A 55,939-nucleotide genomic window follows, 5' to 3' on the forward strand; every position below is an offset into this window, starting at 1 on the left:
AAAATATCAGGAAGAGGAAGAACGTAAAGAGGAAAGGGATGGAAAAGATTTTACGCAGATGAACCTTGGAATATAGCCCTTTGGGCTGCTTCTTTAAGCCACCTGCTTTGCAGGTGGTATTTGACTTCTTTCAAAATACCTGTCCATAAACCTGTCAACTTTTTTTGATCGCTGTTTATCATATTTGGTGCGAATGGAAAAATATGTTCCTGATTCGCTTACCTCGTAATTAAGATTATGACCGCCTGGCCCGGAACAGGAAAGCATAAAATAAAGAAGCAGCAGGTTGCAAACAACCAACCCTGAAATTTTTTCATACAGGTTTTTATTTGAATGAATAAAATAAATGCTGGTTAAGTTTCGCCGGGATGTTTAGCTTAAAGACTGGAAAAGCAAAATACGCTTCTTTTAAGCGTTCCGGATAAAATAAGTGATGAATGGTTACAGAAAAATTGTTATCAGGAGTTCTCATTTTGCGGAAAAACACGAACAACCTTTACAAAGCGGCTTCTATAATAATCATTCAAAGGTGTAATGGTTACGCCATCAGCCTTACCTGATGTGGAATGTATAAACAACAGCAGACCGTTTTCGTGCTGAACTACAATACCCATGTGGCCAACTGTATGAGAGCTGCTGTCTGTGCCTGTAAATAAAATCAGGTCAGCGGGTTTTGCTTCACTTATAGAAACTTCATGCGGCACATTGGTAAAATCAGCAGATGAACGTGGCACCTGTATATTAAAATGATTAAAGACGTACGTTATAAATCCCGAACAATCAAATCCTGCAGCAGGATTGCTTGATGCATACAGGTAAGGTATGCCAATCAAAGTTTCTGCGTAGCTTACCAGTTCTGCCGGTTGTGTTTTACCTGTATTGATATATAATTCATTAACAGAATCTATATGAGGATTGTAAACCGAAGTGTCCTGATCTGTTCCTGACCTGATAACGATTGTGTCAGCTTTTGATTTAAATATAACCTGCGATTGTTTGATCTTCAGCAACAATAACGACGAAACGAATATTATTACAAGGCATGATATTGCTATTACATATCGCATAGTTTGCAGAAGTTTCAAAAATCATTCCGTACAGGATAACATACCTCTTCCGCAGAAATAAAGCCAGATTTAACATTAACAAATGGATAATTTCATAACACACCAATTTTAAATTATTTTGCAGATATGAAACGCCCGTATTAAATTTTTATCGTAAAGATTAATGTGTATTCAGGCGTTCCCTGCCGGACAGGCAGGCATCCGACCATTGAAAAAAATAAAAATATACGGATGAAACGCCCATGTAAAATGTATTCAACACACAGGGGAATGTACATCAGGGCGTTCCATGAGACCATTAAAAAAACAAACTTGTACGAATGAAATCTTTTCTTTCAGCGGCAATGATTTTTATTAGTTTGTATGCAGCGGCCCAGCCGTCGTTTATGAATTACCAGGCTAGTTTTCCCCGTGTTAGCGAGGCATTAAACCGTAAGGCAGATACTTTAAAAAAACAACTGGCAGCTGCCGGTTTGCAATGGCCGGTGAAACAAATGTATATCCGTTCTTTTAAATACGACAGCCAACTGGAGGTGTGGGTGCGCAACAGCCAGGGTGAGCCATTTAAATTGTTTAAAACTTATTCTGTGTGTGCATTGGCCGGTACTTTAGGCCCCAAGCGTATGCAGGGAGATTACCAGGTGCCCGAAGGTTTTTATTACATCAACGAGTTTAAGCCTAACAGCAATTATCACATGTCGCTGGGGTTAAATTATCCCAATGCTTCAGACAAGATCGTATGCACTACAAATAGGCTTAACCCGGGCGGCGATATTTATATTCATGGAAGCTGCATAACGGTTGGCTGCATTCCCATTCAGGACCCGCAGATAGAAGAATTATATATCCTGGCTATGAGCGCCAAGAGTAACGGGCAGGACTTTATTCCCGTGCACATTTATCCCATACGTTTCAGTAATCCCAAAAGCATCGCCTATCTTGAAAAGGTAACCAAGGAGCAGCCCGGCCTCCAGGCCTTTGCAGATAAATTGAAAGAAGTGTATGATTATTTTGAGAAGGAAAAAAGGCTGCCTGTGATCTCAATTGACGATAAAGGCAGCTATGTAGTATTGGATTAGGTCAGCATATTTGCATCGCAAATCCATCAGTTGGCGAAGCTGATGTGACGGATAACCGGAAGAACGTGTTCATGCGCCTTTTTTCTTCGGCCAGGCTACTGCCGCGGCCGACCGCAGTACATCCTACACCAGGTTTACTTCAGCGTTCAGCGCTTTATATAAAGCTACTATTTCATGCACTTGTTTAGTGAGCGAATAATTGCATTCAATAAAATTTCTTGCCTGTAAGCTTTCCGTTTTAAATTTTTCAGGATCATTTGCGTAGGCTGCAATCACCTTTGCAATGGCTGTTGCATTAAAGTCGTCAAACTTATAACCAAAGCCATCAAAAGGCAGTTGCTTAATACCGCCCACATTGCCTGCTACAGGCACACAACCGGCGCTCATAGCTTCTATAATCGCCAGTGGCAATCCTTCAAAATCACTGGTGAGTAAAAAAATATTAATCCGTTTAAAAGCGCTTGTTGTATCGCTCAGCATGCCGGGCAATTCAATTTTTCCTTCCATGTTTAAGCATTTTATTCTTGCGCGAAGCATCTCATCATCCGGCCCGTTGCCCACCATTAAAAATTTTATGTTTGGGTTCATCTTATGCACTTCTGCAGCTACTTCGGCCCAGCGGTCAACGCGTTTTTGCGGGCGGAACCTTGCCAGCAGCCCAACCGTGAAATTATGGTTCACATCGTTGTAACAACGATGCACATTCGTGAATTTATCCGTATTAATACCGTTAGGAATAGTAACCGCTTTTTTTGTTTTGAAAAACCAGCCCTTCTGCACCCTGCGCACCACTTCGCCCACTTCATGCGAAACATAAATAAGGCAATCAAAGAAGCCATAGGCCAGGCCGCTGAGGTAATAATTATATTTTGCATAAAAGCTTACAAGATTATGCTCGCTGTAAACAAATTTTGTTTTGCGGTTAAAGAGTTTTGCAGGAATGGTCATCCAGCCTGCTGCGGGCAGGTGTATATGCACCACATCATATTTCCCTGCGATTATATGCTTTAAAAATTTTGCGTATGCAATAAAAAATTTCCAGTTCGATATTTTATAGTAACGAATGGAATTAACGTGGGGCTTTGCTTCTTCCACAAGCCCCAGCTTTTTATGGTCGAGAATATATAGGTCAGATGCAACGTTTTCCTTAAAATATGGATGGGCAAAGCATTCGCGCAGCAACACTTCTGCGCCGCCATAGCTGAATACGCGGATTACGTGGGCTGTTTTTATTTTCTTCATTCACTAAAGTTCAAATGTTCACGGGTTCATAAGTTCACAAGTTGTTTGCTTCACAGGTTAACAATTAAACTTGTAAACCCGTGAACCTGGGAACTAATAATAATTCCCTGTTATTGCAAGTATCTGCTGCCTCGTTTCCTCCGGCACTGCGCTTTTTTCAGAAGCGGGTTGCCTTTCATTGCGGTTATCAACGATCATGTTTTCAAGATAGGCATTTATATGCTTTGATGGCGGCAGCTGCATAAAATCCATCATTTTATGTATAAAGGCTTGGGGGGCCTTTACAAAATCTTCATACCTGCATTCATACACCTTCAAACCCAGCTTATCAATTTCCTGCTGTGCGGTTTCCATCAGCTTTTTGTATTGCAATGCCGTTAGCAATGCGGGTTTGTTTTTAATGGTTTCTGCAAAGGCAATTTCTTCGGGCGTATAAGCGCCGCGCCACCATAATTTATCAATGCCCATGCGTTGCCAGAAGCCCACTTCAAGCCAGGAGCGAACGGTGGCCACGGGCTCACGCACCACATTTACAACTATAGCATCGGGAAAAACGCTCGTTAAATATTCCAGGCGGGCAGGGCCTGTAAACTTCATGATCAGCCTTTTTTTACCCTGGTATTTAACCTGTTTATTTAAGAAGGAGCGAATGCGTTTCACTTCAGCGGGCGTGGCTTTTTCATTCATTAAAAAACTGCGGGAAAAATCTATGCGTTTGCCGGTTATATACTCCCAGAACCTGTACCGCTCAATGGGGTTGAATAATACCAGGTCAATTTTAGACCGGTGCTTCTGCCTTGTATTCTTGTTTACGCCAATATACTTATGAAACTTTCTAAAACGCCAGAGCCTGTTGTTCATAAGCGGCCTTAATAAATTGATCAATGGCGTAAAAATGATTAATTCCTGCCAGTTGGAATGCCAGGCCAGGTCTTCATGCTGAAAAATAATTTCAGACATGATGGTGGTGCCGGAGCGCCCGCTGCCTATGATGATAATGGGCCTGTCAAGATATTTTTCGCCTTCAGCCATTTATTGCAGGTTTAATATAGAAAACCGTCAGGCATTTACAATTTCCATTATTTGCCGTTTGGTTTCAGGTGTTATTTCCGATTTTTCTGAGGCCGCTTTTCTTTCATTACGGTTAGCAATGGATAATGTATGCATGAATTTGTCAACCAGTTCTGATGGCTGCAAATGCAGAAAATCCATCAGCTTTTTTATACATCCTTCCGGATCCTTTACAAATTCCTCATACGAAGTTGAATAAATATCCGGTTGCATTTTTTCAATCTCCTGTTGTGTGGTTTCCATCAGCTTTTTGTATTGAAAAGCGGCAAATAAGAATTTGTTGGAGGATAAAGATTCAGCTTTTTTCAACTCGGCTTCCGTATAAGCGCCCTGCCACCAAAGCTGGTGGATAATTTGTTCTTTCCAGTAAATTTCCATCCAGGAGCGGATCGTTGCTACAGGGTCGCGCCGGATATGCACAAACTGCGCATCAGGAAAAACGCTCATTAAATATTCCATGCGGGACGGGCCGGTAATTTTTATGGCCAGTCTTTTGCGTTTCTGATATTTAACTATCCGCGCAAAAAAACTGCGTATATGTTCGCGTTCTTCCGGCGTAGCTTTTTCATTCAGCAAAAAGCTGCGGGAGAAATCTATGCGCCTGCCTGTAACCGCCTCCCAGAAATCGTACCGTTCAATCGGCCTGAATAAAATATAATTCCGGAATGATTTATTGTTTTGCGTATTCATGCCAATAACCCGCCAATACGTATTGTCAAATAAACGGCGCAGGTAATTGATGGGCGCAAATTTTGGAAACAGCTCCTGCCAGTTGGAATGCCAGGCCAGGTCTTCATGCTGAAAAATGATTTCGGAAATTATGGTTGTGCCGGAACGGCCTGTGCCAAAAATGATAACAGGTTTTTTAAGGAGGTGTTCATATTTCTTTAAAAAATCATTCATGGCTTTGCAGTTTGCTTAAAAGCGCAGTATCGTTTTTCTCAAAATCTTTCCTTAAATCTGAAGCCAGCCTTGCAGAAAAAATAGGAGCGCCTTTATCGTTTAAATGCACATTATCGTAAAAATAATCTTTCTTAAAAAATTCCGGGTTGAAGGAATAATCCAGGTACTCAACATTGTATTTCTTAATGATGGGCATTAGCGCGTCCAATGAAGGCGAAGTGGTAAATTTTTGCACGTAATACGGCGATTGTATTACGATCAGCTTTACATGCTTTGCCTGCAGCATGGTAACGAAGTGCTCAAAATAGTTTTTTGCCGTGGTATCGTAGCTTTCGCCTTTGTCCTGAAAGGCGGGCATATCGCCCTCAACTTTAGAGCCATGAACGGGAAGGTAGCCGTTTTCTTCAAAACGGTTTTTTCTGGCGCCTGTTAAAAGCGGCAGCACCTGCGAATTATACCGCTGCAATACAGATAGCCGGGCTGCAAAAACCTCTTTTGGAAAAAGCGCTTTGCCTATGCGTAAAAAAGAAGTGTCTGTATTAATATGTGGTATCATCAGGCTGGCAAGTATCAGCTTGCTTGCTTCCATGTTGTGGGCTACGGTTTCTTTGGCGGTTATATCAAGAATAACCAGTTTGGGAGCATGTTTGCGCAGCATCTCGCTCATTACAATATCGGCATATAAAATATTGGTTTGCTCCCGGCCTGCATTAAAACAGGTTAATCCAAGTGTATCGGCAAAAACATTGCTTACATAACCATGCACCGCCTTTGAGCTTCCGAAAATATAAACGTCTTCCAATGGCGTATTCATTACATGATTGAAAGCCTGTATATCGGGCGGCGGTTTTCTTTCATATAAATATTGAAAGAATAGCCCGAGGCCCCTGTCGAGCACAAAAAGCAGGGCCGCCAGGATGAATAATTTTTTAAAAAACCGTATAACATGATGTATTTCTTCCCTTGTCATTAACCTGTTGTGTTTTTCTTAGAACTGAAAGTAAATGAACTGGCCCCCGTTAAACACTCCGATCATTAATATAGCGAGTATGGCCAGAAGATAACCGGCATATCTTATTATAACCGAATTATTATTTACAAGCTTTACATGCGGGTAATATTCCTGGAAAAATTCAACTGTCAGCAGCATGCAAACGGCCATCAGGCAATAATAAAAGTTAACAGGAGGCGTGCCTTTAAAAAAATGGCCGCTTTTAAAACTAATGATGGCACCTAATATGTGAAATGCGTCGGTAATGGTAGCAGCCCTGAAAAAAACCAGCATGATGCACCCGATTATTATTGGTATAGTGGTGCCAAGAATAGTCATCCATCTTTTGTTTATAAATTTATGCGGGCGCACTTTATCCTGGAAAATGCGTTCTATTACAATGCTTAAGCCGGCAGACATGCCCCATAAAATATAGGTCCAGTTGGCGCCATGCCACAAACCGCTCAGCGTAAAGATCAATACCACATAACTGAGCAATTTAAGCCGGTTTCGCCTTGCTTTTTTTGCCAGCGGCGTGTAAACATAATCCCTGAACCAGGTATAAAGCGAAATATGCCACCGGTACCATTTGTCGGCAAAACTTCTGCCAAACAATGGCCTTCTGAAATTTTCCATCAGGTTATAACCCATTACGCGGGCGCTGCCGATAGCTATGTCGGAATAGCCGGAAAAATCGCAGTATATCTGCACGTAAAAAAACATGCCGGCTGTAAATAATGTTAAGCCGCTATGATGATAAGGATTGCTGAAAACTGTATTTACATAAATGCCCAGCCGGTCTGCCACCACCAGTTTTTTAAAAAATCCCCATAATATAATTTTTAATCCGGCAACCACACGTTCATATTCAAATTTTTTGGGTTCATAAAACTGGTGAATCATGTTTTGCGGGCGCTCAATGGGGCCTGCCACCAGTTGCGGATAAAACATTACATACAAAGCATATATGCCGAAATTCCGCTCGGATCGCTGATTGCCCCGGTAAACTTCTATCGTATAGCTCATGGCCTGGAAGGTGTGAAACGACAAACCTATGGGCAGCATAAAACTGATGTCCTGAAAGGGGCTCGTAAAATTAAAAAGCTTTAAAAGCAGGGATATGTTATCATTAATAAAATTGAAGTATTTGAAAAATCCAAGTATGCCTATATTAGAAGCTATGCTTAACCATAAAAATAATTTCCTTTTTCTGCCTTCGCTTTTTTCAATGAGGATGCCTGCGAAATAATCAATAATGATCGTAAAGCCCAATACCAAAATATATATGGGCAGAAACGACATATAAAAGTAACAACTGCTTATAAGCAGCAACAGCCACCTGTATTTATGAGGCAGCAGGAAAAAAAGTGATGTTACAATGATAAAAAACCCGACAAATGCCAAAGAATTAAATAACATGTAAAGGCAGCTGTTTTTCGCAATGATACCAATTTATCCCCGTAAACAGTAAATTCTGGTATCATGCATGCAGCCGGGTAAAAAAATTATTTGATGATATTATACGTTAACCAATAGAAATATGTTCTTCCCGGGTTATTTATGGTTCCTGGAATTTATTTTTCGCAAAACAAATATCTTTGTTTAGTATCCTGTTTAAACCAGGCAATTAACTATGAAACCACGCTTAACCACCAACGTTGCAGAAGATGCTAATGTTATTCCTGTATATGTCAACGCCGGACAGGGAGAGGAGGCTTTTGAAACCATTCAACAGTCCATTCATGAAAAATCATTCCAGCTTTTTCTTAAACGGGTGTTCGATATTATTGCAGCATTGACGCTCATTATACTTTTTGCCCCGGTATTGATAACGGTAGCGCTTCTTATAAAATGCACGTCCAGGGGCCCGGTGTTGTATAGTAAAGACAGGGTGGGTTATGGCGGTGTACATTTTAAATGCCATAAATTCCGCTCAATGATTGCAGACCATAGTGGAAAACGCCATGAGCAGAAATGCCACCTGGAAAAAGCTGAAAAAGGTGTGCTGCATAAAGATAAAAATGATTTGCGGGTAACGTGGATCGGGAAAATTATAAGAAGAACAAGTATAGATGAGCTGCCCCAGCTTTTTAATGTACTGCTGGGCGATATGAGCATTGTAGGCCCCAGGCCGCTGGTGCCTTTTATGCTGGTGCCTTATCCTGAATTTAAAGAAGTGCGTTGCCTTGTGCGCCCTGGCATAACGGGTTTATGGCAGATAAGGGACCGTGCGAATAATACGAGTGCAGCATACATGATATCGCACGATACACAATATATTGCAGATTATACCTTTCTTCTTGATATGAAGATACTCATGCAAACGCCTATCGTCGTGTTGTCGGGCAAGGGGGCGTATTAACCGGCTCCTGCCTCAAACTTTCCGGTACTTGTATAATTTTCCGGCCGCCCCCGGTAGCGGCTCTACAGGTGAACTTGAAATATACCGTGTGGGAGAATGCATTGTACTAAAATTTATATTTGTTAATGGTGGAAAAAGACTTCGTGATTGTGGGCGCCGGGCTAACGGGCAGCACCATTGCACGCTTTCTGGCCGATCATAACCAGGACGTAATTATTCTTGACAGAAAAGATCACCCTGCCGGTAATGTGTACGATTACCGGCATGAATGCGGCGCCATGGTACATAAATACGGCCCCCACTATTTCAGGTGCGGTTCTGAAAAAATATGGAATTTCCTAAACCGCTTTACCGCTTTTTATAACTGGCCTGCTACCATACGGTCAAAAGTTGATGGGGCCTGTCTCAACTGGCCGGTAACCCGGGATTATATTGAGAAGATCGCCGGTAAAAACTGGGAAAAAGGCCTGTTTAAGGGCGATCCATCCAACTTTGAGGAAGCCTGTCTCGCAAAAATGCCCCGGCAGTTATATGAATTGTTTGTAAAGGGATATACAGAAAAGCAGTGGGGCGTAAAAGCAGCCAGCCTTGATAAAGAGCTTGCTGTAAGAATTACCATTAATAAACCCAATATTCAAACGCTTACGCCCGGTTATAAATGGAATGCGCTTCCGCGCAATGGTTATACGGAAATGGTGCGCAATATGATTGACGGCATTCCTTTGCAGCTTAAAACAGATTACCTGCAGAACAGAAATACAGTGGTGGCTAAAAAGATGCTGGTATTTACAGGCCCCATTGATGAGTTTTTTGATTATAAATACGGCAAACTGAAATATCGTGGGCAAAACCGGCATATAGAATATCTGGAAAACACAGAACAATACCAGCCCTGCATACAGGTAAATTACCCCAATATTGAAGACCCGCGCATAAGAACCATTGAATGGAAGCATTTAATGCATCCTGATGAAAAGGATGATGTGAAAGGAACATTGCTTACCCATGAAACGCCTTTTACACCGGAAGACCCGGTGAACTTTGAATATCCTTTTCCTGACAGGGAAAACAAACAATTATATGAACAGTATAAGGCCGAAAGCCAAAAGCTGCACAATGTGCTTATTTGCGGAAGGCTTGGCGAATACAGGTATTATGATATGGACCAGGCAGTGGGCCGGGCCATGAAACTGGCTTATGAAATACTTGAAAGATTTTGAGATACCTTCCGGGGAGCAAGCCTGATTCAGTCAAACAAAGTTTGTATGCCATGTGAAATCTTAAACTCATGATGCAGCAGCCACTTTTTGCGCCATACACCGCCTGCATATCCCACCAGGCTTTTGTCGCTGCCAATAACGCGATGACAGGGAATGATAATGCCGATCTTATTTTTCCCGTTGGTAGCCGCTACGGCGCGTATAGCTTTTTCATCGCCAACAAGACGGCTCAGCTCAAGATAAGAAATGGTTTTGCCATAAGGTATCTGTAATAATTCGCCCCAAACCTTCTGCTGGAAAAAAGTGCCGGTCTGGTGAACAGGAATATCAAACTCTTTGCGCTTGCCGCTGAAAAATTCTATTAATTGTTCCGTGCACTGATGCATCACTTCACTTATGCCCGGCTCGCCATGTTTCATTTGTTCCGGCTTATCAATAAACGATAGCTCGGCAATGTAATGGTCTGTGCCCGCAATTTTTATCATGCCAATCGGGCTTTGATAATATGTGTAGTAGAGCTCTTCCATCTATCTTAATAGTTCATAATTTACGGCTCACAGCTTGCAGCTCGTAGCTCACAGCTTCTCTATCCCACCTGCATCCCGTTTTTTATTTTCCGTTCCGGCTGCAGCAGCACCACATTATTGTTTTCATCATACACGCCAAGCACCAGGCATTCACTGAAAAAATTCGCTACTTGTTTTACGGGAAAATTTACAATGGCCGCAACCTGTTTGTTTTTTAAATCTTCTTTTGCATAATGATGTGTTATTTGGGCCGATGATTTCTTTATGCCCAGCTCGCCAAAATCAATCGTTAGCTGGTAGGCCGGCTTTCTTGCATTTGGAAAATCAAGCGCTTCTGTAATGGTGCCGCAGCGTATATCTATCTTTTCAAAATCTTCCCAGCTTATCATATTTTGTTATTAGTGAATTTTGTTTATAATTTGTACCTATAAACCGGTTTGTAAATTAATAACAAAAAAATAATCTTTATGAAAAGACATGCAACGGCCGTTTGGAACGGTTCAGGAAAAGAAGGAAATGGCACAGTAACCACGCAAAGCGGCACATTAAGCAATACGCAGTATTCTTATAAATCAAGGTTTGAAGAAGGTACAGGCACAAACCCGGAAGAATTGATTGCGGCTGCACATGCCGGTTGCTTTACCATGAAATTAAGTTTTGTATTGGGGGAGGCCGGTTTTACGCCGGAAAGCCTTGAAACCACTTCCAGTATTAATTTTGAGAATGGGGCGCTTACAGCCTCGCATCTCGTTGTAAAAGGCAAAGTGCCGGGCATAAGCAAGGAGAAGTTTGCTGAATGCGTAAAGAATGCGGAAGAAAATTGCCCCATCAGCAAGGTGCTGAACCTGAAAATTTCATCTGAAGCAACGCTGGAAGCTTAACCATTGTTTGTAACCTGTTTTATTAATTCAATCAATCTCATTGCATGAGGATTATAGGGTGTGTTATTGCTGCTGTTATAACAATTGCGCTCATTTATTTTTTAGACAGCCAGCAAACTTTGCACGGCAGCAAAACGCCCCGTTTTGGCTTATTCCTTTCGCCGCAAAAGGGCTTCTGGCAAAATGCCGAACCTGCAAATGAAACGTTTAATGAGGAGATCAGTTTCCCGCAATTGCAGGGCAAAACAGTGGTTTATTTTGATGAGAGGCTGGTGCCGCATGTGTATGCTGACAATGAAAATGACGCCTGGTTTGCGCAGGGCTACCTGCATGCAAAATTCAGGCTGTGGCAAATGGAATTTCAAATGTATGCTGCCGGCGGAAGGCTGAGCGAGATAATGGGCGATTCTGCCAGCGGCACCAGCTTTTTAAAGGTTGATAAATTCTTCAGGCGGCTGGGAATGGTGTATGCGGCAGAAAAAGCCCTGCATGCCATAGAAAGCAATCCGCAAATGAAAGCGGCCTGCGATGCATATACAGCCGGTGTAAACGCTTACATAGGCACGCTGCGGGAAAAAGATTATCCTTTAGAGTATAAACTGCTTAATTATAAACCTGAACCCTGGACGAACCTTAAATCGGCATTGCTTTCAAAATATATGGCTTATGATCTTGCGGGTTATGAAGAAGATTTTGAAAGAACGAATGTAAAATCAATCCTTACCAAAGCGCAATATGAGGCATTGTTCCCGTACATACAGGATTCGATGCAGCCGGTTATAACAACACCGCTGCCTAAATTAAATGCATTGAAATTTTCAGCGCCGCCTGCCACGGCCGATTCTTTATACTTTAATTTTAAAACGGCAGCAGCGCCTGAAAGCCCCGCTATAAAGCCCGATAAAGATAATGGCAGCAATAACTGGGCTGTCGCCGGCAGCAAAACAAAAAGCGGCAGGCCTATTTTATGCAATGATCCGCATTTGGGCTTAAACCTCCCCTCGCTTTGGTACGAAATGCAGATATCAACGCCGGCATTTAATGCTTACGGCGTTTCGCTGGCTGGCGCACCAAATATGCTGATAGGCTTTAATGAAAATGCAGCCTGGGGCTTAACCAATGCGGAACGGGATGTAAAAGATTATTATGAAGTGAAATTTCGCGACAGCACCATGCAGGAATATTGGTTTAACGGCAACTGGCGCAAAGCAGAAATACGCAATGAGGTAATTAAGATAAGAAACAAGCCGGATGATACGGAACGTATTGCCATTACTGTTTGGGGGCCGGTAATGTACGACCCGCACTATCCTGATAAACTGCACACCGGTAAATATTACGTCCTGCACTGGCAGGCGCATGAGGAAAGCGATGATCTTGCCTGCATTCTGAAACTGGTAAGGGCTAAAAATTATAATGATTATCTTGATGCTGTTTCTACATTTAGTTGCCCGGGGCAAAATTTTGTTTTTGCAGATAAAAGCGGGGATATTGCCATTCGCCAGGCGGGAAAATTTCCTGCATTATGGTACAGGCAGGGCGATTTTATTATGCCGGGCGCCGACAGCAGCTATGCCTGGCAGCGCTACATTCCCGACAGCCTGGAAATGGCCGTGCATAACCCCGAAAGGGGGTTTGTAAGCAGCGCCAACCAATCTGCCTACGATGTGCGAACATATCCTTTTTATATGCCCGGCTTCTATTCCTTATACAGAAGCTGGCTTATTAACCGTTATTTATCATCTATGCAAAACATTACAACAGATGATATGGAAAAGCTGCAGAACAATGAGTATAATCTGCTGGCGGAAAAAGCCCTTCCGCTATTGCTGAAACAGGTTGATTATGCCAGGCTGAATGATAAGGAAAAACGATACCTGTCAATAGTGGCATCATGGAATTTAATGAGTGATGCAGTATCAGAAGGCGCTACTGTTTTTGGCCTGTGGATGGATAGCTGTATAGGCAAAATATATGATGATGAGCTTCACCAGGTTTCTTTGCCTGTGCCGCCTGTAGAACCGCCCACCTTAGTAAAAAGTATGTTGAAGGATTCTGTGGCCCTGTTTGCAGATAATATCAATACGCCACAGAAAGAAACATTAAAAGACGATGTTACGGAAGCGTTTAAAAGCATTATACCGGCATTGGAAAAAGCAAAGCGTGATAATGCACTGGCCTGGGGCAAGTTTAAAGACGGCGGTATAAACCATTTGCTTAAGATAGCAGCCTTCAGCAGGCTGCATATAAATGCAGGCGGTGGCGAAAACATCATTAATGCGCTCAAAAAAAATCATGGGCCAAGCTGGAGAATGGTGGTTGAATTAACGGATGATATCAATGCGTATGGCGTTTATCCCGGCGGGCAAAGCGGCAACCCCGGAAGCAGATATTACGACAACTTTATTGATACATGGGTGGCCGGAAAATATTATCACATAAAACTGTACAGCAAAAATGATATTGCCGGGAAAAAAGATAACCTGGGCAGGATGGTTTTTGAAAAATAAAGGATAATTTAACCGGGACGATTTTGATTATAGACATTTAATTTTTTAATGAATATGAAGTTTGTAGTTGTGGTTGCACTTACGGCATTGCTGGGTTATGCAGCGCCATTGTATTTTACCTGGTGGAGCTTTGCGGTTACTTCATTTGTGATAGCATTGCTTATTCATCAAAAAGCGCTTGCTGCCTTCCTGGCCACATTCCTCGGTTTATTTTTGTTATGGGCAGTGATGGCGCTTATCATTGACGGCGCGAATGACCATTTGCTCTCTCAGAAAATTGCAACGCTATTGCCCCTGGGCGGCTCATCGTTCCTGCTGATTTTTGTAACGGCATTTACAGGCGGCCTTGTTTCAGGCTTCGCCGGATTAACGGGCAGTTTTGTGCGCAGGCCTGCTGACTAACCGGAGCGCCAGGCGGGTCACCTCGCCTTTATTACTTTCTTTGCAAAGCGTTAATTCCGCCGGCAAGCTGTTCTTTTATCCCGTTATTTGCGGCGAATATTATTCCTGTGGCAAAAATTCTCGATATTGTTTCTTACAAAATACTGCCCGCGCAAATGGGCGGGCAAAAAGGCATTGCCATCTTCTGCAAATATCTTGGCGGCCCAAACGATCTCACTGTTGTTTCTGTAGAAGATAACGATGTAAGCCTTGCTGACACTTATACCATGGTACCGCTTTTCAGCAAAGAGCAAAGGAGGTATATAAACCCGTTTTATGTTTTGCGCATTAAAAAAATAATAAAACAAAAGGGCATAAAAAATGTTATTACCGAACATCCGTATATGGCCTGGATGGGATGGATTTTAAAGAAAAGCCTCGGTGTAAGATGGTTTGTTCATACCCATAATATAGAATATGAGCGCTTCAGAACGATCGGCAAATGGTGGCATGGCTTTTTAAAGATTTATGAAACCGCAGTTTACAGAAAGGCCGATAAAGTGTTCTTCAAAACCAGGGAAGACATTCAGTTTGCCATAGCCGGCAACATGGTGAAAAAAGAAAACGCCGTGCTTGTGCCTTTTGGGATTGATATTGATAAAATGCCGGCTGGCAAGCAGGCCGTAAAGGAAACCATATATCAAAAGCATAACATACCGGCTGATGCGACCCTGCTTTTTTTCAATGGCACGCTGGATTACAAACCTAACCTTGACGCCCTTTTATTTATATTGAATGAATTAAATCCCTTATTGCTTAAAGTGCCGTCTTTTAATTACCGTTTTCTTATATGCGGAAGAGGCTTGCCGGCTTCGTACAATGCCCTTGGGAGTTACGCTGATAAGAATATTGTATATGCGGGCTTTGTAGATGATGTATATGCTTATTTTAAAGCGGCTGATATTTTCATAAACCCTGTTATAACCGGCGGTGGCGTTAAAACAAAAATTGTGGAAGCCATGGGTTATGGCGTAACTGTAGTATCCTGCGCATCCGGCGCTGCGGGCATAGAGCTTTCCGTTTGCGGGGAGAAAATTAAGATTGTGAATGACAAGGATGCTGTAGCTTTCGTTCATGAAATAACCCATAATAAAAGCATGCATGCTGATACGCCGCAGGAATATTATGATTATTATGCCTGGCGCAACATTGTAAAGAAGCTTCAGCCTTTATTTAAGGATTAGCTGTATGAATAAATTTCAGAAAAACAAAAAAAATATTTGCGAATGGATTGATATTTGTAAAACATTTTTACCTTACAATCCATTTATATAAAAGAAAAATTCACATCATGGCAAAAGCAAATAAAAAGGCTATAAAGAAGGCAGCGCCAAAGAAAGCTGCCAAGAAGGCCGCTCCTAAAAAAGCTGTAAAGAAAGCAGCGCCAAAAAAGGCAATAAAAAAAGCGACATTAAAGAAGGCTGCCAAGAAAGCCACTCCTAAAAAAGTGGCGAAGAAGGCTGCTCCAAAGAAGACTGTAAAGAAAGCAGCGCCAAAGAAAACTGCTAAGAAAGCCGCTCCTAAAAAAATAGCCAAGAAAGCAACGCCAAAGAAGGCTGCCAAGAAAGCCACTCCCAAAAAGGCCGTAAAGAAAGCAGCGCCAAAGAAAGCTGCAGCAGCACCTCCGCAACCTGAATTGCCTCCGGTAACTACCGATGTGCAGCCGGCACCTGAAGCACCAGCACCCACACCCGAAGATGCTGGTACAGAAAGTGTATCTTAAAGCATTACAAGAGGCTGTCTCAAAAGTCGAGTCAACCTCTTTTTTATTCGGATACCTTGATGGAGAAAGTTTTCGTTTAAGCGATTCTCAAAGCCTTCAGTTTACTTTTGAGACTTCCTCTTTTTTATTTTAAAGGTATTTTTTTATCCCTGTGTGTTAAGCTATAAAAAAGCCTAACGCGCTGCCAGCGAATTTCTCTTTTAATCTTTAAGGGTACAACCTGCAGGCCCTTTATTACATTTGTAAAAATGAAATATAAATTACTTGGCAGAAGCGGTTTGAAAGTATCCGAATTATGCCTTGGCACAATGGGTTTTGGAACAGAAAATGGCTGGGGCGCAGATAAAGAAACCAGCTTTGCCATAATGGAAAAATATGCCGGGGCCGGCGGTAATTTTTTAGATACCGCAAACATATATAAGCTTGGCGCCAGTGAAAAAATAATTGGTGAGTTTACACATGCCTGCGACCGGGATTATTTTGTTATAGCAACAAAGTATTCTTTGCATGATAACAAAACCAACCCCAATGCCAGCGGCAATAACCGCAAGAATATGATGCGCAGTGTGGAAGAAAGCCTGAAGCGCCTGCAAACAGATTTTATTGATGTGCTGTATTTGCATATATGGGATGATCTTACACCCATTGATGAAGTGTTACGCGGCCTGGATGACCTTATAAAGCAAGGCAAGGTAAACTATGCTGCTATAAGCGATACACCAGCATGGGTGGTTGCCCGGGGAAACACGATGGCAGAATTAATGGGCTGGAACCGGTTTATTGCATTGCAGGTTGAATACAGCTTATTGCAGCGCACGCCTGAACGTGAATTGCTGCCTGTGGCAAAACATTTTGGTATGACGGTTACACCCTGGGCGCCGCTGGCGGGCGGTGCATTAACCGGCAAGTATTTGCGCGGCGATCCCGGAAGAATAAAAGAGGGCAGTAACCGGCTGGATGAAAACAGCCGGCGCATTACAAAAGAAGTGATGGCAATTGCCGAAAAATTAGACGTTGAGCCAGCGCATGTTGCTTTGAAATGGACGATGCAGCAACCGCTTTCTGTAATCCCGATTGTTGGGGCAACAAAGCTTTCACAGCTTGAGCAGAATTTAAAAACGGTTGATGTTACTATTCCCGGAGAATATATGCAGCGCCTTGATGAAGCAAGCGCGATTGATTTAGGTTTCCCGATGAAGTTTTTTAAAGAAGATAATGTTCGGTTAAATACGTATGGCGGCTTTTATGATAAAATTGAAAAGCGCAATTAAGCATCTGGCGCCGATGCACGGAAATTCTGAAGGCCCTTCTAATCATCTCATGAATTGCATGCATTTCCGGAGCTTTAAAATAACGTGAGTTCGGGATAAGAAATTGAAATGCTGATTGGATATTATGTTGTTGAGTTTTGTTATGAAGTTGAGTCGTCACCTCGGGGACAGGAGAGGTCTCATGATTTTTTTGCTGGCTGCATTTCGAGAGATTTCTCCTATCGTGGAAATGATGGGCATACTGCATATTATCCCGAACTCACGCTAAAATATTAACTTTCTTGTACTAATGACTTATAACGAATTTTTACTAACCATTAAAAATGCTGAAGTGCCTCCTTCAGCGCTGCCGCTATATATAGAGGCTTTGTGGTGGGATGCCAGGGGAAACTGGGATAAAGCACATGCTTTGATTGATTCGCTGGATGATAAAAATTCCTGCCGGGTGCACGCTTACCTGCACAGGAAAGAAGGAGATATCTGGAATGCAGATTACTGGTACAGGCGTGCCCATGCGCAAAGGCCTGCCGTTAGTTTGGATGAGGAATGGGAAAACCTGGCGGCAAACTTTCTGCAATAACCACTGAACAAGTATGCAATCGAGGCCGGGTTAATATGATGGTTCTACAACGGCCGTATTGTAATGCCTTTCGCCGTGCTCATTATGCTCAAAATCGCCGTGCCACAGCATCATCAGCATGGTAAATACAAATGCAGTAACAAAACCTGTAAAAAGCACTACGGTAAATTTTTTTGGATCGCTTGGAGAAGTATGTCCAGACATATTTTTTGGTTTGATGATTATCTGCCCAAAAATAATAAATCATAATGAAACATTATAAATGTCCTGTGGTGAAGCAGCCTGGGCGAAGCCATAATAGTGGAAGCGCCCTGTGTGAAAAACCGGCTTTTTTACTTCAGATTTTTCAAATACGCTCCATAGCCGCTTTTGAAATAATAATCTGCCAGCTTTAAAAGCTGTGTACGGTCTATAAAGCCCATTCTGTAAGCCACTTCTTCAATGCAGCCTACTTTTTGGCTCTGGCGTTTTTCAATCACCCTTACAAACTCAGAGGCATCGCTTAATGAATCGAATGTGCCGGTATCGAGCCAGGCCACGCCGCGGTTCATTACGCCCACATGCAGGCGGCCCTGTTCCAGGTACACTTTGTTTACATCGGTGATCTCGTACTCACCGCGTGGCGATGGTTTTATATTCTTTGCAATGCTGATGACTTCATTGTCATAAAAATATAAACCCGGAACAGCATAATTCGATTTGGGCTGCTTGGGCTTTTCTTCGATGGATAAAGCTTTTAAATGCGCATCAAACTCAACCACGCCGTAGCGTTCAGGGTCATTCACTTCATAAGCGAAGATAGCTGCGCCTTCCACATCATTGAAGGATTGCACCAGTTTGCTAAAGCCTGACCCATAAAAAATATTATCCCCTAATATCAGGGCCACTTTTTCGCTGCCAATAAATTCTTCGCCAATAATAAAAGCCTGCGCCAGGCCATTGGGCTGTTCCTGCACTGCATAAGAGAAATGGCAGCCAAGTTCTTCTCCTGTGCCTAACAGCCTTTTAAATTGCGCGGCATCATCCGGTGTGGTGATAATTAAAACTTCCCTGACGCCTGCCAGCATTAAAACCGACAGCGGGTAATAGATCATGGGCTTATCATATACCGGCATGATCTGCTTGCTGATGCCTTTTGTGATAGGGTAGAGGCGTGTGCCGGAACCGCCGGCCAGTATAATTCCTTTCATTTGTGTTTGTAAGTTTAAACGTTTACAGGTTCACAGGTTCACGCGTTATTAACTACGGTAAATGTGTAAACATATAAACCATGAATTATGTTTTATTGATAATGGTAAATGTTTATAAACGATGCAAAACATCGGCCAGTAAAAAATTGTTTTTATCTTTTTCCGAAAGTATAATATCTGCTTTGGGCAATTGCCAGTTGATGTTTAACTGCGGGTCGTTATACAAAATCCCAAGCTCGGATTCTTTATTGTAAAAATTATCGCATTTGTAAAAGAAAACAGCCGTATCGCTCAATACCACAAAGCCATGGGCAAAGCCGCGCGGAATGTATAATTGTTTGTGGTTGTCGCCCGTAAGCTCAATGGAAAAGGCCTTGCCGAATGAGGGAGAATATTTTCTCAGGTCAACGGCAACATCGAGTACTTTGCCGCTTAAAACCCGCACCAGTTTTGCCTGTGCATGCTCGCCTGTTTGCGCATGCAGGCCACGCAATACGCCACGTGTGGAAGATGATTGATTGTCCTGTACAAAGGGTGTATTTACACCGGTAAGCTCAGTGAATTTTTGTGCATTAAAGCTTTCGAAAAAATAGCCACGGCTGTCTGCAAAAACCGTGTCGTGAATAATATAGCAGTCTTGTAAAGGGGTGGCTTCTATTTGCATTAAAAGAATTAAAATTAGTGCGGTATAAATTTTAAAAAAGCGAAAACGGCTCCTAACTGGGTAACCCAAAAAACAAATGCCCAAAGAATCATTTTGGTTTCTGTCTGGGCGATTTTTAATTCCAGCTTTGCAATGTCTTCCTTAGTGGCAAGTATATCCTTTTTAGCATCAAAACTATTGTTTACTTCATCTTTGATAAGTGAAACAAATTCTTCCGCTTCCTTTTCACCAAACTTGTTTTTATGCAAATTATATAAACGTACGTCTGATATGTTTAAGGATTCTGCCATCCATGCAAAGATAAATTATTTACCTGTTGCTGTATTGTTCTGTATAATAGTTCTGATATTCGCCGCTGGTAACATGCTTCAGCCATTCTTCGTTCTGCAAATACCAGTCAATAGTTTTGCTTAAGCCTTCTTCAAAGGTTACGGAAGGCTTCCAGCCAAGCTCTTTATTAATTTTTGTGGCATCAATAGCATAGCGCAAATCGTGGCCCGGCCTGTCTTTCACATACGTAATAAGCTGTTCGCTTTCGCCTGCCTCGCGGCCTAATTTCTCATCCATCAGCTTGCAAAGCAGTTTTACCAGGTCAATATTCTTCCATTCGTTAAAACCGCCCACATTATAATGCTCCCCGTTTCTTCCTTCATGAAAAACAAGGTCAATGGCTCTTGCATGATCTATAACATACAACCAGTCTCTTGTATTCTCCCCTTTGCCATATACAGGCAAGGGCTTTTTATTGATGATGTTATTGATGAATAAAGGAATGAGCTTTTCGGGAAAATGATTGGGGCCATAATTATTGGAACAGTTGGTAACTACAAATGATATATGGAATGTTTCGCCATAAGCCCGCACGAAATGATCGGAAGAAGCCTTGCTGGCTGAATAAGGTGAGTTGGGTGAATATGCTGTTTCTTCAGTAAAGAAACCTGTATCACCCAAAGTGCCATACACTTCATCGGTAGATACATGATGAAAACGGTGTTTACTGAGCTCATCTTTCCAGTAATTTTTTGCAGCCGTTAAGAGATTTACCGTGCCCACAATATTGGTATAAATAAAATCCATTGGCGATAAAATAGAGCGGTCAACATGGCTTTCTGCGGCCAGGTGAATGACATCGGTAATATCGTGCTGCTCAAAGATTTCCTGTAAAACATCAGGCTCTAAAATATTGGCATGTTCAAATATATAGTTTGGTGCATGCTCAATGTCTTTTAAATTTTCAAGATTGCCTGCATAAGTAAGTGCATCGAGGTTTACAATTTTATAATCAGGATATTTGTTTACAAATAGCCGTACTACATGTGAGCCGATGAAACCGGCGCCGCCGGTGATGAGGATGTGTTTAGACATGGGGGCAAACTTAAAATTATTATTAGATTTTTCTTGCTGAAATAAGAAAGCCTGATTATTTATTTTTTTAAACCACCAATAATGATTATACAGGATACGCTTACTATTGCGCCATTATCTTTTCTACGCTTTGCGCATAAACAAAATCGGGGCGCAGTGGAAGGTCTTTAAATATGTTATAAATGATATTGCTTGATGGGAACACTACCACCCAAACGGTTGCAAAAAATATGACCGCATCAACCGCCAGGGATTTTCTTTTATTATACCAAAGTTCAAGCTCGCCTTTATAAGGTGCGATATAAGCGCTGTAAAACTGGTGTGGCGGCAATTTGGCATTTGATATCAATGATTCTTCATCCCTGAAAACAATAGAGCCAATACCTGTAATGCCTGGTTTGGATGCGTAAATTTTATCCCTCATTTCAGCAGGATAAGCATTAAAAGTTGCATCAACCAGCGGCCGTGGCCCAACAAAGCTCATATCGCCTTTTAGAACATTAAGTATTTGCGGCAATTCGTTTAGCTTTGTTTTTCTCAAAAACTTACCCATTGGGGTAAGCCTTGGGTCGTTTTTTACCGTTATGCTTCCTGTTAGCATATTCGGACTGTTTTTAAGCATGGTTGCAAATTTTATAATATGGAAATACCGGTTATGCCATCCTATTCTTTTCTGGTAATAAAAAATTTCTCCTTCGCCGGTTAAGCGTAAAAGAATAATTAAGGGCACAAACAAAGGCAGTAACAGAACTAAAACAGTAATTGAAAAAGCTATATCAATCAAGCGCTTTATAAACAAATACATAATTACATTTTTTGATCGAGGTTCATTCCTGTTTCTATATGCTTAAAGCCAGGCAAAAGTTTATGTAATAAAGCAATCACATCCTGCTTTCCGGCCTTTAAAGAAAATAATGCTTCAACCTGGCGGATGATATTATTCAGCGTCGCCTTATCTTTTCTTTCTGCATTTTTAATAACGCCTAAACAAGAAAATTTATCCAGGTCTAATTCTTCATCGGCCGTATAAAACTCTTCATATAATTTTTCACCGGATGTTTCGCTTGCAAAAAAATAAACAGGATATTTTTTTTCTTTGATAAGGTACACTTTTTCACGCGCTTCATTTTCTGTTATACAAATTTCCGGTTCAAAACCTAACTCTTTGATAAACCCAACAGCTATATCTGAAAAATTAACCATCTCATCTTCACTTAGCCTGGGAAAGAATATATCGCCTGATTTCCCCAACACGCAGGCCAGCAAACACAATTCCCCGGCTTCCTGCGGCGATACGAAAAAACGTTTTACATCGCTCGGGCATGATAATGGCTGTTGCTTCATTACCCTTTCTAAAAAGCCGGCGAGCAAGCTGCCGTTTGAGAACGCAACATTGGCAAATCTTGCCGTGGTAATAGTAAAATCGTTTGAGTAAGCCAGTACTACCTCTTCCATTAGTTTTTTGCTGGCGCCCATGATGTTCACCGGGTTAGCCGCCTTATCCGTTGATACACAAAAAAAATGTTGTGGTGGCTGTTGAACCAATACATCCAGCAAACTTTTTGCATGCAACACATTGTTCTCAATCATGGCTTCAATAGAGAACACATCTTTCTCGCTGCGCACATGCTTATGGGCAGCAAAATTGGCTACAATATTAAACGGCGCTTCCGTTTCAAAAATCTTTTTAAAGATACCTGAGCCGAAGTTTAATGGATAAAATTTAAAGTATTCAGGCAGTTTTATTGTGCTCGAACTGCGGCAATCTCTCACCAGTTCAGTAAGCCCATTTTCATTTATATCAATCACAACCAGCTTGCCGGGACTGTAGGCAAGGAGTGCCTTAATAAAGCTGGAACCAATAGTGCCGGCGCCGCCGATAACCAAAACAGATTTATTCTTTATCTCTTTTTCAAGATCATTTTTAAATTTTTCAAGATCATTTTTAAAAAAGCTCTCCTGCCGGTGTATTATTTTTTCTTTGATGAATGCTTCTGTATTAAAAATTGTATTCATAATTTATGTAAGCGTTTATACCAGTTCACCATTGTAGCTATGCCTTCTTTTGGATGGTAAGGCGGAATGAAATTTAGCATATTATTGGTTTGCACATTATCAACAACCAGCGATTGAAAGAGGCGTTTATATAAAGCGGGTCTTATTTTTTTCAAAAGATACCGCAAACCAGGAGGCAGGCTAACCAAAGATGTGTTGTTTTTAAAAGCCTTTTGCATGTAAGCCAACAATTCGTCTGTTGATAAAGCTTTATCATCTGCCGGCAAAAAAACGCCGGCCTTTTGTTGCCGGCAGATGGCAAATATCAATTCAATTAAATTATCAATAAATACCATGCTGCGTTTATTGCCGGCTTTTGCAAAAGGCAATGGTATATTTTTACTGCAGAGGTTTAACATGCGCAACATATTACCTTTTACGCCTGCGCCATATACCAATGGCGGGCGTACTATAGCAACTTTTATTTCAGGCTGCAGGCTTTGTAAATATTCTTCTGCCTGCAGCTTGCTTTTTCCATAGGCATCAGTGGGTTGGCAGGGTGAATTTTCATTCAAAATAATATCAGTTTCATCGCCGTAAACTTTAAGTGTACTGATGTAAATGAAATGCGGAATATGTTTTTGAACTGCTTTGTCTGCCAGCTTTTTGGTTAGTGTGTAATTAATATCGTAATAAGCCTGTTCGTTTATTTTTTTCATTTCATGGGCTTTGCCTGCAAGGTGAATGATAACATCTGCACCATTTAAATCAGGTGTGGAAATTTCTTTATTTCTCAATGACAATGTTTTTACACCAAATTCCGGCTGCGCCATTTCAACCAGCCTGCTGCCGATAAACCCGCCTGCACCTGTAACTAAAATATTCACTATGATTGCTTTAACTGGTCAAGTGTTAACCTGTTAATTTTTCTTCTTTCAGCATCAAAAAACCAACCCCATTTATTGAAATAGTATAGCGCTGATTTAAGGTAAATGCCAAAAACCTTTAGATTTTTGAACGATTTTCTTTCATGATGATGATAGATGTGCGCATACGGATAAAACACAGATTTATATGACGACGATATAATACGCCGTACGATATCAATATCTTCGGTGTACATAAAAATTTTTTCATCGAATAAGCCGGCTTTCTTTAAAGCCCCGGTATTGAAAATTAAAAAGCAGCCTGAAAGAAATGGTACGTTCATTATTTTGTTATACCCTGATTGTTTCAACCTGAAAACATCCTGGCTTTTTTTAAAAGCGAAGGGTAAAAAGCGAATTACAAAAAAATCAAAAGGACGTGGCAGCAGTTTGGCCAGGTATTGAACAGAATTATCAGGATATAAAACTTTTGGCATAACAACACCAACATTATTGTGGGCTTGCATGTAATGTAAAAGCTCCGGTAAAATAGCAGCGTCAAAACTTACATCCGGGTTCAATACAAGATGATACGCGGAGGTTTCAATAATCTTTTTTATGGCAACATTATGCCCTGCACCAAAACCAATGTTTGCACCATTAAATATGTATTCAATCCTTTTATCCTTTATATAAGCGGCAAGCTTTGTTTGCAATTCGCGGGTTGGCGAATTATCAACTAAATAAAGTTTTACTTTTAATGTTGTTTTTAAAAATGATTCAATGGCCTGTTTAACCAGGTCATCATTTTTGTATAAAACTATTGAAGCAGTAAGTTGGTATTCGTTCATTAATTGCTTAATAATATGCTTGCTTACACAGCTAAAGCTTCACCGTTATTGTTTGAGGTTTCGTTATTACAACGTTTGCCTGCTTCACCGTTTTGCCATCAGCCTGTACGCTGTATATCCTGTTTTTAGACAAAGCGGCTACATTGTAAAATACGGCTTCGCCATTTATGGTTTTATGCATTTCCCCATTAAAAAATACAGATGCGCCCTTTAAAGGAACGCCTGCTTTTGTTACATTAAAAGTAACTGTATAGGGCATGATAGTGCCGGTTAAATTATTATAAGCCTGCGCCCAATTGCTTATGCCGATTATGGGAAGCGCAAATACGAGTGCACTATCTTCAGAAGATGTTCCTGCTTTCTGATAAATGTACCACGAGGTTTTCTTTTGATCGGGTGTTGCTATTGTGCCGGTTTTTACGGTCCATAATCCAAATTTAAAGCGCTCGTTCCTGTTATCGCATTGGGCATGATAATCGAAAGATTCAAGGCTGGGTAAGCGGCTGCATTTTTTCCACATATAAGCTATTACCGCTGCCTGTGCAAGCATATCTTCTTTACTATATGATTTTGAATTAGCGCCTTGTTCTGAAAAAAGAAGCGTACGCACTTTTTGGCCTTTATATAAATGCGTTTCCATACGCATCCATTCATCAATCAGTTCAATATTTTTGGGTGTGATAACTTTAGTAGTATTCAAATCCATTGTTGCACCTTTATCATTCCATGTGGAAGGGTTAGATAAATCTTCGGGATAAGGATGAAATGCCACACCCCATTCATAATCGCCCTGCTTGCTGCTCATATCGGTTAATAAAGCAAGCATTTGCTGAGGAGCATAGTAGGCAGGCTGAACAGTAGTGGCCCATGCATGGGTTAATGATATAAAAACTTTTGCAGCCGGATTGTACTGCCTTACCGTGTAATAGGTTGTTCGAAGCACACGGTCGTATAATTCAGTATAATATTCCATTTTGGCATTACCGGCATTGGCCCAGTATATACCATTATCAACTTCATTATGAACAATCCAGTTTGAGATACGGCCATATTCTTTATTAGTCCGGCTATACCTTTCAGCCAAAAAACCAATCAGCGCTGCATAATAATCAAATCCTTGTTGTGACGTGATATTAGCCATGCTTTGAACGCCTGTATTTGCGTCAGGATGTACAAGAATAGATTTTATGTTTTGAGCTATATTTTGCTGAATAAGTATTACTGCTGTTACATAAATGTTATTATCGCTGCAAAGTTTAATTTGCCTGTCGTATTTCTGTATGGTGTTGGGGTTGAGGTAATATGTCTTATTACAAAATTTATATGAATACTGTGTTGGTTCCAGGCTGATAACCTGGGGCAAAGTAATATTCATTGTTATATTTTGAATGCCTAAATCCTGTAAGTCTGATTCACGGCTTTCCTGGAAAAATCCTTCAAGGCCTTTTTTCCCATTTGGCTTTTCTTCCGGCAAATATTGCAGGGCTGCTTCATTTATATCTTCTGCATAATGGGCATACGATTGCGCCTGGTAGTTAGCGCCGTTTTTAGCAGTAATAATCCAACGCGAATAAAGCCTGTCGTATGTTTCATTATTTGCAGAGGCTGTTCTTGGCAGTTGGATTTGAAAATTAGAACCTTGTGCTTTTAGAAGCGTTGCAGATACGAAATCTTTTTTCGAAATTGTAATTTCATCAAACATGCGCAACTCGCATAAATAAAGATTTTGGGAAGCGCCTGAAATAATACCTTTTACCGTAACCGTATTTTTATCAACAATCACATCTGTTATTTTGTTGGGGAACCGGGCCTTTATATACGATATGACGTTATTGTTTTTAAGTGTTGCCACATCCTGTGAAAAACCGTTAAGCTGCATTAATGAAAAAAACAGGATTATACAGTGGGTTATATTTATTTTTTGAAAAAGTAAATTAAACATACAGAGAATTTTTTACACTTATGCAAAAGCCGAGCCTGAATAGTTACATGCAGCAAACGTTTATACTTTTATTTAAGATTAAAACAGTTATAAATTAATTTACCTATATGTTGTTTGTTTGGTTGAATAATCTTTTTCTGTTTTTACGCAGCCTGATTGCTTTTCTTATTTAAACCCTGTAAAATCACATCAATAATTCCATCTGCCATATTACCCCAACTATACTTGTTTATTAAACCGGGGAATTTAATTTTATATACATCAGCGTTAAACCCAGGTGAGGCAACGGAGATTAGCGCATTTTTTATTTCTTCCGGATTTTCAGGATCAACGTACATAACCGAATCGCCATAAATTTCGGGCAATACGCTTTTGTTTGAAACAACAGAAACTTTATTATTCATGGCAGCTTCCAGGGGGGTAGAGCCAAACCCTTCATACGCACTTATATAAATATTGGCAACGCATTTCTTATACAACAGTTTTAGAAAACCGTCTGAAACATAGTTCAGGAAAATTATATTGCTATAGCCCTTTTTTACTGTTGATTTCTTAAGTGCGTTATAATATGCACTGTTTGGGCCTGTAACTAATAAAAGATGTTCAGGCAAAACCTGCATTGCTTCAATAATCTTATCAACATTCTTATGCCCGTACGAAGCGCCTGCGGTAAAAAAAAATGGTTTGCCGCCGGTTATGTCATCTAACTTCTTTAATTCTGATTCATCCGTAACAACTTTTGAATCAGTTAAATGATCATGCCCGCAATAAATCACCTGCAGTTTATCAGGATGCACTTTAAAGTGTTTAGCTACATCCTGCCTGGTGAATTCAGAAATTACAACAATTTTTTTACAGGATTTGATGATATAAGGCAGAATTGTTTTAAAGTATATATACTGGAACTTATTTTGTTTTGGATATTGAAAGCAAATTAAATCATGTACAGTGATTACCTGACTTTTCAGGAACGGGCTTCCATAGCTGGTGAATGAATAAACAAGATCATATTTTTTTGCAATCACTGGCAAATAAAAAATGTTCCATATAAGCCGGTGTACTGAAATAAACCGCCTGAATAAAAATTCTAAAAGCAAAGGCAATTTTATTTCCGAAACAAATTGCGGGTTCTTTAATCCTTTTTTATTATAAGCGTAAACTGTATATTCAATATTGTTTGCATTTAACCGGATGGTCAAAGCATTGTACGCTTCCCTGGTATTAATCCCAACCCCGGGAGGGTTTTCTGTGTACATACAGGCATTTAATAAAATTTTTGCTGCTTTCATAAGGTTGCAAACATAATGAATAATAAAGCCGTGCTTTTTGCGAATGTGTTTCTTTTCAAGAGCAAAGCGGTTACATAGAATAACAACGTTTGGCTAAATGTTTGCCTTCGTATTCCATTCTTTACATTACGTATAATGAGTGATAAGGTTTTGTATTCAAAAAACTCAATAAAACAGTCAAGCACTTTTTTATTTTCGGTTGATAGCCTGTCATAATAAATTTCTTTAAAAGCAAAGGCCATTTTTCTTTTTGATTCAATATCTTGAAAATTCTTCCGTTCAATTAAAATTCTTCTGAATCTTTTTATAAAAGAATCGTCGTTAAACTGAGTAGATATATTTTCCCCATGCTGCCTGTATAGCATCGTTTTTTCATTTATATAAATCACTTTAGCAAAAGCGCTTGCAACTAAGGCAACCCAATAATCGTGATTTTCTGCCGCAGGCGGATCTGCACCAACTAAATCAAGAAGCTTTTTATTAATTAACTGGGTGCAGCCTTTCACATGATTTTGGCATAACAGGTTGGCTAATTCAGTTCTGGTTTTGTTTGGCTGAAAGTTTTCTTTTGATTTGATCGGTTTCAGTTTTTCATCTGCGTATAAAAAATTTGTATGAACAAGCAAAGGGTAATCTTTCCCGTAAAGTTTTTCGGCATTCAACATCTCTTTCAGGGTAATTTCTATTTTGCCGGGCATCCACACATCGTCCTGATCACAAAACATGGTATATTCATTTCCATTCTTAACTGAAGTAGTTAGCAAAGAAAAATTCTGGCAACTGCCAACGTTTCCATAGTTGTCATTTATTACATGTATCCCTGCAAACTTACGCTCATATTCCCTGATGATTTTTAATGTATTATCTGTAGAGCCGTCATCACGGATGTAAAGCTGCCAGTTTTGATGCGTTTGATTTACAATGCTGTCAATCTGTGCTGCTATAAATTTTTCACCGTTATAACTTGCCAATAAAATATTTACACCATCGTTGGACATGATAATTCTTTTGTTAGATAATTAATAACAGCAACCGGGAAAAAAAGCGTCCACATATTATCATAAGACTGCAGGTAAGGGTTAGTGCCATTGGCAATAAGAAAGCAGGTACATCCCACCATCAGGGGCATTAAGAGCAAAGCGGTTTCATGGTTTCCTTTTCTTAATAGTGTCAACCCTTTATATATGGGCCAGCCCAACAGGGCCAAATAGATGAGCAATCCAATAATGCCGGTTTGAAAAAGAAGTGCTACATAGCTTAGCTCGTACATCCATGGGGTTTTTTCGCTTCGTACTACAAAGCTTGAAACAGCTCCATGCCCGTGGCCTAAAAGAGGTTTCTGAAGCCATGATTTTATTAGCAGATCAAATTGATCATACCGTATGGCTACGCTTTTATCAGAAAGATTTTCTTTGCTTGCAAATGCCTCTGAAAATTTTTGAAAAACAAGGGATAGGTCAATAAAACCAGAGTCGGCCACTGCAATTAAAACACCGGTAAGAATAATTAATCCGCCACAAACCATCCATATCATATTTTTTTTCAATATACGCCTGCTTGAATAATTAGCCCACCACGAAAAAATGATCGTAAATAAAACACCAAAAAAAACATTGAGCATTAAAGCCCTTCTTGCAGAAGAAATTATACCGATGATTGAAAGCAAAATAGAAGCGTACAAGAACCATTTTTTAAAGCCAAGGGATCTTTTTTCACTGAGAAGGGTAAATGAAATAAGAAAAGGCACCGTAAACATCATTGAAATAATTGCGGGTATTTGCACTTTCACCAGTCCTGCCGTAGTATCATAATCAAGTTGAGACATACTGAATGAAAGAAAACCTAATGGAGGCAATACATGAAGCAATGTTAATGCGCTTCCTATTAAATAAAGCGATACTATAAAATTTGTAATTACCAGCACCCTGATAAGAAAAATAAGGCTGGTTCTCTTATATAATCCAATTGTAAAAATAAAATAAAAAACAGGCCAGATTATGTTGTAAGTGGTGGTGCGTAAGACAAAATAAGGATTATTCTTATTAAGAAAACCTATGATGGTAAAAAAGATACCGTGAGATATTAAAATAGCATACCATAAAAATACTTCTTTTGTCACGTTTAGCTTATCAAATAAAATACGGGAACATATAACTGTAATTAAGAGAATTATAATAAACACAATTTTAAACGCCATATTATAAGTAGGCGAGAATACCATTAAAAAAAGCAGCAACCCGCCAAAAAAAGTAAGCGGTTCATTTAGTAAAGTATATAATAAACTTTTATTTGTATTTGTAGCGCTTTGCATAATTATTTAAGCCTTCTCAGCAGGCTTGTTTTGTCTCTCACAAATCTTTTATAAAAGAAAGGCTGTTTTTTTAGAGCAATAAAATTGTTTAGTATTTTTAAGTCCTTCCTGTTCAATTCACCTGCATATAAGTTTTTAAATTCAATGGCCTGCTGAATATTCTTATGCAGGTATGCCGGCTTATTTTTAAGCTCGTTTATAAAATTTTTAATAAAAGAAGCCTGCTGTTTATCCGTTACATTTAAATCGTGTGCCCGGTATAAAACAAGCGGTTTGTTAATAAATGAATACCTGCCAAAGCTATACCCGATTAAAGCCATCCAGTAGTCGTACATTATAACATTCACCGGCATTTTTGCAAGCTCGTTTGCCATTGCATTGTTTATTAAAGAAGCACAGCCGGTAACAATATTCCCGAATAAAATATCTTTCAGAGAAAAATTTTCAGGCCTGGTTAAACGCAGTTTCCAGAATGAATCGTGAACAGGTTTATTATCTTCATCAATCACACTCAAATCACTGAAAACAATTGTGGGTTTATTATTGTCAATCTCCTTCATTTTAAGAAGCGATGATTCAATTTTATCAGGCAGCCAAATATCATCCTGATCGCAAAAAGCAATGTAATTTCCGGAGCATAAACCTGCCAGCTTTTTGAAGCTGGAATTGGGCCCCCTATTTTTTTCATTTAAGAAAATCTTTTTTTCAAACGAAAGTGGAAATGCATTAATAACTTCCAGCGATTTATCGGTTGAACAATCATCAAGCACTATAAGCTCATGCGGCGTTATAGTTTGAGCCTGCAATGAGGCAAGCTGTTGCGGCAAATATCTTTCACCATTATATACGGCAAGCGCTATAGAAATCCTATCCATTATTTGAATATGGCAATTAATATAAACACCTGCATTAAAAGGTTATATTGCTTAAGCCTTTTCAGTGTTTTTAAAGCAGAGACAGGTGGAAGCTTTAAACAGATCGTTAACTTTACTAAAACTGCAAAAACGATAAGCAGTAAAAGTTTAATTGCTATTTCCATTATTAATGAAACATCTGTTTGAACAATATATTTAATCAATAAGAAAATAAGTAAAAAACAAATTTGCTGGACAATATATTTTTTTTGCATAGCTGTTTTGGTAAAATAGAAGACAGATACAATAAGAAATGATAAGATAGAAGCAAAGCAGGCGCCGGTAACCCCAAAGTATTTTATAAAAACAAGATTAATTATAAGGCTTAAAATAGCCGCCGTAAATGATGAATAAGAAATAACTTTCCGTTTATCATCGGCGATAAGCAATGTGCCCATGAAAGTATTCATGCCTGAAATTATTACTGCAACCACTAAATAAGGCACATAACCGGCAGCGCCAAAATATTGTTTTGAAGTAAAGAACATCAAAATTTCTTTAGAAAAAAGTATTACGCAAAGCGCAGGAATATAAAGCGCTGCTATATAAATTTTATACAGTGCATCTACTTTTTGAAGATAATCGTGACTATTGTGTTCCCGGAAAATTTTTTGCTCGAAAGAACGGTAAAGGCCTTGTATCACTATGTTAAGGGTGAGCGATAGCGTAAATGCTACGGAATAAATTCCCAATGCGCTCATAGAAACATATCTTTCTAAAATTACACGGTCAAACATTGAGATAACAAGATAAGATAATGCACCGGGAAGCAGCGGCAGAGAGAAGCGCAACGCTTCTTTTATCTGCTGTATATCAATCGTAAAAATCCCTCTCTTTTTTACAACTAAAACATATATTATAAAGAATGGCACACAGGTAATCAGCCTTCCCAAAAATGAGCCTAATAAACCCATCTTAAAATAAACAATCAGCAGTAAGATGAATGCATACTGCAACACAGTTCTTCCAACGCTTAACAGCACAAAACCTTTTGCATCTTCGTTTACACGATAAGTTATAAGCGGAATAATGGATGTTACATCAAAAAAATTTATGATGAGGCCAAGCAAAAAATAGGGATAAAAAGGCACCTGAACAGAGAAGGCATTAAGCAATACAGGAAATAATAACGCTTCAAGCAAAAGCATAATTAATCCCCAACTGCATAAAAAAACAAATATGTTGCCAAGCAGTTTCTTTTTACCTGATTCGCTGCCTGCTTTATAATATGTTCGTAAAGCATAGCTATTAACAGATAATGTAGTAAGCACATACAGAAATGTGGCGATTGTATTAATGTAGCTTGAAATACCGTAATCGCTGGTTGATAAATATTTCGTTAGTACGGGAAGCAGGAGAAATGACAGAACCCTTGGAATGATTTCCCCGGTTGCATATAAAGCAACGTTTCTTGCTGTTTTTAGCTTAGACATTTTACCTTAAACAAACAACTATACCAATACTTTGCTATCGCTTTCAATTAACCTGACCTTATTCCAATAAAAGGTAAAATCTCTGTCTGAAAACACCTTTGAATATTCAGGCTTTAAAAAATTATAAATTGAAAACGCTGAATGATTCATGATGGCTGCATAATAAAGGAGGCTTGAATTTACACCGATCAGTGTGGCATTATCCGCTTTAAAAAGCAGCACTTCCATTATAACTGAGTCCGGGATTACCTGGAATTGAATATCATTTTTTGAAAATAAATTTTTTACAGCTTCCCGCACTCCAGGCTTTTCGTCCCTGTGGAATTTAATAAAAAACTTTTTATACTGCTGTTGCTGTAAAAACGGAATGCAGCCGTTTTCAATTCCAAGCAAGTAAATTTTTTCATTAAACCCATGTTGTGTTACCCCGCCATCGCCAATCCAAATAACTGCATTATCCAGGTTAAAAGCAAGCTTTTGATCAACACCTGGAAAAGATTGCTTTTTAAACCCAACAATAATTTTTTTTTCTTTATTAATCATGGGAAATGAATTATCGCTAAAACCATAGCACAAAACACCGTTTACCCCATGATAACAGGAATAGGAAAATGGCAAAGCCTGCAATCTAAGATTATAGCCCCGCAGTATTTGATATAGCTGATTTATTATAAGCTTTGTATTTTTTAAAATACTGCTGCGCCAGGGATCTTTTGAATTAGCCTGTGTTAAACTTTTAAGTGTTTCTTCAATAAAATAATGCGCAAGGCCTTCTTCAATAAAATTAAAAGAAACGCATTTTGGATTTGTAATTAATGCTTTGCCTGCCCATATTACAGTTGGTATATAGGCTGTATATTTTTCTTTTTTGGTAACTGTATCAATAAGCCTGTCTATCCTGCCGATTATATTAAAGTACCTGAAATAATAATATAGTTTAGGGAAAAAATGATTTGGATAAAATTCGTTAATACTCACCGCTTCATAAGTATTATCTTTTGAAGCTATTTTTTCAAATTCAAAAAAAATTATTACTGCGTTATTCTTATCTAAATTCAATTTATTAATTACAGATACAGCAGTTAAATAAGTAATTGGGGAATGCACTAAAAAAAGATGCTTCATAACATTAAATTCAACTGCTAAAATACTTTAAACAGCTTAAGAATAATTAACAGCAGCGATACTGCAACTGTGGCAATAAAACCACCTATAACAATTAATGCGATTCTTCCCAGTTTATCTTCTTCCAGGGGAAGAGTCGGCTCATCAATTATCTGGTAAAGTGGCGTTTCCTTTTGCAGTGTGATTTTTGCAAGCTCAAGGTTTTGCAATACCTGTCCATAAGCCTCTCCCAATGCTGAAGCCCTTGCCTGGCTTTGCTGCGCACCTGATCTTTGAATTTGGAAGGCCGGGTTTAAATTAAAGGTATAATCAGTTTGTGCACCGGCGGCCGTAATGGCGCCGCCTAAAATCCGGCGCAGGCTGTCAGCTTCCCTTTGCAGCATATCAAGATTACTTTTCGCTACACTTGTTTTTGTATTTATATAAAACGATGAAGTTGTTGCAACCAGGTATTTGGTTAAATAATAAGCAAACATTGGATCTTCTGATGTAGTGGTAACCGTATAAATACTTTGTTTAACATCAGCCTTGGAAACGTCCAGCAGGTCATCCTGAATTTTCCGGCAAATTTCTCTTGCCAGACTATCGTGTATCAAAGTTAATTTAGACGCATCTGAAGGAAAAGGATAAGCATTTTTTGTTCTTGGGCTTTTCTGCCATCTTTCATTTAATCTATTGTCTTCAACAAAAATATTAATAAGCGATTTATCAGATTCTTTTGGTTTTTCAAATAACGCCTGCTGCACCATTCTCCTTGACTTCATTAAAGTAATAATGTTATCCCCTGAAAACATATTATCGTTATCATTTCCCAGGCTTATTCCAAATTGAGTGGCAAGCCCCGCAAAACTGCTGGATGAAGAACCTGTTGAAAGCACAAAATTTAAAGTAGCATGAAATTTTGGCTTAGTGTAATGTGCATACAGCAATCCGGTTAAGCCGCCAATTATACCTGCTGCAATAATTATAATCCATTTAGAAAGCAGGTATTTATATAGCTTTTTTAATTGCCCGATAATGTCTTTAAAGCTAACTTCTTCCTGATTATTCATTATTAGCTTAATTGAGTGTATAATCCATTAAAGTTTATCATAATTTCAATATCGCTATCACTACCGCTGCCAGCGAAGCCACTGCGCTTGCCATAGCAATAAATTGAGCGGGTGATAATTTGGTTCTTTCTTCTTTCATTGGCACAATCACTTCTGCACCAGGCTTTACTTCGGGAGAGCCCTTAAAAAACAGAAATCCTCGTTTTGCAGCAGCCTTTCCATTGGCATACACCACATAAGTCTTGCTTCTTTTGCCGTTTTCTGAAGCGCCGCCTGCCGCCGCTATATAGTCGTTCACACTATAGGTTTTGTTATAAGGTATCTGTGTCGGGAACAATACACTGCCGCTTATTCTAACTTCGGCATTATATTTTGGAACAATGAATTCATCGCCCGGCATTAATACAACATCTTCCGGCGAACCCGGATGAGACAATATTTCCTTTACATCAAGCGGAAGCTGGTCTGATTGTTTTTGCGTGTCCTGTTGTTGCAGCATAACGGTTGAATCATCAGTTTGCTGCTGGATATTGGATATGGACTGTTGCCTTGCCTGTGCTGTCTGGTCGCTTAAATTATACCGTTTTATATAGGCCCCGTCAAGATAGGCTTCCGGTGTAAAACCGCCGGCACGTTTAATAAGATCACTTACCCGTTCCTCCCGTTTTTCTAACACATAGGGACCCGGATATTGCAACTGGCCTGAAACAGTTACAGACTGAAAGGCCCTGAAGCCGGGTTTGCGTTTTATTGTTACAATATCGGACGGCTGCAGAAACACATTGTTGTTTATCGCTGAAATATCGCCTATATCATTTACCTCAATAATGGTGCTTGCCCGCACATCCTGTGCGGTTAATGAATCACTTCTTATTAACCGCGCCACTTCTATGCGCTGAGGAAAAGCGGCATCGGTAAAGCCGCCTGCCTGGAGGATAACATCTTTTAACGACAGGCTGTCGCGGTAATCATAATATCCCGGGTTCCTTACTTCACCCAAAACAGATACGAAATATTGATCCCTCAAATCGAAGATGGAATTGATTACAACCGAGTCTTCCCGTTTCAATAAAATATTTCTTTCTTCTATGGTATCAGATGGATTGAATGACAGCAACTCTTTTGAAAAATCATTCTTCAACCGGAATATCTGGGCGCGTTCCATAAATGCATCCTCACGCAGGCCGTCTGCTTTATTAATTAAATCCCTTAATGTCATTCCATCTGTAAGCTCATAAATCCCTTCCCTGAAAACAGCGCCGGTAAGCGTTATCCGGTTGGAAAACCTGTTTAATACCTTGCTCGCTATTACACTGTCGCCACCCTGCATTTGATAAAAGCCAAAGTTGGCAGCGCTCACATCTTTCACACTCAGGTCTCTTCCTGTAAACTGAACAATTTTTACGGATGCTTTATAAGCGCTGTCTGTAAAACCTGAGCAAAATGTAAACAGGTCGGCAAGGTTTTCTCCCGGCAGCATTTCAAAAATACCGGGGCGCTTTACATAACCGTCTATAATAACCCTTGTTTTATAAGTGGGTATTCTTATTACATCATTGTTTTGCAATGTAACGTTATCGCTACCGTCTCCATTCACCAGAAAGCGGTACAGGTCTATGGTTTTATACAGCTTGTTATTCCTTATCAGTTCTATGTTTCTGAAGCTGCCAAATTCTGCAGGGCCGCCGGCAACAAACAAAGCATTGAATGCCGTAGCCAGCGAGGGCACTGTGTAATTGCCGGGCTTGTTGCTGCCGATAACCGTTATGCTTATGCTTTTTATCTGGCCCACTGTTATACTAAGTTTTGAAGCGCCGGATCGTAAGGTTGAATAAGCCGTACGGCCCATCAGGGCGCTTATTTTTTGCGTAGCATCTTCTATGCTTAAGCCTGCCACCTGCACCTGGCCCACATTCGGTATAATTATATTTCCTTCGGGAGCCACCGTAAGCTGCATGCTTGTTTCCTGAACGCCATACACATTTATGTTAAGCTGGTCGTTCGGGCCAATGATATAATTTACCGGTGTGGCAACAGGTATGTTTGGCTGAAAATTTAGCGTTGGGTTATTGAAAAGCTCTGAACCAAAAATACGCGGGTTTATCAAAGGCTTATGCTCTGTTGTGTCAATGTGTGGATTAGCCGATGTATCCTGTGGGTTTAATAAATTGTTGCTGCTGTTTAATTGATTATTCTGAAGGCCGTTAAGCTGGTTCTGGTTGTTTTGGTTGTTGGACGCCGAACTTAGTTGCTGCAGCCGCTGCCTTAATTTTTGTACTTCGCTTACGGACATGCCTTTGGAAATGGCCAGTTGTTCAGCCTGTTGCTGCGTTAAGCCCGATGCGTCCAACTGCTTTTTAAATTTAAGAATATCTGCATCTGAAATGTTGTCAACTTTTATACTGCTCAGGTCGGTATTACGCAATAAATCCTGCGCCCGGCCGGCAACAGCAATGCATAAAAAGAATACAATAAAGCTTAACAGCCTTGGGATCGTTTTCTTACACATTAAAAACAGAATATAGGTTTACATGTAAATATATAGCTTCGCCACCTCAGTCACACTAAAATAAAAAACCTTCATGCTTGCAGAAGGTTTTCATTTATAAGCGGCTTTACTCATTCATTAACTAAAAAATCGGCCGCAAATATAGCAATTTTGGAGTTTAGCCTTCATTCGCCTGAATCTTTAACTAATTTGAAATCATCAGCTAAAAAGCGCAGCGGCCTTCTTAATGTTTTCCGGCCTGCCCACATCAATAAATTTCGTCTGCGAATGATCGAACGATAAAATAGTATATGATGCGCAGAGCGAAAGATATACATCTACCATGGAAAATTTTATTCCCTGCTGATTCATCAACGAAAATATCGCGGTATTAATGATATGTAAACCGCTAAATGCTTTTGGCTTTAAATTATTTTCGTATCGCATAATTTTCTCTTCGCCCGTTTTTATATTCTTCCATCCACACAAAACATTTTCTGCATTAAATAAAAAATATCGCGATGTTTCACGGCTGGTTGTTGCCAGCGTTGCCAATGGCTTATTTTTTTTATGAAAAGCTATTATGTTATTCAGCGGCAGATCTGTAAGCACATCCACATTCATCAGCACAAAATCTTCTTCCTCTTTAAAAAACTGTGCCGCTTTTCTTAATCCGCCGCCGGTTTCCAGTATGACGCCTGTTTCATCTGAAATGCTCACATTGCTTCCCCACCCGTTATGCTCTTTTATGGCCTGGATAATTTGTTCTGCAAAATGATGCACATTCACCACCACGTTATAAATGCCAAACTGCTGTAAATATTCAAGGTTACGCTGCAATAAAGATTTGCCATTCACTTCGGCCAGCGCTTTGGGATGATGTTCTGTAAATGGTTTTAAACGTGTGCCAAAGCCGGCTGCAAGCAGCATGGCATGCAGCGCCCGCCCCCTAAAGGGGAGGGTATAAAATGCATCATTATCCATTTTTCAATATTAATTTCAATATCCAAAATTCAGGTTATAAAGCCCTAAATAATCAGTGATTTATTCTCCTCCTTTAGGGTTGGGGACAAGGGCTTTACCCAGTTGCGTTCATTTAAATGGTTTAATTGCACTTTTACCTTGTATTTTATAGTAAGATGTCTGGCTGTTTGTTCAGTGGCATAAACGCTGCGGTGCTGGCCGCCGGTGCAACCAAAATTTATTATAAGGTTGCTGAAGCCACGCCTGATATAATCTTCCACTGAAATATCAACAACGTCAAACACGCCGTTTAAGAACTCATTCATGCGTGTACGTTGTTCAAGAAAGTCGGCAACTTTTTTGTCCCGGCCTGTAAGCGTTTTATATTCTTCAAACCGGCCGGGATTTAATATGCCGCGGCAATCGAATACAAAGCCGCCGCCATGGCCGCTTTCATCCTGCGGAATGCCCTTTTTGTAAGAGAAACTGTTTATGCTTACAATAAGCTGTGTATTTTCATCTGCCTGGAATGGTTCAAAATTCGTAATGATCTCAGGAGATGTAATCGCATCGAGCATGCGGCTTAATTCGGCTGTGCTAATACCAACATGACTGTTTGCTAAAAACTTTTTAAGGTTTTTCAGTGCTATCGGAATGCTGGTTAAAAAATGCGCCTTACGCTCAAACAAACCCCTGAAACCATAAGCGCCCAGCACCTGCAGCATGCGTATAAGAACATATCCGTTATACTGGCCAATAAAAACCTGCCTGTCAATGGGTTTTAAAAGCAATGCATCAATAACATCAAGATAATAATGCAGCAGTTTTTCTTTCCATTCATCGCTCAGGCTGGCTTTTGCCTGCCATAATAAACTGGCCACATCATATTGCAGCGCTCCCTTCATGCCGCCCTGGAAATCTATAAAATGCACCGCCTTCCCCGAATCGCCTTCTTCAATAGCGGCAGAGATTATAATGTTGCGGCTTTGAAAATCGCGGAACATAAAATACTTGTATTCCGTTTTGGTAAGATAAGTGGCCAGGGCTTCAAAATCGTCCAGCATGGCCTGCTTGTCATAAGGCAGCTGAAGCGTATCAAGAAAATAATATTTAAAATACAGCAGGTCGCTTAAAATAGCCTGTTTGCCAAATTCCTTTGCTGTTAAGCATACATCGTAATCCAGGCCTTTATCGCCTGCAACCTGTAAGTGGGCCAATTGTTTCAGGCTTTCTTTATATAAATGAAAAGCGTAATCATCATAACCATGCTTCTCTAAAATATCAAGCAGGCAAACGGTGCCCAGGTCTTCCTGTATGTACATGGTTACATCTTCATTCACAAAATAAATTTCAGGCACAGGCAATTTTCTTTTTCTGAAGTGTTTACTGAATGCTATGAAAGTTTGGTTTTCTTTTATATTAAGGTTATAGGTAGCAATATAAGTTTTATCAGTATAGAAAATCCGGAAATAGATCCTGTCGCTGCCACTGCGCGGCAACTGCTCAATGCGTTTGGGGGATTGCTTAAGGTAAGCCTCACATAATTCCTGTATCTTATCAATTATTATTTTCATCGGCATCCCTTTTTAGGGCGGTAAATGTAACTTTAAAATTTGTTAAGGAAATTATGTTATCAATTAAAAAAAGGCTGCATAAAATAAAAAATTCAGGCTGGCAAGCGCGCTGCCTGCCATAGCCTGAATATGAATCATGAACAACTATTGACTTTTTTAAAAACTCAGCGGCACATTCAGTTTTATACCAAAATTCCGCCCCATGTTAAATACGCCCTGCCTGCCTGTTACATTATTAACGTCCAGGTATTTAAAGCGGCTTAAATTATTCTGGTACGCAATATCGCCCAGGTTGTTGCCGGTTATGCTAAGCGTGCATATAGTTTTTCCTTTGCTGGCTATATCTGCTGAAATGTTAGCGCCTACCAGCCAGTAACCGGGTGTTGCCGTTTCTGTATCATAACCGGTGAACGGGTTATTCTGTGCAAAATTGTAATCGCTTTCTATGCCTGCTGTAATGTTTCGGATGAAGTTGCCCTTGCGCAACACATCAACTGCAAGTGCGGTGATTAAACGCGCTGCCGGCACAAAAGGGATATTGCGGGAACCGTCAATGGCTTCTGAGAACTGCCCGCGCGTATAAGAAAAGGTGTTCTTAAAATGCAGCCAGTCTAAAGGATGCGGATGTATGTCAAGGCTTAATTCTGCGCCATACAAATTGGCTGTTTGCTGTGCAAACTTAAACACCTGCAATTCATCTCCGCTTTCCGCATCAGTAATTAACGAATCACCACCCGAAGCATTTTGCATGCGTTCATAGAAAATGAAATTGTGGATGTGATTGTAGAACAGGCTTGCATCGAGCGAAACATGCGCCGTTGTTAACTCAATGCCTGCATCGCCCTGCAGGCTTGTTTCAGATTTCAGATCGGCATTGCCAATCTCGTAACGGTTAGTACCTTCATGTGCGCCATTGCTTGAGAGCTCCGCAAAGTTAGGCGCCCTGAAGCCACGGGCAATATTGGCTTTTAATGCAAGCGTTTTAGATACTTCATAACTCAGGCCTGCACTGCCGGAAACATTGGAGAAATTTTTGTCAAACGCCGCAAATTTCACCTCTCCGTCTTCCTCCATGGGATCACCCACTGCATGTCTTGTATCATATCTTATGCCGCCGCTAAGCGTTAATTTATCTTTTGTGTATTGTGTGAAAACAAAGCCGCCTATATCAAACGAATTATAATTGGGAATTAAAACTTCTTCTGCCTTATTCTTATTGGTTTGATACATGCCTGTTACGCCAAAACTGGTGCGCCAGTTGCTGTTATAGGGCAAATGCCAGCGCACCGCATAATTAACGGTTTGAAGATCGAACCAGGCATCCGGTGTTGATACATCGTCCGGGTTGCCAAACTCCTGGCGCTGGTTATGCTGGTAACCTACCACTACATCAACATTGCTTGTGCCAACTTTAAAATTATTATCGCTTGTTACTTTAAAATGCCGTATGTGCTGAAAGGGAATTTCCATTGATGTGGTTTTAAAATCATCATCTGTCGCAATGGCCTCTTCGCCATCGGGCAGGGCTTTTATAAACCGGCCTGTAGCGCTGTCGCGCTCGCCTTCCACCATACCGATATGCTGATCAAAATTGCTTACAAGCAAATGGCTGTAGCCCCAGTTGCCGCCATAGCCAACCATGCCGCCAAAATTCTTGTTATAGAATTTTGAATTGAAAACATAGCCATCATATTTATTCTTATAATCTTGTGCGCCTTTATAAGAACCATAGGCATTCCAGCTAAACCCGTTTTTTGTGCCGGCGATGTTGCCATAAAAACCACGCAAAGCATTATTGGTTTGGTACTCGCTTAAAAAATTAACCTTTATCGCTCCTTCCGGCGCAGGTACCTGCGATTGAATATTAATAACGCCTGCAAGGGCATCGCTGCCATACATTAACGATGCGGGGCCTTTCAGCACTTCAATGCGCTGCACACTGTAATCGTCAATTTCAATTCCATGCTCATCGCCCCATTGCTGGCCTTCCTGCGGAACATTATCATTAATGGTAAGCACGCGGTTATAACCTAAACCGCGGATGAATGGTTTGGAAATGGCCGGCCCCGTTGTTACTGCATTTACGCCCGGCACCAATTTGGTCAGCGCATCAATTGTATTGGTGGCGGTAGTGTTTACAAACTCCTCACGCTTTACTATGCTTACCGGCTGCGGATTATCTTTTATTCTTGTAGCCGATGAAACGCCTGTTATGGTTACCGCTTCTTTTTCAACCGCGGTTTCATCAAGCGCAAAATCTTTTTGTACTGCACTGTGCAGGTCTATGGTTTGTGCATCGGAGGAATAACCGATGTATGAAACTTCAACAAGGTATTTACCGGGAGGAATATTATTTACCTGGTAACTGCCATCCTGTTTTGAAACAACACCTTTATTTATGTCATGAATAATAATAGAAGCGCCCGGCAGTACGGCACCTGTTTTGGCATCTGTTATCTTACCGGAAAGGGAAGTGTTTTTTTGCGCATTGCAATAAGCAGCCGCAGTTAATAATATTACGGTATATAATAATTTATATTTCAAATAAGTCATTGCTTAAGTTTTTTGAAGATGATCATGGCAATCAATCTTAATAATAAAAGATACTGGTGTAAATACTTAAGCGAATGAAGGTGGGTCAGTGCCCGATGCGGTTGCAACAACTGTAGTGTATGCGGGCAGGGTATAAGTATGGTAAATATGAATATTGTGCAAGGGCGGGGCAATTTCAAAACAGCTTACGGCTCCATCGCTGTCTTTTGCAAGCTGAAAATCACAGATGCTGCAGGAGAAATATGCCTTAACATCAGCATCGCTGTTATCCGTTTGATGATGATGGCATGCCAGCGAAATTTCATGCGTGTGCAATGCTTTAACAGCATGCACAAAAGCAAACAGCGCAATAAATAGTATGGCGCCGGCTTTCCTGAAATATGATGCACGCAAAAAATTCATTACTGACAAAAGTAAGGCAATTAAAATTTACAACGATGTTGCAAATCTTAATTAAGGTTAAATTCTTTTAACAACAATGAGGGCCAATGATCTTACTTCTTATCTGCCAGGTGTTTTAGTTTTTCCCATATTTCGGGAATACGTTTTATCCAAACCAGTTCTTTGCGTTTGGATTGCGCATCAATGGCCGGACTGCCAAAATAAATTTTATTGCCATCAAGCGAAGAAGGAACGCCGCTTTGCGCAAACACCACTGCATTTTCGCCAATGGTTAATGTTTTGCTTACGCCCACCTGTCCCCACAGCACAACGCCATCTTCTATAATACAGGCTCCGGCAATGCCCACCTGTGCCGCAAACAAACAATTACTGCCAACATTTGTATCATGGCCAATGTGAACCAGGTTATCCATCTTCGTTCCTTTGCCTATGCGTGTGGAAGCAGTAACACCACGGTCTATGGTGCAGTTGGCGCCTATCTCTACATTGTCTTCTATAATAACGCAGCCGCAGCTTTGCATTTTTTTATACCAAATCCCGCGGTTCTTCTTTGTATTGTAATAAAATGCATCGCTGCCAATAACGGTACCTGATTGTATAATAACGTTGTCTCCTATTTCCGTATAATCCATCAGGATAACATTTGGATGAATGATGCAGTTGTTGCCGATCTTAACATCTTTACCTATAAATACATTTGGCATTATAACAGTGCCTTCACCTATCACGGCATTCTTGCTTTGTAATTCTTTTGTTGGATTGAAAGGGCGGAAATGGTTTACTATCTTTAAATAAGCTTCAAAAGGTTCTTCGGTTACAAGTAAATTTTTACCTGCAGGTATAACCACATCTTTTGTGTTAATGATGATATGCGTGGCTGCACTGTTCAGGCTTGCATCATAATATTTCGGATGATCTACAAAACATAAATCGCCTTCTTCTACTTTATGTATTTCATTTATGCCGGCAGCCTGCGATGCAGTGTTGCCAATAACTTCAGCATGTATTAATGTTGCTATCTCTTTTAATGAAACAGGTTGAGGAAACTTCATTGATTAAAAATTTTTATCGTATCAAAGTTAAGCTGATGCCTGTGCGCTCATGCAGCTTTGCCAGTTTTATGATTTGTTTTTTGTGTTGAAAATTTGCTCTTTGAAATTTGTTTTTTGTTTTTTACTTAAAGCAATTCACATCAATAAAAAAAATTGTGCATAAAATTGTTTGAAAATTTTTTTGTGCAAGTAAAAACTATATCTAATATTGTGTCGGGAATTTATTTTCCCAGTTACTTACTAACCCATATATATACAAAGTCTCCCGAGTAATCGGGGGATTTTTTTTTGATTTATGTTTCGCTACTTCATCATATATAAGCCATATAAAACGTTGTCGCAATTCACTTCATCGCTTGATAATAAAAAAACATTGGCTGATTATTTTGCTGTTCCTAAAAACGTTTATCCTGTAGGCAGATTAGATGAAGACAGTGAAGGTTTATTAATATTAACCAACGATGCAAAATTGAATCATCGTTTATTAAATCCTTTTTTTGCGCATGAAAGGGAATACTGGGCACAGGTTGAGGGCAGTATTACTAATGACGCTGTAATGCAGATGCAGCAAGGGCTGCAGCTTAATATAAAATCTTCTCTGCACCAAACAAAAGAAAGCGTTGTAACTGTATTTAGCGAAGCGCCGGTAGTTGCCAAACGCATGCCGCCGGTGCGTTACCGCGCCAATATTCCCACATCATGGATAAAAATAATTTTAAAGGAAGGCAAGAACAGGCAGGTGCGAAAGATGACGGCAAAGACTGGCTTTCCTACACTGCGTTTAATCCGTTATCGCATTGAAGACATTACATTGGATAACATGCAGCCGGGCGCCATGATAGAGCTTTCTCAAAAATCAATTTATAAAAAACTATTTTATGGCAACTTATGAAGTGCGTAATGAAATGTATGCCATCACAACCGATACATCCAAACTTGATGTTAATGTTATACATCAATATCTTTCTGAAGAATCTTATTGGGCGCAGGGTATGCCCAGAGATGTTGTTGAGAAGTCAATTGATAACTCTTTATGTTTTGGATTGTATTATAACGATGCCCAGGTTGGATTTGCCAGGCTGATAACTGACTGCGCCACGTTTGCTTATCTCGCTGATGTATTTATACTGCATGAACATCGTGGCAAAGGTTTGTCTAAATGGCTGATGGAGGCCATACAGGCGCATCCTGAATTGCAAAACCTGCGCAGGTGGCTGCTTACCACAAAAGATGCACATGGTTTATATGAACAGGCTGGATGGACGAAAGTTCCGGATGATTATATTTACCGTTTTATGATGCGGCATAATCCTGATGTTTATAAGAAGCCTGGAAATGAATAATGGCCTTGACGATGTTTTTAAAAACAAAGGCGTCCTGCATCTTGAAGATGATGCAGGACGCCTGAATATTTTTCTTACAACCTACATGGCTGCAAGCTGAACTTTTTGTGTGAGCTCTGCCACATTTTCGCGAAACAAACTGTCGGTATCTATAAGGTCTTTTACGGTCTGGCAACTGTGTATAACCGTTGTGTGGTCTCTGCCGCCAAAATGCTCACCGATAGTTTTTAAAGAGTTTTTGGTAAAGGCTTTGGCGAGGTACATGGTTATTTGCCTTGCCTGTACAATTTCGCGTTTGCGTGTTTTCTGAAGCAGTTTATCATACGGCACGGCAAAAAAATCGCATACCATTTTCTGAATGGCATCTATTGTAATTTCCTTGCTGCTGGTGCGTATAAAATTGCGCAGCACTTTCTTTGCAAGATCAAGGTCTATATCTCTTTTATTAAGTGAAGACTGAGCGAGCAGGGAGATCATGGCGCCTTCCAGTTCGCGTACATTATTGCTGATGTTATAAGCCACATATTTCACCACATCTTTTGGTAATTCAAGGCCATCATTCTTCATTTTACGCTCAAGTATTTCAATGCGTGTTTCATAATCGGGCACCTGCAGGTCGGCGCTTAAACCCCAGCGGAAACGGCTTAATAAGCGTTCCTGCATGCCATCAAGGTCTTTTGGCGGTTTATCGGATGTAAGCACCAGTTGCTTGCCGCTCTGATGCAAATGATTGAAGATGGCAAATAAGGCGTCCTGCGATTTTTCAGCCTTGGCAAAGAACTGCACATCGTCAATTATCAATATATCTATCAATTGATAGAAATGAATGAAATCGTTAATGGCATTGTTGCGGCTATGATCCTGAAACTGGTTAATAAATTTCTCACTGCTTACATACAAAACAATCTTGTGCGGATGCAGGCGTTTCACTTCATTGCCTATTGACTGGCCCAGGTGCGTTTTACCCAGGCCTACACCACCATATATAACCAGCGGGTTAAATGAGCTTGCCCCGGGTTTTTCTGCAACGGTTTTACCTGCACGGCGCGCCACACGGTTGCAATCGCCTTCAATAAAAGAATCAAATATATAAGCGGGATTGAGCTGCGGATCAATCTGCATTTTCTTTATGCCCGGAATTACGAAGGGGTTTTTAACCTCATCATTTATTACAAGAGGAAAGCTCATTTCATTGTTATTATAAAATTTTATATTACCGGCAGGCACATCCATGCTGCCGTTCTTTCCTTTGCTGCCACTGTCAACCAGAATGCGGTATTCGAGCCTGGCTGTTTTACCAAGTTCGCGTTTAAGTGTTTTTGCAAGAAGCGTTACATAATGTTCTTCAAGATATTCAAAAAAGAATTGGCTTGGTACTTCAATTAATAAGACATTACTGTTTAGTTCAAGAGGTTTAATTGGTTCAAACCATGTTTTAAAATGCTGCCATTCCACTATGTCTTTTATTATCTTCAAACAATTGTCCCATACTTTGTCTGCGTTTTTGTTCATAGTAAAATTCAAACGTTAATTTGAGTTAGTAGATTCTGTTCAACCGATAAAAAATCCCAAAAAAATTCCATTTTTTTCCGCAACGGATTTTTTTTTGGGACAGAGAACGAATATCAAACCTAATATGTTGAAAAAAAAATTTTTTTAAGCGCTTTTTTTACATCAACAAGGCCGGAAAAAAATTTTATAAACGCAAATATTTATAAATGAGCAACATCAGCATGTTGATGTTTTTTTAATGCGATTTGAAAAAATTTTCCCTTTGTTTTTATGATAAAAATTATGTATAAAAGAAGAAAATTTTAATATAAAAAACCCCCATGCCTTTTGTTGTGCATGGGTCTTTCCCTGAAAGCCTTATTCAGCGTGTATTTGAGGGATTCCTGTTGATAATTTTTTTGGTTTAAAATTTTTTTTTTTGAATTAAACCCCTGCGAGCTCCAAACTTTTCTTTTTCAGCCTTCTTATTTCAACGTCTTCAATAACCGGCTCGGGCGATAAGATGAGCGAAGTATTATTTTCTCTCCACCAGTTATTATTTTTTAATTCACTGAAAGGCAAAACGCCAACCAGGTATTTGCGTTCTGCTTCAGCATGCCATTCTTCAATCCATTCAAATTTTTCTTTGGGAATATATTGCCAGTCATCAAAGCTTACATAAGTTTTAATATAAAAATCTTCGCTCAGTTCGGGAATAATATGATGGTATAGCTTTTTGTATTCATAATGGTAATTATAGCGCAGTGCAGATATATCGCTCAGCATAGCAGAAGCTGTTGGAAAGCTGCCGGCGCCTTTGCCATAAAAGAATTGCTTATCGGCAAAAGAGCTTTCGATAACAACACCATTATACTCATTTTTTACAAACGATAAATGATCATCGGCTTTTACAAACTGCGGCAATACAAATGCAGCTACTTTTCCATTCAACAATTTCTTTGCCTGTGCCACAAGCTTTATATCATAATGCTTTTCTTTAGCTACCAATGCATCGTTGAGCTGTATGTGCTGAATGCCATTAAAAACAATGTGCTCAGGATGTTCCACTATGCCATAAGCGTGCGTTAACAGAATGGCCCATTTGTTTACGGCATCCCATCCGTCCACATCCAATGCGGGATCGCTCTCTGCAAAGCCTAATTGCTGCGCCAGCAATAATGCATCTTTAAAGCTGAGGCTTTCTTCAAACATTTTTGTAAGAATAAAATTCGTTGAACCGTTTACAATTGCTTTTAATGAATGCAATAAATCATTATCATAATATTCTTCCAGGTTTCTTATAACGGGAATAGATGCGCAGGCGGCAGCTTCGTATAAAAACGATCTGCCTGTTTGCTTTTGCAGCTCCAGTAATTTGGGAAGATGTTCCGCTATCATTTTTTTGCTGGCGCTTACGGCATGCTTACCGTTTAATAAAGCGGTTGAAACAATATCAAAAGCCGGTTCGCTTTCGTTTATCACTTCAACAATTACATTTATTTCTTCATCCTTCAGCAATGCATCTTTATCTGTTGTAAATAATTCTTCCGGCGCATTTCTTTTTTTGCCCGGGTGTTTAATGCAAACTTTTTTAATGCTTGCATTTAAAGAGGATGTTTGCTGAAGCGCCTTGTATAAACCTTCGCCTACCACACCGAAACCAAATAAACCTATCGTTAGTTTCTTATGATATTTCCCGGTGTTATTAATTGCCTTGCCCATGTATTAATTATTAAAAGCCTCTCCTAAATCCTCTCCAAAGGAGAGGACTTTAAAGTCGCTATATTTTTGATGTTAAAAAATTAAGTATGCCTTCTTGCCCTTCTCCCCTGGAGAAGGGTTGGGATGAGGCCAGGAATGTTTTAATCGCCTCTTCTATTTGCTCATATTCCAGCAAAAAGCCATCGTGCCCGTAAGGTGAATGTATTTCCCTGAATTCTGCATACGGTATATGCGCTGCTATAAATTCCTGTTCTGTTGGCGGAAAAAGCAAATCGCTCGAAATGCCAATCACCAATGCTTTCGCTTTTATTTGTTCCAAAGCTTTTACGGCGCTTTCCCTGCCACGGCCCACATTATGGTTATCCATGCCTTTGCTTAAAAAATAATAGCTGAAAGCATTAAAGCGCTTAGCCAGTTTTTCGCCCTGGTATTGCTGGTAGCTTTCAGAACTGCGTTCCCGGCTGTTCAGATCATCTGAAGTTATTTTTTGGGTGAGCTTATACGTGTCATAACTTCTGTAAGAAAGCAGGGCGATTGAACGCGCCGTTTTCATGCCTTCCAAACCGGCATCCACCTGTTGTTCTTTCCAGGTGATATCATTTTCGATAGCTAAACGCTGCGATGCATTGAATGCAACGCCCCATGCCGAATGAAACGCATTGGTGGCAATGGGAATAATGTATTGAAACAACTCCGGTTCTTCAATGCTCCATTCCAGCAATTGCTGGCCGCCCATGCTGCCGCCAATGCCGATATGTATCTTAGTAATACCAAGATGAGATTTCAGGTGCTGGTAAGCCCTTATCATATCCCGTGTGGTAAACCAGGGAAATGCATGGTACCAGGAATGATTGGTTGCCGGGTTTATATCAAAGGCATTGATGCTGCCATAACAACTCCCGGGCATGTTTACACAAACAATAAAATATTTTTTGGGGTCGAAGAATTTATCGTTGCCCACCAGGCCGCCCCACCATTCAGCGGGATCGCTGTTGGCAGTTAATGCATGAAATATCCAAACCACATTGCTTTTATCTGCATTCATTTTTCCATGCGTGGTATAGGCAAGATGAAAGCCGTTTAATATGCTGCCGCTTTCCAGCTTAAATGGTTTGTTACAGGTAAACGTTTTTGACATTCATTTTTTAGTTTAAGCGTTCACAAGTTCACGAGTTCACATGTTGGTTAAACAATGCGAACCCGTGAACATTTGGAACTTAATAATAACAACTACAACACAAACGATTTTGAGAACACTGCATCAAACGCCTGTTCAAAATCTGCTTTAATATCATCAATATGTTCTATGCCTGCGCTTATGCGAACGAGGTTCGGTAAAACGCCTGCTGCTGCCCTTTCTTCATCGCTTAACTGCTCATGCGTAGTTGATGCAGGATGAATAGCCAGGGTTTTTGCATCGCCCACATTTGCCAGGTGGCTGATTAGTTTTAATGAGTCAATGAATTTACGGCCATTTTCCAACCCGCCTTTTATTCCAAATTGCAGTACGCCACCTGCGCCATTTGTCAAATATTTTTTTGCAAGGTCATAATAAGGGCTGCTTTTTAAACCCGGATACCATACAAACTCAACCTGCGGATGCTGTTCAAGCCACAGCGCCAATGCCAATGCGTTGTCAACAGAACGTTGCACACGCAGGCTTAATGTTTCTAAACCCTGGAGGAACAGGAACGAATTGAACGGGCTAAGCGCAGGGCCAAAATCCCTCAATCCTTCAACCCTTGCGCGAATGGCAAAAGCAATATTGGGCAGCCCAAGCGGATTGCCTTCGCCAAAAATTTCCCAGAACTTCAGGCCATGATAGCCTTCGCTTGGTTCGGTAAACTGCGGGAATTTTCCGTTGCCCCAGTTATAATTTCCCCCATCCACAATTACACCGCCAATGCTGGTGCCATGTCCGCCTATCCATTTTGTGGCAGATTCTACAACAACATTTGCACCCCATTCTACAGGCTTTATCAAATAACCGCCTGCGCCAAAGGTGTTATCAACAATCAAAGGCAGGTCGTATTCTTTTGCTAATGCAGCAAACTTTTCAAAATCGGGAACGTTTAACCGCGGGTTGCCGATCGTTTCAAGATAAATGGCCCTGGTATTTTTATCAATATACTTTACAAAACTTTCAACATTATCGCCATCAGCAAAACGCACATCAATACCCAGCCTTTTAAAAGCAACTTTAAACTGGTTATAAGTGCCGCCATATAAATAAGAAGAAGCAATAAAATTATCGCCCGACTGCAGAATATTATTTAGAGCAAGAAATTGCGCAGCCTGGCCTGAACCCACGGCCAACGCGGCAACGCCGCCTTCCAATGCAGCAATGCGCTGTTCAAACACATCGGATGTTGGGTTCATAATGCGCGTATAAATATTGCCGAACTGTTTCAATCCAAAAAGATTGGCGGCATGTTCAGTATTGTCGAACTGGTAAGAAGTTGTTTGATAAATAGGAACCGCCCTTGATTTTGTTGCAGGATCAACCTGCTGGCCGGCATGCAATTGTAATGTTTCAAAACGGTAACTCATAAAAGTGTTTTTGTGTAAGGAATTAATGAATACTTCAAGCTTGCTGCTTGTTTTGTTTGAGGAAAATTTTACAATAAAAACGGGCGAAGCCCGGCGAGGGGATTATATAATTATGCCTTGCGGCATACAACAGCAAATACAACAAGCACACATGTTAGCCTGTGCGCCGGTAATATTAATATTTTGCTGTTTTTGTATCATGCTTTTTGATAATGCACCGCAAATGTAGTTGAGATTTTTATTTATCACTTAAAAAATTTTTATCTGATTGTTAAGCCTGGCTGCATTGTACAGCGCAATTCCTTAAAACTTTCAAGCGCACAAAAACAAAAAGCGCCCCGGTAAGTCAGAAGCGCTTTGCATATTGTTGAAGATTTTTGAAGCATACATTTCTGACTTATCTCTTCCCGGCCTGTGCCGGAATTGGAGTTGGCACCTTTTTCCTTATGAAAAGGAATGGTTGCCAAGGCTTCAACGGGCCAATCCCTCTGCCTTTCTTGATAAGTGTTACAAAGAACCGGCGCAAAAGTATAACGCTTTAAAAAAACAAATGTCATTTATTTTGTTATGGAAGTGTTGGAAATTTATTCCATTGCTTCAATACTTCCATAATTATAAACAATTGAATTTTGCGGAACTTCTAAGAAGCTGTTTAAATTTTTTCGCACGGAGAACACAAAGCCAACAGAGTAGCTTCATGGCTCTGTGTGCTCCTTTACTCTGTGCTAAAAATCGCTAAAACCCTGTAAAGAATTTAAGTTTTAAACAGCTTCTAAGAAGCCTTGCGTTTTGCTTGGGAAAGGCTTGCCTTTAATTCAGACATAAGGTCTTTTGGCCCGGAATGCACCACCCGCATCTTAGGCGCGGTAAATTTTCTGCCTTTTGCCTTTGCATTAATAAATTTTAATAAAGTTTCTGTATAGCTGTCTTTAAAGTCAGTTATATCAAATTTGCCGCTCAGCTGATCAATAAGCTTTATGGCCATGTTTATTTCGGCTGCGCTTACTTTAGACTGCGGCACTTTTACGTCTTCCGTGCTTCTTACCTCATGGGCGTAACGCAGTTTATGCAGCACCAGTATTTTTTCTGATGCGGAGATAAGGCAAAGGTTTTCCTTATTGCGCAAAACAAAACTGCCAATGGCGGCCTTTCTGGCTTTTATTAACGAATCACGTAATAATATATATGCTTTACCGCCGTTTTTCTCAGGTTCTATATAGTATGCTGCGTCATAATAAATGGCCGGCACTTCGTCCAGCTTTACAAATTCTGTAATATCTATTGTTTTTGTTTTTTCGGGACTGGCTTTTTCAAAATCCTCGTCGGTGAGTATTACATACCGGCCATCTACTTTGTATCCTTTCACAATATTTTCCCACTCCACTTCTTTCCCGGTTTTTTCATTTACTCGTTTAAACAATATATTGGAATGGTCTTTCCTGTCAAGCATATCCAGGTCAATGCTGCCTGGCTGTATGGCGCTGTATAGTTTAATGGGAATATTCACAAGCCCAAAACTTATTGAGCCGCTCCATAATGATCTCATAATTCTTTTTTGGAATAAAGGAAAATATTGTGCCTGTTATTAAAATAGGGGAAAGCGTTTCCCAATAAAAATCAGTTGGCCATCGTTTTCACATCGTTAAACAAGCGCATTTGCATAAGGCTTGCATTAAATTGCCGCAAATGATTTTGCATGAGGTTTCTAAGCGATGTATTGAATTTTTTATCCTTCAGCAATTTCCTGTACGATTTTAAATAAGCATCTTCAAAATACCTGCAAACGCCTTCTATGCTTGAAAATTTCGTTACCGGCATCCGTTTTTCTTTACCGGCATCCTGTTGCTTTTCATTATCATTGCATATCATGGAATCAATCTGGGCGCGCATTTCATTCTCGCACTGCAATGATTCTGAGGTTAGCATATACATGCATTTGGCAAATGGCTTGTCAAAGCTGGTATTGGCAACAGCTTCGAGCGTTTTACGGGCTTCGCTCATTTTATTCACTGTGCTTTTAAGGCGCGTGCAGATATAAGCGTACTGTTTTGCTTCTTTTGGAGAAATCGTGACAAATAGCATACAATTGTTTTTAATTGTTTAAGAAATGCCGCAAAATATATGCCCTTGCTACTGGTATGATTTTAGTAAAAGATTAAATTTTTCAGAAACTTCTTCTAAACTGCGGGAACCGACTAAAATTACTTAAATTTCTCAATGTATGCATAAAACAATTTTTCAGTTTTTTCATTGGTACTATCCAAAGGGAAAGTTATGGAAGGAGGTGATGGAACAGGCCCGCCATCTTGAGTGGATAGGCATTACCGATGTATGGCTTCCGCCTCCTTATAAATCTTCTGCCGGCGCTGATGGCGTGGGCTATGATGTATATGATCTTTTTGACCTTGGCGAATTTAATCAGAAGGGCTCGTTTAAAACAAAATACGGAACAAAAAAACAGTTTGTTGATGCAGTAAAAGCTTTACACAGGCATAACCTGGGCGCAATGGGCGACATTGTGCTTAACCATAAAAACGGCGCCGATGAAACCGAAAAAGTAAATGTTATACAAGTTGATTATTACGACAGGAATAAAGTTATATCAGAGCCTTTTGAAAAAGATGTTAATACCAAATATTACTTTCCCGGCCGCAATAAAAAGTATTCTGAATTTATTTGGGATTTTCATGCCTTTACCGGTATAGATGAATGTACCAATGAAAACGAAAAATGTATTTACAAGATTATTAACGGCTATGGTGATTTGTGGGATGATGTAGTGGGTGATGAATTTGGAAATTTCGATTACCTGCTGGGGGCCGATATAGAATTCAGAAACCCCAACGTTACTGCAGAGCTTAAATACTGGGGCAAATGGTTTATTCAGAATTGCTATATAGACAGCCTGCGGCTTGACGCCGTAAAGCATATATCGCCCCACTTTTACAAAGAATGGCTCGATTATTTAAAAGAAACGTTTCAGAAAGAATTTTTTACGGTGGCAGAATACTGGAGCAGCAATGTTACATACCTGCATGCCTACCTTGATGCAATGGAAAACCGCGTACAGCTATTCGACGTGCCTTTGCACCAAAATTTTTATGAAGCTTCCAAACAAGGCAAAGACTTCAGCCTGCCCGATATATTCAATAATACACTGGTGCAAACACGTTCGCAAAGTGCCGTTACGTTTGTTGATAACCATGATACGCAACCCACACAGGCCCTGGAGTCTTTCGTTGAATACTGGTTTAAGCCACATGCCAATGCATTAATATTATTGAGGCAGGAAGGTATTCCCTGCGTGTTTTATCCAAGTTATTATGGCGCTTCCTATAATGTTAATGGTAACGAGATACAGCTTGCACCGGTGCCCAATTTGTATAAGATGATGATGATACGGAAGCATTTATTTGAAGGAGAACAGCATGATTATTTTGATCATCCCAATTGTATAAGCTGGTTTGTAGCGGGCACAGAACAAAACCGGAATGCAGGTTTTGTTGTTGTATTATCCAATAGCGATGATGGCTTTAAAGAAATGAATTTGAGCGGACTGAATGCCAGCAGGAAATTTATAGACATAACCGGAAGCTTTGCTGATGCTGTTGTTACCAATAATGATGGCGCTGCCATCTTTCCGGTTAAATCGCGCAGCATAAGCCTTTGGATTAAAGAAGAGGCGCTGGATGCTGTAAAATGATAACATCTAAACTATTGAATATGCGATGGGGAATAATCGGCCCTGGAAATATTGCCAGAGAATTTGCAAATGATCTGCAATATGTGAATGAAGATACATGTGAAGTAGGCGCTGTTCTTGGCCAAACCTTAGCGTATGCAAAAGCATTTGCAGATGAACATGGCGGTTTTGCCATACAGAATATTAATGATTTAATAGTGCATAAACCCGATGCTGTTTACATTGCCACACCGCATTCCCTGCATTATGAGCATGCCATGTTTTGCCTTGAAAATAAAATACCGGTGTTGTGTGAGAAACCACTTGCTATAAATGAGAAACAGGTTTACGGGCTTATTGAAGCGTCAAAAAAGAATAATACTTTTTTAATGGAAGGATTGTGGACGCGCTTTCTTCCAAGCTTTCAGTTTCTCTTCGATATTATTCAGTCTGGAACAATAGGTGAGATTTTGCAGGTGCATGCCGACATGAGCTTTATTGCCGAGAAAGACAGAACCAACCGTTTTTTCAATCCTGAATTAGGTGGCGGCTCGCTGCTTGATGTGGGTGTATATACTATTTATTTAAGCTATCTCTTACTGGGTAATCCTGATAAAATATTTGCCTGTGGCAAAGTGAATGAATCAAATATTGATGAAACCTGTGGCATCGCATTAAGTTACAGCGATGGAAAATATGCCATGCTCGAATCTTCTATTATTACCCAAACACAAAACAGCGCATGGATATATGGTAGCAAAGGAACCATTCGTATAAAAAGGCCCTGGACGGAACATCCTGAAAAAATTGATGTCCGTATTATGAATGCGCCAACGCGGGAACATTATCCTTCCTGGCAGGGCAGGGGCTTTCAGTACGAGGTGGATGAAGTGATCCAATGCCTCAAGAGCAATACAATGGAGAGCAATATTATTTCTCATAAGGCAAGCCTGAACGTTGTAAGAATTATGGACGCCGTTCGTTCGCAGCTTAATATTGTTTATCCTTACGACAAGGCTTAGCCCACAAAAAGGCAAACACATCTCTTTTAGAAGCTGTTTAATTTTTTTTCGCACAGAGAACACAGAGCCAGCAGCGGCGCTTCATTACGCTGTTTACTCCTTTGCTTTGTGCGAAGAATCGCTGAATTCCTGTAAAGAATTAAATTTTCAAATCATTATTGTCCGGATAAAAATTATCGAATCTCTTGAAACCATTTGTCAGAGCGGGTTCTGGCCCCTCTCCTTTGGAGAG

Annotated in this window: 52 protein-coding genes and 1 riboswitch; of the genes, 14 read left to right on the forward strand and 38 right to left on the reverse strand. The window is 40.1% G+C overall.

Features of this window, described 5'->3' with window-relative positions:
- Window positions 1-93: 93 nt before the first annotated feature.
- Both QM629_RS05580 and QM629_RS05585 read right to left on the reverse strand, forming a co-directional pair.
- The gene (locus QM629_RS05580) at window positions 94-300 is read right to left on the reverse strand and encodes a hypothetical protein (RefSeq protein WP_415158046.1); all 207 of its coding nucleotides are present in this window, start codon (window positions 298-300) and stop codon (window positions 94-96) included.
- A 158-nt stretch (window positions 301-458) separates the two neighbouring features.
- Window positions 459-1,067, reverse strand: coding sequence for a C40 family peptidase (locus QM629_RS05585; RefSeq protein ID WP_415158048.1), 609 nt, complete (start codon window positions 1,065-1,067; stop codon window positions 459-461).
- 320 nt (window positions 1,068-1,387) lie between these two features.
- Between QM629_RS05585 and QM629_RS05590 the strand changes: the two genes are divergently transcribed.
- A complete protein-coding gene (locus QM629_RS05590) occupies window positions 1,388-2,146 on the forward strand; it encodes a L,D-transpeptidase family protein (protein WP_415158050.1) in 759 nt (252 codons plus the stop codon).
- Between the two features lie 123 nt (window positions 2,147-2,269).
- Here QM629_RS05590 and QM629_RS05595 read toward each other — a convergent pair whose 3' ends face one another.
- From QM629_RS05595 to QM629_RS05615, 5 genes are all read right to left on the reverse strand, one after another.
- Window positions 2,270-3,388 carry a glycosyltransferase gene (locus tag QM629_RS05595; protein WP_415158052.1) on the reverse strand — a complete coding sequence of 373 codons (1,119 nt, stop codon included), beginning with the start codon at window positions 3,386-3,388 and terminating at the stop codon, window positions 2,270-2,272.
- Window positions 3,389-3,481: 93 nt separating this feature from the next.
- Window positions 3,482-4,420 carry a sulfotransferase gene (locus tag QM629_RS05600; RefSeq protein WP_415158054.1) on the reverse strand — a complete coding sequence of 313 codons (939 nt, stop codon included), beginning with the start codon at window positions 4,418-4,420 and terminating at the stop codon, window positions 3,482-3,484.
- A gap of 27 nt (window positions 4,421-4,447) precedes the next feature.
- Window positions 4,448-5,362 (reverse strand): sulfotransferase, encoded by a 915-nt coding sequence (locus QM629_RS05605; RefSeq protein ID WP_415158056.1) that lies wholly within the window; start codon window positions 5,360-5,362, stop codon window positions 4,448-4,450.
- Entirely contained in the window at window positions 5,355-6,332 is a 978-nt protein-coding gene (locus QM629_RS05610; protein WP_415158057.1) for a hypothetical protein, read from the reverse strand. The genes QM629_RS05605 and QM629_RS05610 overlap by 8 nt, the downstream gene beginning before the upstream one ends.
- Before the next feature lie 18 nt (window positions 6,333-6,350).
- Window positions 6,351-7,772 carry an MBOAT family O-acyltransferase gene (locus QM629_RS05615; RefSeq protein WP_415158058.1) on the reverse strand — a complete coding sequence of 474 codons (1,422 nt, stop codon included), beginning with the start codon at window positions 7,770-7,772 and terminating at the stop codon, window positions 6,351-6,353.
- Window positions 7,773-7,986: 214 nt separating this feature from the next.
- Here QM629_RS05615 and QM629_RS05620 point away from each other — a divergent pair, with 214 nt between their 5' ends.
- Window positions 7,987-8,715 (forward strand): sugar transferase, encoded by a 729-nt coding sequence (locus tag QM629_RS05620; RefSeq protein WP_415158059.1) that lies wholly within the window; start codon window positions 7,987-7,989, stop codon window positions 8,713-8,715.
- 125 nt (window positions 8,716-8,840) lie between these two features.
- Window positions 8,841-9,935 carry an FAD-dependent oxidoreductase gene (locus QM629_RS05625; RefSeq protein ID WP_415158061.1) on the forward strand — a complete coding sequence of 365 codons (1,095 nt, stop codon included), beginning with the start codon at window positions 8,841-8,843 and terminating at the stop codon, window positions 9,933-9,935.
- 26 nt (window positions 9,936-9,961) lie between these two features.
- Here the strand turns inward: QM629_RS05625 and QM629_RS05630 are convergent, their stop codons facing one another.
- The gene (locus QM629_RS05630) at window positions 9,962-10,462 is read right to left on the reverse strand and encodes a methylated-DNA--[protein]-cysteine S-methyltransferase (protein ID WP_415158063.1); all 501 of its coding nucleotides are present in this window, start codon (window positions 10,460-10,462) and stop codon (window positions 9,962-9,964) included.
- A gap of 59 nt (window positions 10,463-10,521) precedes the next feature.
- A complete protein-coding gene (locus QM629_RS05635) occupies window positions 10,522-10,851 on the reverse strand; it encodes a tRNA-binding protein (protein ID WP_415158065.1) in 330 nt (109 codons plus the stop codon).
- 78 nt (window positions 10,852-10,929) lie between these two features.
- On the opposite strand from QM629_RS05635, the gene QM629_RS05640 reads away from it, so the two are divergent.
- From QM629_RS05640 to QM629_RS05670, 7 genes are all read left to right on the forward strand, one after another.
- Window positions 10,930-11,343 carry an OsmC family protein gene (locus QM629_RS05640; protein WP_415158067.1) on the forward strand — a complete coding sequence of 138 codons (414 nt, stop codon included), beginning with the start codon at window positions 10,930-10,932 and terminating at the stop codon, window positions 11,341-11,343.
- Window positions 11,344-11,387: 44 nt separating this feature from the next.
- Complete coding sequence (locus QM629_RS05645) at window positions 11,388-13,853, forward strand: penicillin acylase family protein (protein ID WP_415158069.1); 2,466 nt, start codon at window positions 11,388-11,390, stop codon at window positions 13,851-13,853.
- A gap of 54 nt (window positions 13,854-13,907) precedes the next feature.
- Window positions 13,908-14,255 (forward strand): hypothetical protein, encoded by a 348-nt coding sequence (locus QM629_RS05650; RefSeq protein ID WP_415158071.1) that lies wholly within the window; start codon window positions 13,908-13,910, stop codon window positions 14,253-14,255.
- 107 nt (window positions 14,256-14,362) lie between these two features.
- Entirely contained in the window at window positions 14,363-15,478 is a 1,116-nt protein-coding gene (locus QM629_RS05655) for a glycosyltransferase family 4 protein (protein ID WP_415158073.1), read from the forward strand.
- 107 nt (window positions 15,479-15,585) lie between these two features.
- Window positions 15,586-16,017: a hypothetical protein gene (locus QM629_RS05660; protein ID WP_415158075.1), complete on the forward strand. Its 432-nt coding sequence runs from the start codon at window positions 15,586-15,588 to the stop codon at window positions 16,015-16,017.
- Between the two features lie 248 nt (window positions 16,018-16,265).
- Complete coding sequence (locus QM629_RS05665; RefSeq protein ID WP_415158077.1) at window positions 16,266-17,288, forward strand: aldo/keto reductase; 1,023 nt, start codon at window positions 16,266-16,268, stop codon at window positions 17,286-17,288.
- Between the two features lie 289 nt (window positions 17,289-17,577).
- Window positions 17,578-17,868: a hypothetical protein gene (locus QM629_RS05670; protein WP_415158079.1), complete on the forward strand. Its 291-nt coding sequence runs from the start codon at window positions 17,578-17,580 to the stop codon at window positions 17,866-17,868.
- 30 nt (window positions 17,869-17,898) lie between these two features.
- Here QM629_RS05670 and QM629_RS05675 read toward each other — a convergent pair whose 3' ends face one another.
- The 23 genes from QM629_RS05675 to QM629_RS05785 all read right to left on the reverse strand — a co-directional run bounded on the left by QM629_RS05675 (window position 17,899) and on the right by QM629_RS05785 (window position 43,897).
- Window positions 17,899-18,072, reverse strand: coding sequence for a hypothetical protein (locus QM629_RS05675; RefSeq protein WP_415158081.1), 174 nt, complete (start codon window positions 18,070-18,072; stop codon window positions 17,899-17,901).
- 128 nt (window positions 18,073-18,200) lie between these two features.
- The gene (gene rfbA, locus QM629_RS05680; RefSeq protein WP_415158083.1) at window positions 18,201-19,058 is read right to left on the reverse strand and encodes a glucose-1-phosphate thymidylyltransferase RfbA; all 858 of its coding nucleotides are present in this window, start codon (window positions 19,056-19,058) and stop codon (window positions 18,201-18,203) included.
- 112 nt (window positions 19,059-19,170) lie between these two features.
- Window positions 19,171-19,722, reverse strand: coding sequence for a dTDP-4-dehydrorhamnose 3,5-epimerase (gene rfbC / locus QM629_RS05685; RefSeq protein ID WP_415158085.1), 552 nt, complete (start codon window positions 19,720-19,722; stop codon window positions 19,171-19,173).
- A 14-nt stretch (window positions 19,723-19,736) separates the two neighbouring features.
- Complete coding sequence (locus QM629_RS05690) at window positions 19,737-20,012, reverse strand: hypothetical protein (protein WP_415158087.1); 276 nt, start codon at window positions 20,010-20,012, stop codon at window positions 19,737-19,739.
- A gap of 19 nt (window positions 20,013-20,031) precedes the next feature.
- Complete coding sequence (rfbB, locus tag QM629_RS05695) at window positions 20,032-21,087, reverse strand: dTDP-glucose 4,6-dehydratase (RefSeq protein WP_415158089.1); 1,056 nt, start codon at window positions 21,085-21,087, stop codon at window positions 20,032-20,034.
- 103 nt (window positions 21,088-21,190) lie between these two features.
- On the reverse strand, window positions 21,191-21,892 hold the full coding sequence (locus QM629_RS05700) for a sugar transferase (protein ID WP_415158091.1): 702 nt from the start codon (window positions 21,890-21,892) through the stop codon (window positions 21,191-21,193).
- Window positions 21,893-21,894: 2 nt separating this feature from the next.
- A complete protein-coding gene (locus QM629_RS05705; protein ID WP_415158093.1) occupies window positions 21,895-23,103 on the reverse strand; it encodes a polysaccharide biosynthesis protein in 1,209 nt (402 codons plus the stop codon).
- A complete protein-coding gene (locus tag QM629_RS05710) occupies window positions 23,100-23,969 on the reverse strand; it encodes an NAD-dependent epimerase/dehydratase family protein (protein ID WP_415158095.1) in 870 nt (289 codons plus the stop codon). The genes QM629_RS05705 and QM629_RS05710 overlap by 4 nt, the downstream gene beginning before the upstream one ends.
- The gene (locus tag QM629_RS05715; protein WP_415158097.1) at window positions 23,969-24,799 is read right to left on the reverse strand and encodes a glycosyltransferase family 2 protein; all 831 of its coding nucleotides are present in this window, start codon (window positions 24,797-24,799) and stop codon (window positions 23,969-23,971) included. Before QM629_RS05715 ends, QM629_RS05710 begins: the two co-directional genes overlap by 1 nt.
- A 31-nt stretch (window positions 24,800-24,830) precedes the next feature.
- A complete protein-coding gene (locus QM629_RS05720; protein WP_415158099.1) occupies window positions 24,831-26,741 on the reverse strand; it encodes a DUF5722 domain-containing protein in 1,911 nt (636 codons plus the stop codon).
- A gap of 143 nt (window positions 26,742-26,884) precedes the next feature.
- A complete protein-coding gene (locus QM629_RS05725) occupies window positions 26,885-28,030 on the reverse strand; it encodes a glycosyltransferase family 4 protein (RefSeq protein WP_415158101.1) in 1,146 nt (381 codons plus the stop codon).
- Window positions 28,027-29,028: a glycosyltransferase family 2 protein gene (locus QM629_RS05730; RefSeq protein ID WP_415158103.1), complete on the reverse strand. Its 1,002-nt coding sequence runs from the start codon at window positions 29,026-29,028 to the stop codon at window positions 28,027-28,029. The genes QM629_RS05725 and QM629_RS05730 overlap by 4 nt, the downstream gene beginning before the upstream one ends.
- Window positions 29,010-30,341 carry an O-antigen ligase family protein gene (locus QM629_RS05735; protein ID WP_415158105.1) on the reverse strand — a complete coding sequence of 444 codons (1,332 nt, stop codon included), beginning with the start codon at window positions 30,339-30,341 and terminating at the stop codon, window positions 29,010-29,012. Before QM629_RS05735 ends, QM629_RS05730 begins: the two co-directional genes overlap by 19 nt.
- Before the next feature lie 2 nt (window positions 30,342-30,343).
- Window positions 30,344-31,216, reverse strand: coding sequence for a glycosyltransferase family 2 protein (locus QM629_RS05740; RefSeq protein ID WP_415158107.1), 873 nt, complete (start codon window positions 31,214-31,216; stop codon window positions 30,344-30,346).
- Window positions 31,216-32,688 (reverse strand): lipopolysaccharide biosynthesis protein, encoded by a 1,473-nt coding sequence (locus QM629_RS05745; RefSeq protein ID WP_415158109.1) that lies wholly within the window; start codon window positions 32,686-32,688, stop codon window positions 31,216-31,218. The genes QM629_RS05740 and QM629_RS05745 overlap by 1 nt, the downstream gene beginning before the upstream one ends.
- Window positions 32,689-32,706: 18 nt before the next feature.
- Window positions 32,707-33,813 (reverse strand): polysialyltransferase family glycosyltransferase, encoded by a 1,107-nt coding sequence (locus tag QM629_RS05750; RefSeq protein ID WP_415158111.1) that lies wholly within the window; start codon window positions 33,811-33,813, stop codon window positions 32,707-32,709.
- Between the two features lie 17 nt (window positions 33,814-33,830).
- Complete coding sequence (locus tag QM629_RS05755; protein ID WP_415158113.1) at window positions 33,831-34,865, reverse strand: hypothetical protein; 1,035 nt, start codon at window positions 34,863-34,865, stop codon at window positions 33,831-33,833.
- A gap of 37 nt (window positions 34,866-34,902) precedes the next feature.
- Window positions 34,903-37,374, reverse strand: a complete 2,472-nt coding sequence (locus QM629_RS05760; protein ID WP_415158115.1) for an SLBB domain-containing protein — start codon at window positions 37,372-37,374, stop codon at window positions 34,903-34,905.
- A gap of 198 nt (window positions 37,375-37,572) precedes the next feature.
- Window positions 37,573-38,337 (reverse strand): nucleotidyltransferase family protein, encoded by a 765-nt coding sequence (locus QM629_RS05765; RefSeq protein WP_415158117.1) that lies wholly within the window; start codon window positions 38,335-38,337, stop codon window positions 37,573-37,575.
- 44 nt (window positions 38,338-38,381) lie between these two features.
- Window positions 38,382-39,890, reverse strand: coding sequence for a phosphotransferase (locus tag QM629_RS05770; RefSeq protein WP_415158119.1), 1,509 nt, complete (start codon window positions 39,888-39,890; stop codon window positions 38,382-38,384).
- 156 nt (window positions 39,891-40,046) lie between these two features.
- Window positions 40,047-42,443 carry a TonB-dependent receptor gene (locus QM629_RS05775; RefSeq protein WP_415158121.1) on the reverse strand — a complete coding sequence of 799 codons (2,397 nt, stop codon included), beginning with the start codon at window positions 42,441-42,443 and terminating at the stop codon, window positions 40,047-40,049.
- 66 nt (window positions 42,444-42,509) lie between these two features.
- The gene (locus tag QM629_RS05780; protein ID WP_415158123.1) at window positions 42,510-42,845 is read right to left on the reverse strand and encodes a hypothetical protein; all 336 of its coding nucleotides are present in this window, start codon (window positions 42,843-42,845) and stop codon (window positions 42,510-42,512) included.
- 92 nt (window positions 42,846-42,937) lie between these two features.
- Entirely contained in the window at window positions 42,938-43,897 is a 960-nt protein-coding gene (locus QM629_RS05785) for a UDP-3-O-(3-hydroxymyristoyl)glucosamine N-acyltransferase (protein ID WP_415158125.1), read from the reverse strand.
- Window positions 43,898-44,192: 295 nt separating this feature from the next.
- On the opposite strand from QM629_RS05785, the gene QM629_RS05790 reads away from it, so the two are divergent.
- Window positions 44,193-44,789 carry a pseudouridine synthase gene (locus tag QM629_RS05790; RefSeq protein ID WP_415158127.1) on the forward strand — a complete coding sequence of 199 codons (597 nt, stop codon included), beginning with the start codon at window positions 44,193-44,195 and terminating at the stop codon, window positions 44,787-44,789.
- Complete coding sequence (locus QM629_RS05795; protein ID WP_415158129.1) at window positions 44,776-45,240, forward strand: GNAT family N-acetyltransferase; 465 nt, start codon at window positions 44,776-44,778, stop codon at window positions 45,238-45,240. The genes QM629_RS05790 and QM629_RS05795 overlap by 14 nt, the downstream gene beginning before the upstream one ends.
- Before the next feature lie 81 nt (window positions 45,241-45,321).
- Here the strand turns inward: QM629_RS05795 and dnaA are convergent, their stop codons facing one another.
- From dnaA to QM629_RS05825, 6 genes are all read right to left on the reverse strand, one after another.
- Window positions 45,322-46,752: a chromosomal replication initiator protein DnaA gene (dnaA, locus tag QM629_RS05800; protein WP_415158131.1), complete on the reverse strand. Its 1,431-nt coding sequence runs from the start codon at window positions 46,750-46,752 to the stop codon at window positions 45,322-45,324.
- Between the two features lie 423 nt (window positions 46,753-47,175).
- Entirely contained in the window at window positions 47,176-48,453 is a 1,278-nt protein-coding gene (locus QM629_RS05805; protein ID WP_415158133.1) for a homoserine dehydrogenase, read from the reverse strand.
- Window positions 48,454-48,511: 58 nt separating this feature from the next.
- Complete coding sequence (locus tag QM629_RS05810) at window positions 48,512-49,591, reverse strand: homoserine O-acetyltransferase family protein (RefSeq protein WP_415158135.1); 1,080 nt, start codon at window positions 49,589-49,591, stop codon at window positions 48,512-48,514.
- Between the two features lie 92 nt (window positions 49,592-49,683).
- Window positions 49,684-51,003: an O-acetylhomoserine aminocarboxypropyltransferase/cysteine synthase family protein gene (locus QM629_RS05815; protein WP_415158137.1), complete on the reverse strand. Its 1,320-nt coding sequence runs from the start codon at window positions 51,001-51,003 to the stop codon at window positions 49,684-49,686.
- A 394-nt stretch (window positions 51,004-51,397) separates the two neighbouring features.
- A riboswitch (SAM riboswitch) is annotated at window positions 51,398-51,510 on the reverse strand.
- A 265-nt stretch (window positions 51,511-51,775) separates the two neighbouring features.
- Entirely contained in the window at window positions 51,776-52,549 is a 774-nt protein-coding gene (locus tag QM629_RS05820) for a Ku protein (RefSeq protein ID WP_415158139.1), read from the reverse strand.
- A gap of 71 nt (window positions 52,550-52,620) precedes the next feature.
- On the reverse strand, window positions 52,621-53,085 hold the full coding sequence (locus tag QM629_RS05825) for a hypothetical protein (RefSeq protein ID WP_415158141.1): 465 nt from the start codon (window positions 53,083-53,085) through the stop codon (window positions 52,621-52,623).
- A 139-nt stretch (window positions 53,086-53,224) separates the two neighbouring features.
- Between QM629_RS05825 and QM629_RS05830 the strand changes: the two genes are divergently transcribed.
- The gene (locus tag QM629_RS05830; RefSeq protein ID WP_415158143.1) at window positions 53,225-54,706 is read left to right on the forward strand and encodes an alpha-amylase; all 1,482 of its coding nucleotides are present in this window, start codon (window positions 53,225-53,227) and stop codon (window positions 54,704-54,706) included.
- 20 nt (window positions 54,707-54,726) lie between these two features.
- Window positions 54,727-55,707 (forward strand): Gfo/Idh/MocA family protein, encoded by a 981-nt coding sequence (locus QM629_RS05835; protein ID WP_415158145.1) that lies wholly within the window; start codon window positions 54,727-54,729, stop codon window positions 55,705-55,707.
- Window positions 55,708-55,939: the final 232 nt, after the last annotated feature.

It is taken from the genome of Parafilimonas sp. (genome assembly GCF_047606085.1).
Classification (GTDB): domain Bacteria; phylum Bacteroidota; class Bacteroidia; order Chitinophagales; family Chitinophagaceae; genus Parafilimonas.

Excerpts from the sequence above, each read along its gene's own strand:
- QM629_RS05585 (WP_415158048.1), bottom strand. The coding sequence starts at position 1,067 with ATGCGATATGTAATAGCAATATCATGCCTTGTAATAATATTCGTTTCG.
- QM629_RS05590 (WP_415158050.1), top strand. The coding sequence starts at position 1,388 with ATGAAATCTTTTCTTTCAGCGGCAATGATTTTTATTAGTTTGTATGCA.
- QM629_RS05595 (WP_415158052.1), bottom strand. The coding sequence starts at position 3,388 with ATGAAGAAAATAAAAACAGCCCACGTAATCCGCGTATTCAGCTATGGC.
- QM629_RS05600 (WP_415158054.1), bottom strand. The coding sequence starts at position 4,420 with ATGGCTGAAGGCGAAAAATATCTTGACAGGCCCATTATCATCATAGGC.
- QM629_RS05605 (WP_415158056.1), bottom strand. The coding sequence starts at position 5,362 with ATGAATGATTTTTTAAAGAAATATGAACACCTCCTTAAAAAACCTGTT.
- QM629_RS05610 (WP_415158057.1), bottom strand. The coding sequence starts at position 6,332 with ATGACAAGGGAAGAAATACATCATGTTATACGGTTTTTTAAAAAATTA.
- QM629_RS05615 (WP_415158058.1), bottom strand. The coding sequence starts at position 7,772 with ATGTTATTTAATTCTTTGGCATTTGTCGGGTTTTTTATCATTGTAACA.
- QM629_RS05620 (WP_415158059.1), top strand. The coding sequence starts at position 7,987 with ATGAAACCACGCTTAACCACCAACGTTGCAGAAGATGCTAATGTTATT.
- QM629_RS05625 (WP_415158061.1), top strand. The coding sequence starts at position 8,841 with ATGGTGGAAAAAGACTTCGTGATTGTGGGCGCCGGGCTAACGGGCAGC.
- QM629_RS05630 (WP_415158063.1), bottom strand. The coding sequence starts at position 10,462 with ATGGAAGAGCTCTACTACACATATTATCAAAGCCCGATTGGCATGATA.
- QM629_RS05635 (WP_415158065.1), bottom strand. The coding sequence starts at position 10,851 with ATGATAAGCTGGGAAGATTTTGAAAAGATAGATATACGCTGCGGCACC.
- QM629_RS05640 (WP_415158067.1), top strand. The coding sequence starts at position 10,930 with ATGAAAAGACATGCAACGGCCGTTTGGAACGGTTCAGGAAAAGAAGGA.
- QM629_RS05645 (WP_415158069.1), top strand. The coding sequence starts at position 11,388 with ATGAGGATTATAGGGTGTGTTATTGCTGCTGTTATAACAATTGCGCTC.
- QM629_RS05650 (WP_415158071.1), top strand. The coding sequence starts at position 13,908 with ATGAAGTTTGTAGTTGTGGTTGCACTTACGGCATTGCTGGGTTATGCA.
- QM629_RS05660 (WP_415158075.1), top strand. The coding sequence starts at position 15,586 with ATGGCAAAAGCAAATAAAAAGGCTATAAAGAAGGCAGCGCCAAAGAAA.
- QM629_RS05665 (WP_415158077.1), top strand. The coding sequence starts at position 16,266 with ATGAAATATAAATTACTTGGCAGAAGCGGTTTGAAAGTATCCGAATTA.
- QM629_RS05670 (WP_415158079.1), top strand. The coding sequence starts at position 17,578 with ATGACTTATAACGAATTTTTACTAACCATTAAAAATGCTGAAGTGCCT.
- QM629_RS05675 (WP_415158081.1), bottom strand. The coding sequence starts at position 18,072 with ATGTCTGGACATACTTCTCCAAGCGATCCAAAAAAATTTACCGTAGTG.
- rfbA (WP_415158083.1), bottom strand. The coding sequence starts at position 19,058 with ATGAAAGGAATTATACTGGCCGGCGGTTCCGGCACACGCCTCTACCCT.
- rfbC (WP_415158085.1), bottom strand. The coding sequence starts at position 19,722 with ATGCAAATAGAAGCCACCCCTTTACAAGACTGCTATATTATTCACGAC.
- QM629_RS05690 (WP_415158087.1), bottom strand. The coding sequence starts at position 20,012 with ATGGCAGAATCCTTAAACATATCAGACGTACGTTTATATAATTTGCAT.
- rfbB (WP_415158089.1), bottom strand. The coding sequence starts at position 21,087 with ATGTCTAAACACATCCTCATCACCGGCGGCGCCGGTTTCATCGGCTCA.
- QM629_RS05700 (WP_415158091.1), bottom strand. The coding sequence starts at position 21,892 with ATGTATTTGTTTATAAAGCGCTTGATTGATATAGCTTTTTCAATTACT.
- QM629_RS05705 (WP_415158093.1), bottom strand. The coding sequence starts at position 23,103 with ATGAATACAATTTTTAATACAGAAGCATTCATCAAAGAAAAAATAATA.
- QM629_RS05715 (WP_415158097.1), bottom strand. The coding sequence starts at position 24,799 with ATGAACGAATACCAACTTACTGCTTCAATAGTTTTATACAAAAATGAT.
- QM629_RS05720 (WP_415158099.1), bottom strand. The coding sequence starts at position 26,741 with ATGTTTAATTTACTTTTTCAAAAAATAAATATAACCCACTGTATAATC.
- QM629_RS05725 (WP_415158101.1), bottom strand. The coding sequence starts at position 28,030 with ATGAAAGCAGCAAAAATTTTATTAAATGCCTGTATGTACACAGAAAAC.
- QM629_RS05730 (WP_415158103.1), bottom strand. The coding sequence starts at position 29,028 with ATGTCCAACGATGGTGTAAATATTTTATTGGCAAGTTATAACGGTGAA.
- QM629_RS05735 (WP_415158105.1), bottom strand. The coding sequence starts at position 30,341 with ATGCAAAGCGCTACAAATACAAATAAAAGTTTATTATATACTTTACTA.
- QM629_RS05740 (WP_415158107.1), bottom strand. The coding sequence starts at position 31,216 with ATGGATAGGATTTCTATAGCGCTTGCCGTATATAATGGTGAAAGATAT.
- QM629_RS05745 (WP_415158109.1), bottom strand. The coding sequence starts at position 32,688 with ATGTCTAAGCTAAAAACAGCAAGAAACGTTGCTTTATATGCAACCGGG.
- QM629_RS05750 (WP_415158111.1), bottom strand. The coding sequence starts at position 33,813 with ATGAAGCATCTTTTTTTAGTGCATTCCCCAATTACTTATTTAACTGCT.
- QM629_RS05755 (WP_415158113.1), bottom strand. The coding sequence starts at position 34,865 with ATGAATAATCAGGAAGAAGTTAGCTTTAAAGACATTATCGGGCAATTA.
- QM629_RS05760 (WP_415158115.1), bottom strand. The coding sequence starts at position 37,374 with ATGTGTAAGAAAACGATCCCAAGGCTGTTAAGCTTTATTGTATTCTTT.
- QM629_RS05765 (WP_415158117.1), bottom strand. The coding sequence starts at position 38,337 with ATGGATAATGATGCATTTTATACCCTCCCCTTTAGGGGGCGGGCGCTG.
- QM629_RS05770 (WP_415158119.1), bottom strand. The coding sequence starts at position 39,890 with ATGAAAATAATAATTGATAAGATACAGGAATTATGTGAGGCTTACCTT.
- QM629_RS05775 (WP_415158121.1), bottom strand. The coding sequence starts at position 42,443 with ATGACTTATTTGAAATATAAATTATTATATACCGTAATATTATTAACT.
- QM629_RS05780 (WP_415158123.1), bottom strand. The coding sequence starts at position 42,845 with ATGAATTTTTTGCGTGCATCATATTTCAGGAAAGCCGGCGCCATACTA.
- QM629_RS05785 (WP_415158125.1), bottom strand. The coding sequence starts at position 43,897 with ATGAAGTTTCCTCAACCTGTTTCATTAAAAGAGATAGCAACATTAATA.
- QM629_RS05790 (WP_415158127.1), top strand. The coding sequence starts at position 44,193 with ATGTTTCGCTACTTCATCATATATAAGCCATATAAAACGTTGTCGCAA.
- QM629_RS05795 (WP_415158129.1), top strand. The coding sequence starts at position 44,776 with ATGGCAACTTATGAAGTGCGTAATGAAATGTATGCCATCACAACCGAT.
- dnaA (WP_415158131.1), bottom strand. The coding sequence starts at position 46,752 with ATGAACAAAAACGCAGACAAAGTATGGGACAATTGTTTGAAGATAATA.
- QM629_RS05805 (WP_415158133.1), bottom strand. The coding sequence starts at position 48,453 with ATGGGCAAGGCAATTAATAACACCGGGAAATATCATAAGAAACTAACG.
- QM629_RS05810 (WP_415158135.1), bottom strand. The coding sequence starts at position 49,591 with ATGTCAAAAACGTTTACCTGTAACAAACCATTTAAGCTGGAAAGCGGC.
- QM629_RS05815 (WP_415158137.1), bottom strand. The coding sequence starts at position 51,003 with ATGAGTTACCGTTTTGAAACATTACAATTGCATGCCGGCCAGCAGGTT.
- QM629_RS05820 (WP_415158139.1), bottom strand. The coding sequence starts at position 52,549 with ATGAGATCATTATGGAGCGGCTCAATAAGTTTTGGGCTTGTGAATATT.
- QM629_RS05825 (WP_415158141.1), bottom strand. The coding sequence starts at position 53,085 with ATGCTATTTGTCACGATTTCTCCAAAAGAAGCAAAACAGTACGCTTAT.
- QM629_RS05830 (WP_415158143.1), top strand. The coding sequence starts at position 53,225 with ATGCATAAAACAATTTTTCAGTTTTTTCATTGGTACTATCCAAAGGGA.
- QM629_RS05835 (WP_415158145.1), top strand. The coding sequence starts at position 54,727 with ATGCGATGGGGAATAATCGGCCCTGGAAATATTGCCAGAGAATTTGCA.